Source organism: Caulobacter sp. Root1472 (genome assembly GCF_001426985.1).
GTDB classification, from domain to species: Bacteria; Pseudomonadota; Alphaproteobacteria; order Caulobacterales; family Caulobacteraceae; genus Caulobacter; species Caulobacter rhizosphaerae.
In genome coordinates, this window is sequence record NZ_LMFX01000001.1 from 157,784 (window position 1) to 213,354 (window position 55,571).

Consider the following 55,571-nt stretch of genomic DNA (forward strand, 5'->3'; position numbering starts at 1 on the left):
GCGGGCTTCCGGATAACGACCGCGCGGAGCGATCGGGCTTCGTCGAAACGGTATTCATTTTCAAACTCCGGACGATGTCCGGCGCTCCGCGTCCCTTTCCGATAGCTCAGCGGTGTTCCGCGTGAGGCGGCGAAGCCGCGCATCCAAGATCCTCCCCCTGTGGGGGAGGTGTCGGCGAAGCCGACGGAGGGGGGAGTGATCGGCCGATGGCTCGTTCTACGATCAACGATCCTAAAACTCCCCCCACCGATCGCTGCGCGATCGCCTCCCCCACAGGGAGAGGATCAGAACAGCAGCCCATAAAGCCGGCAGTCCCGGCGCTCGCCGTCGCGGTCGACGTGGCCCTTCAGGTAGCCTTCCTGCTCGAAGCCCAGCTTCTGCAGCACCTTCTCGGCCCGGGCGTCGCCCACATGGGTGCGGGCGATCATCCGCTTGAGGCCCAGGGACGAGGCGCAGTGGGCCAGCAGGGCGGCGGCGGCCTCGGTGGCGTAGCCCTGGCCCCAGCCGTCGCGGGCGATGATGAAGCCCAGCTCGCCGCGATGATGGCGCCAGTCCAGGTCGACCAGCTCGCAATAGCCGAGGAAACGGCCGGTCTGGACATGGCGGATCGCCCAGTACAGCGCCCGGCGGTCCTCCATCTCGGCCACCTGGGCGGCGACCGTGGCCTCGACCTCGTCGGGATCCTCGATGGGGTCGCGGTCCCAGTGGGCCATCACCTCCGGATCGCTCAGGAACGGGTAGAGGAGGGGGGCGTCCTCGACGGTCATCGGGGCCAGGCTGAGGCGTTCGGTCTCAAGGATCATGCGCGAGGATGGACCCGATATGGACGGCGGGGCGGGCTTGAGTGCGGCCGGTTCATCCCCAGCTATGGCGCGGGCTCGTCGCAAGTGATAGAGGGGCCGCTTCGTTTTTCGCGGCGGAAGTGTCCGCCGCCTGGCTCGAGATCGATTTAGACATGCTCATCGGCGTTCTGCTGACCATCAACATCATCGTTTGCATCGCGCTGATCGCCATCGTGCTGATGCAACGCTCCGAGGGCGGCGCCCTGGGCATGGGCGGTGGCGGCGGCGGCTTCATGACCGCGCGCGGGGCCGGCGATCTCCTGACCCGCACCACCTGGATCCTGTTTTCGATCTTCCTGGTCATCAGCCTGGCCCTGACCATCCTGACGGGCCGCATGGGCGCCAGCAATTCGGTGGTCGATCGCCTGAAGCTGGACGGCCTGGACAGCAAGACCCTGAACGCCGCGCCGCTGCCGGCCGGTCCGACCGCGCCAGCCCCGACCACCTCGGCCCCGGTCCCGGCCGGCCCGTCGACCGCCGCCCCGGCCGCGATCCAGGCCCCGACCCCGACCATCAGCGCCCCGACTCCGACCGTCTCGACGCCCAAGCCGGCGGCTTCGGCCGCCAAGACGCCGGCCAAGGCCGAGGCGAAGGCGCCGGCCGCCGCCGCGCCGGTCCCGGTGATCAACGCCCCGGCGCCGGCCGAGCAACAGCCGGCCCAGTAAGGGCCGGCGACATTTTACTGTTGATGAACGCCGGTCTTTTCCCCGGCGACGTCGAATCACGGCTAATCTGATCGCCCATGACCCGGTACATCTTCATCACCGGCGGCGTGGTTTCCTCATTGGGAAAAGGCCTCGCCTCCGCAGCGCTCGGAGCGCTCCTGCAGGCTCGCGGCTACAAGGTTCGCCTTCGTAAGCTCGACCCCTATCTCAACGTCGATCCGGGCACGATGTCCCCGTATCAGCACGGCGAGGTCTTCGTCACCGACGACGGGGCCGAGACCGACCTCGACCTTGGTCACTACGAGCGCTTCACCGGCGTGTCGGCCACCAAGGCCGACAACATCACCACCGGCCAGATCTACAAGACGATCATCGAGAAGGAGCGCCGCGGCGACTATCTGGGCGCGACCGTCCAGGTGATTCCGCACGTCACCAACGAGATCAAGGACTTCGTCCTGTCGCCGGCCCTGGACGAGACCGGCGAGAAGCCGGTCGACTTCGTGCTGGTCGAGATCGGCGGCACGGTGGGCGACATCGAGGGCCTGCCGTTCTTCGAGGCCATCCGCCAGTTGCGCCAGGACCTGCCGCGCGGCCAGAGCTGCTACGTGCACCTGACCCTGCTGCCGTTCATCAAGACGGCCGGCGAGATGAAGACCAAGCCGACCCAGCACTCGGTCAAGGAACTGCGCTCGATCGGCATCCAGCCCGACATCCTGCTGTGCCGCTGCGAGCAGGACATCCCGGTCGAGGAAAAGCGCAAGATCGCCCAGTTCTGCAACGTGCGGCCCAGCGCGGTGATCCAGGCGATGGACAGCTCGTCGATCTATGCGGTGCCGATCGACTATCACAAGGAAGGCCTGGACGCCGAGGTGCTGGACGTGTTCGGCATGAGCGACGCGCCCAAGCCGGACCTGTCGCGCTGGGAGGCGATCGACCAGACCGTCAACCACCCCGACGGCGAAGTCACCATCGCGGTGGTCGGCAAGTACACGGTCCTGAAGGACGCCTACAAGTCGCTGATCGAGGCCCTGCACCACGGCGGCCTGGCCAACAAGGTCAAGGTCAACCTGGACTGGGTGGAGAGCGAGACCTTCGAAGGCGACCCCGGCGCCGCGGCGGCCCGCCTGGAGAACGCCCACGCCATCATGGTGCCCGGCGGCTTCGGCGAACGGGGGGCGGAGGGCAAGATCCGCGCCGCCCAGTTCGCCCGCGAACGCAAGGTGCCCTATTTCGGCATCTGCTTCGGCATGCAGATGGCCGTCATCGAGACCCTGCGCAACGTCGCCGGCATCAAGGACGCCTCGTCCAGCGAGTTCGGCCCCACCGAGCGTCCCGTGGTCGGCATCATGACCGAGTGGATCAAGGGCAACGAGACCGTTCAGAGGCGCAGCAACGACGACCTGGGCGGCACCATGCGCCTGGGGGCCTACGAGGCCGTCCTGACGTCCGGGAGCAAGGTCGCCGAGATCTACGGGACCACCGACATCAGCGAGCGCCACCGCCACCGCTACGAGGTCAATATCGGCTACGCCCACCTGATGGAGGACGCCGGCCTGAAGCTGACCGGCCGCTCGCCCAACGGCGTGCTGCCCGAGATCGTCGAGCGCGAGGACCATCCGTGGTTCATCGGGGTGCAATATCACCCCGAGCTGAAGAGCCGTCCGTTCGCCCCGCACCCCCTGTTCGCCAGCTTCATCGCGGCGGCGAAGGAGCAGGGAAGGCTGGTCTAACAAGCGCGGTTGCATCCCCGAACAGATTCGGGCATAAGCGCGCCCTCACGCGGCGGCCTGGGCATTGCCCGAGTCGCCGCTTCCGATTTTCACGCTCAGCGAGCAGAGTCACTTCGATGGCCGTTCCTAAAAGAAAAACTTCGCCTTCTCGCCGGAACATGCGCCGGTCGCACCACGCGCTGGGCGCCAATTCCTTCGTCGAGGACAAGGACTCGGGCGAACTGCGCCGTCCGCACCACGTCGATCTGAAGACCGGCCTGTACAACGGCAAGCAGATCCTGACGCCGAAGGAAGACTAGTCCTTCGGTCCGCTCCGTCCCGACGGAGCGACAAGACGAAGCCTGAAAGGCGGCGGTCTCCGGACCGCCGCCTTTTCGCTGTTCCGCGAGCTCCCGCGGTCGTCCGGGCACGGATTTCGACGATGCCGTCGAAAGAACCGTGTTATCCTGGCGGCAGGGAGATTTGCCCATGCTCACACGCCGGAAACTAACGGCGGGACTGGGATTGTCGCTGATGGCCGAACAGGCCTGGGCTCGATCCGCGACGCCCGCGCCCCTGGCGCGACAGGCCTCGCCTCAGCCGCCGCCGACGCCGCCGCCAACCGCGCCCCCCGCTCAGGCCGAGCCGCCCGCGGTCTTCCTCGACACGGCGCTGGACGCGATCGACCGGATGACGGTCGAGGTGTTCATCAACGCGCAGGGGCCCTTCAACTTCGTGATCGACACCGGCGCGGACCGCAGCGCGCTGTCGACGACCCTGGCGGAGCGCCTGGGCCTGGAGCGCGGTCCCGACGTGATGCTGCACGGGGTCGGCGGCTCAGCCCTGACCCCGACGGCCAAGGTGCCGCTGATGGTGGCTGGCGACGCGCGGATGAAGGACGCCGAACTGCCGGTGCTCACGCCCGAACGGCTGGGCGTGGACGGCCTGCTGGGCGTCGACATGCTGGAGGATCGCAACGTCATCATGGATTTCCGCCGCAAGCGGCTGGAGGTCCGGCGCAGCAGCCCCCTGTCGACCGCCTATCCCGGCGCTCGCGAGGTCTCGGTCCTGGCCGACGCCCGTTTCGGTCGGCTGGCGGTCGCCAACGCCCGGGTCAGCGGCGTGCGCTGCGTGGCCTTCATCGACTCCGGCTCCGGCGCCAGCATGGGCAACATGGCCCTGGCCCAGGCCATCAAGCTGCGGGTGCGCCGCAAGCCCGAACCCGCCATGGCCGTCCGGCTGATCGGCGTGGCGGGCGAGGCGACCGTGGGCGAGCTGCGCGTGGTCCGCTCGATCGACTTGGGCGCCCTGCGGATGACCAACCTGCCGCTGGTGCTGGCCGACCTGCACATCTTCGATATCTGGAACCTCAACAGCCGTCCCGCCGTGCTGCTGGGCGTCGATGTGCTGAAGATGTTCGCTCGGGTCGAGCTGGACTTCGGTTCGGACCGGGTGAAGTTCCGCCTGGGCAAGGGCTGGACGCCGCCAAACCTGCAGGCGTGACGCAGGGGGAGCCGCGAACGCTCGTTCCGACGATCCGGCCAGCGCCGGTTGCGGTTCGTGGCCCGCGCCGCTAAGGGGAAGCGCCTTTTGAAAGGGGAGCTCCCATGACCGAGATCGTCGACATCATCGCCCGCGAAATCCTGGACAGCCGCGGCAATCCGACGGTCGAGGTCGACGTCGTTCTGGAGGATGGCGCCTTTGGTCGCGCCGCCGTGCCCTCGGGCGCCTCGACGGGCGCGCACGAAGCGGTCGAAAAGCGCGACGGCGACAAATCCCGCTACGGCGGCAAGGGCGTCAAGGCGGCGGTTGAGGCCGTCAACGGCGAGCTGTTCGACGCGCTGTCCGGCGTCGACGCCGAAGACCAGCGCCGCATCGACAACCTGATGATCGAACTGGACGGCACGCCCAACAAGAGCCGCCTGGGCGCCAACGCCATCCTCGGCGTCTCGCTGGCGACCGCCAAGGCCGCCGCGGAATCGGCCGGCCTGCCGCTCTACAAATATGTCGGCGGCGTCTCGGCCCGCGTCCTGCCGGTGCCGATGATGAACATTATCAACGGCGGGGCCCACGCCGACAATCCGATCGACATCCAGGAATTCATGATCCTGCCGACCGGTGCGCCGACCTTCGCCGAAGCCCTGCGGATGGGCGCGGAGATCTTCCACGGCCTGAAGAAGGCCCTGAAGGACGCCGGCCACAACACCAATGTCGGCGACGAAGGCGGCTTCGCCCCGAACCTCGGCTCGGCCGAGGACGCGCTGGCCTTCATCGTCAAGGCGGGGGAGGCGGCCGGCTACAAGTCGGGCGAGGACTTCGTCCTGGGCCTGGACGTCGCCGCCACCGAGTTCTTCAAGAACGGCAAGTACGAGCTGGAGGGCGAGGGCAAGAGCCTGGACCCCGCCCAGATGGTCGACTACCTGGCCAACCTGGCCGGCAAGTTCCCGATCCTGTCGATCGAAGACGGCATGTCGGAGGACGACTTCGAAGGCTGGAAGCTGCTGACCGATACCCTGGGCAAGAAGGTCCAGCTGGTGGGCGACGACCTATTCGTCACCAATCCCAAGCGCCTGCAGATCGGCCTCGACAAGGGCCTGGCCAACTCGATCCTGATCAAGGTCAACCAGATCGGCACCCTGTCGGAGACCATCGACGCCGTCGATCTGGCCCACCGCAGCGCCTATACCAGCGTCATGAGCCACCGTTCGGGCGAGACCGAAGACAGCACGATCGCCGACCTGGCCGTCGCCCTCAACTGCGGTCAGATCAAGACCGGCTCGCTGGCCCGCTCGGACCGGCTGGCCAAGTACAACCAACTGCTGCGCATTGAGGAAGCCCTCGACGACCAAGCCGTCTATGCCGGTCGCGCGGTGCTCAAGGGCCGCTAAGCGACTCTCGGCTCCATGCCTCGCCGTCGGGCCACGACGGCGAGGCATGGAGCTGGTCTTGCGGCGCTATCGCCCGCGCAGGGCGGACTATTCCTCCGCCACGCGACCCAGGGCGCGCACGTCGGCCAACGACAGGTCGGCCTTCTTGACGACATAGGCCGTCGCGGCGACGAAGCGTTGATAGGCCTGGATGTCGGAAGCGACGTCGGCGGGAGCGTTGGCGCTGGGGCCCGCAAAGAGCCTGTTGTCCATATAGGCGCCGCCCGCGGGCCGGACAGGCTGGCCGGGCAGGGGGACATCGCCCATCACCAGGTCGCGGAGTTTGCCGCTGCGGGGCCGCCAGCCGCCCCCGTTCACGCGCTCCAGACGCTCGGGAGCGTGGACCAGGGTCAACAGCATGATCTGCATGGTCAGGCTGGCGGCCTTGTCGGCCTTGGCGTTGGAGTCGCTTTCCGCGCGGCCAAGCCCGAGCCCGAAGGTTATCCAGCGGCCGGAATCTTCCCACAGCGTGACAAAGGCGTCCCTGTCGAGCGGCACTTGCAGCCCGTCTCCGAAGTCCATTTTGGGCGGCTGGCCCTTGATGACGCTCGGCTTGGGACCGTCGCCGGCGATGGAACGTTCGCGACGCACGCCGCCGTACGCTAGGGCAGGCGCCAGGCCGGCGCCGGCGAGAGACAGGATGAAAGCGCGACGTTCAAACATGTAATCCCCCCAATTTTGTTACCGCTACCCTATAACGCCGACGGCGGTTTTCATAGTCCGCGTGGCGCTCGGATCCGGCGATTCGGGAAGCTCTCAGCACGGATCGCTCGATCCGTGGGCGCCGGGCGCCACGGCTGGCCCACAATTTTTCTAAAAGCGAATCCGGCTTTGCATCGCACCGCCGCAGAAAACGCCGCCAAACGACCGTTCAGATGCTGCGACGCGGTATCTAGATGCCCTTGAAACGATCTCAAATGAAAGCGTTAGGGAACTGCTTTCAAGCTCTTGCGGCGGCCTCGCAGAACCCCCCGTTTAGTAAGGCGTTAAGCATGATCGGGCAGGGTAAACTTCCCCTCCTGGGAATCGCTGATGTTCGCCCGACTGCAACCCTTCCTGCCGACCGCGGCGCTCCTTCTGCTGATCACCTACTTCGTGTTTCACGCCCTGACGGGCGAGCGCGGCCTGTTGTCGACGTCGCAGCGCAACGCAGATCTCGCCGCCAAGACGCTGGAGTTGAAGAAGATCCGCGCCGAAAGGATGGACCTGGAGGCCCGTGCTCGTCTATTACGCAGCGGCAGTTTGTCGGCGGACCTCCTGGAAGAACGTGCGCGTTCGCTCCTGGGATACGCCGACCCGAGGGACTACGTGATCCGCACCCCGCGCTGAGCGTTTGGTCGGAGAACCGGTCTTCGGCTCTGCCGACGGATCAGGCGAGCCTGGCCCGTTTCGGGTTTGACAAAGGGTCCCCATCTACGCGGAACCGAAGGTTCATTCGGCCGGTGGGCGTCCAGGAGTAGGCCGCGATGAAGATTGGCCAGGGAGAGTTGAATGGCGCGTACGCGCAAGGGTGAAGCCCCCGCGGAGAAGGCTGACGCCACCGGTGTCAACGCCTTCGTCGGCAAGGACGAGCTTCTGAAATTCTACCAGGACATGCTGTTGATCCGCCGCTTCGAGGAGCGGGCCGGCCAACTGTACGGCATGGGCCTGATCGGCGGCTTCTGCCACCTGTACATCGGTCAGGAAGCCATCGCCGTCGGCATGCAGTCGATCAAGGTCAAGGGCGACCAGATCATCACCGGCTACCGCGACCACGGCCACATGCTGGCCGCCGGCATGGACCCGAACGAAGTCATGGCCGAGCTGACCGGCCGCGCGGGCGGTTCGTCGCGCGGCAAGGGCGGCTCGATGCACATGTTCGACGTCGAGACCGGCTTCTACGGCGGCCACGGCATCGTCGGCGCCCAGGTGTCGCTCGGCACCGGCCTGGCGCTGAACAACCACTATCGCGGCAACGGCAACGTGGCCTTCGCCTATTTCGGCGACGGGGCGGCCAACCAGGGCCAGGTCTACGAGAGCTTCAACATGGCCCAGCTGTGGAAGCTGCCGGTCGTGTACGTGATCGAGAACAACCAGTACGCCATGGGCACCAGCGTCGAGCGTTCGGCGTCGGAGACCGCCTTCCACAAGCGCGGAACCTCGTTCCGGATCCCGGGCGAGGAAGTCGACGGCATGGACGTGATCGCCGTGGCCGAGGCCGGGGCCCGCGCCGCCGAGCACGCCCGGAGCGGCCAGGGCCCGTTCATCCTCGAGATGAAGACCTACCGCTATCGCGGCCACTCGATGTCGGACCCGGCCAAGTACCGGACCAAGGACGAGGTCGACAACGTCAAGCAGACCCGCGACCCGATCGACCACCTGAAGGAACGCCTGGCCAAGGCCGGCGTCACCGAGGACGACCTGAAGGTCGTCGACGCCGAGGTGAAGCGCGTCGTGGCCGAGGCGGCCGAGTTCGCCCGCACCAGCCCCGAGCCCGATCCTTCCGAACTCTACACCGACGTATACTTGGAGGCCGCCCAGTGACGGACATCCTGATGCCCGCCCTGTCCCCGACTATGGAAGAGGGGACCCTGGCCAAGTGGCTGGTCAAGGAAGGCGACACCGTCAAGGCCGGCGACGTGATCGCCGAGATCGAGACCGACAAGGCGACGATGGAGGTCGAAGCCGTCGACGAGGGCGTGATCCAGTCGATCCTGGTTCCGGCCGGGTCGGAGAACGTCAAGGTCAACACGCCCATCGCCAAGCTGGCCGGCGACGAGGGCGCGGCCGAACCGGCCGCCGCTCCTGCCCCGGTGGCCAAGCCCGCCGCGGACGAGGCCAAGTCGGGCGAGCCCGAAAAGGCCCCGATCCCGGCCGGCGTGCCCTCGGCCGCCTCGACCTTCGCCGATCCGGAAATCCCGGAAGGCACGCCGCTGAAGAAGATCACGGTCCGCGACGCCCTGCGCGACGCCATGGCCGAAGAGATGCGCCGCGACGACAAGGTGTTCCTGATGGGCGAGGAAGTCGCCCAGTACCAGGGCGCCTACAAGGTCTCGCGCGATCTGCTGCAGGAGTTCGGCGACAAGCGCGTGATCGACACGCCGATCACCGAGCACGGCTTCGCCGGCCTCGGCGTCGGCGCGGCCATGGCCGGCCTGAAGCCGATCGTCGAGTTCATGACCTGGAACTTCGCCATGCAGGCGATCGACCAGATCATCAACTCGGCCGCCAAGACGCTCTACATGTCGGGCGGCCAGATCAAGTCGTCGATCGTGTTCCGCGGCCCCAACGGCGCGGCCTCGCGAGTCGGCGCCCAGCACAGCCAGGACTACGCGGCCTGGTACGGCAACGTCCCGGGCCTGAAGGTCGTCGCGCCCTATGACGCGGCCGACGCCAAGGGCCTGATGAAGGCCGCCATCCGCGACCCGAACCCGATCGTCTTCCTCGAACACGAGATGATGTACGGCCACGAGTTCGACATCCCGGACGTCGAGGACTGGATCGTGCCGATCGGCAAAGCCAAGGTCCGTCGCCAGGGCTCGGACGTCACCCTGGTGGCCTACAGCCGCATGGTGGGCTTCGCCCTGCAGGCGGCCGAGGAACTGGCCAAGGAAGGCATTTCGGCCGAGGTCATCGACCTGCGTACGATCCGCCCGATGGACCACGACACGATCCTGGAAAGCGTCAAGAAGACCAACCGGCTGGTCACGGTCGAGGAAGGCTGGGGCCCGATGGGCGTCGGCGCCGAGATCGTCGCCCGGATCACCGAGTTCGGCTTCGACTACCTGGACGCCCCGCCGCTGCGGGTTCACCAGGAAGACGTGCCGCTGCCCTATGCGGCGAACCTGGAAGCCCTGTCGCTGCCGTCGGTCCCCAAGATCGTCAAGGCGGCCAAGACGGTCTGCTACCGGTGATCATCCGGCCCGTTCACCTAGGCCCTGGCCTGTGTGGACGGGCGCGGAGACCGTCATGACCCAGACCCTCAACGGCTCCTGCCACTGCGGCGCGGTGCACGTGCAGCTCGACCCCGGCAAGCCGGTGGCCGAGCTGGCCTTGCGGGCCTGCCAGTGCTCCTTCTGCCGCCGGCAGGGATCGCGAACCACGAGCGACCCGGCCAGCCGCCTGCACATCACCGCCGCCCCGGGATCGCTGACGCGCTACCGGTTCGGGCGGCGGGCGGTGGATTTCCTGATCTGCCGGGAATGCGCCGTCTACGTGGCGGCGATGATCGAGGACGAGGGCCAGGCCTACGCCACCCTCAACGTCGTGGGGACCGACCTGCCGGGTTTCGCCGACCGCGAGCCTGAACGGCTGGACTATCACGACGAAACGGACGAACAACGCCTTGCCCGTCGCAAGGCCAAATGGACGCCGACCGTTCTGGTCGAAGCCGTCCCGAACGCTTGAGGAAGAAGCTCAATGTCGATCGACATCCTGATGCCCGCCCTGTCGCCCACCATGGAGGAGGGGACCCTCGCCAAGTGGCACGTCAAGGTCGGCGACACCGTCAAGGCCGGCGACGTGATCGCCGAGATCGAGACCGACAAGGCCACGATGGAGGTCGAGGCCGTCGATGAAGGCGTGATCGAAGCCATCCTGGTCGACGCCGGGACCGAGAACGTCAAGGTCAACGCCCCGATCGCCAAGCTGGCCGGCGAAGGCGAGAGCCCCGCGCCCCCCCCCTCAAAGGAGGCGCCCGCCAAGGCCGCTCCGGCCGCTGAAGCGCCCAAGGCCGCTCCGGCTCCCGCCGCGCCCGCCCAGGCCGCCGGCGAGACCGCCGCGCCGGCCAAGCCGGCTCCGGCCGCCGCCCCGACCGGCGACCGGGTCTTCGCCTCGCCGCTGGCCCGTCGCCTGGCCTCGGCCGCGAACCTGGACCTGAAGTCGATCGCCGGCACCGGCCCGCACGGCCGCGTGGTCAAGGCCGACGTCGAGGCCGCCCAGAAGGGCGGCGCGCCCGCCGCCAAGGCCGCCCCGGCCTCGGCGCCCGCCGCCGCCTCGGCCCCCGCCGAGCCGCGCAAGGTGCTGTCGCTGGAGCAGATGGGCATCCCCGCCGGCTCCTACGACCTGGTCCCGCTGGACGGCATGCGCAAGACCATCGCCCGCCGCCTGACCGACAGCTTCCGCGACGTGCCGCACTTCCCGCTGACGATCGATCTGGAGATCGACGCCCTGCTGGCCGCCCGCGCCAAGATCAACCACCTGCTTGAAGGCCAGGGCGTGAAGGTGTCGGTCAACGACATCATCATCAAGGCCGTGGCCGTGGCGCTCAAGCGCGTGCCGGAGGCCAACGCCTCCTACACGCCCGAAGGCATCGCCCTGCACAAGCACGCCGACATCGCCGTGGCCGTGGCCATCGACGGCGGCCTGATCACCCCGATCGTCCGCGCCGCCGAGACCAAGGGCCTGGCCCAGATCTCGGCCGAGGTGAAGGACCTGGCCGCCCGCGCCAAGTCCAAGAAGCTGAAGCCCGAGGAATTCCAGGGCGGCACCTTCTCGGTCTCCAACCTGGGCATGTTCGGCATCAAGGCCTTCGCCTCGATCATCAACGAGCCGCAGGGCGCGATCATGAGCGTCGGGGCCGGCGAGCAGCGTCCGGTCGTCAAGAACGGCGAGTTGGCCGTAGCCACGGTGATGACCGTCACCCTGACCTGCGACCACCGCGTGGTCGATGGCGCGATCGGGGCCAAGTTCCTGGCCGCCTTCAAGCCGCTGATCGAAGAGCCGCTGACCCTGATCGTCTAACTCGGGCTGGGGAGGGCAGGGATGTCCGTCTACGACTATTCCGCCAAGACGCTGGACGGCCAGGACGCGAGCCTGGCCGACTATCGCGGCCAGGTGCTGCTGATCGTCAACACGGCCAGCAAGTGCGGCTTCACCCCGCAGTACGAGGGGCTGGAGACGCTGTACCGGGACCATAAGGACAAGGGCTTCACGGTCCTGGCCTTCCCCTGCAACCAGTTCGGGGCCCAGGAGCCCGGGAACGCCGAGGAGATCGCCAGCTTCTGCTCGCTGACCTACGACGTGACCTTCCCGGTCCTGGCCAAGATCGACGTCAACGGCCCGTCGGCCCATCCGCTCTACGCTTACCTGAAGCACGAGCAGAAGGGCCTGCTGGGCACCGAGGCGATCAAATGGAACTTCACCAAGTTCCTGATCGGCCGCGACGGCGAGGTCGTCGAACGCTTCGCTCCCACCACCAAGCCTGAAGACCTGAAGCTCGCCGTCGAGGCGCTGCTGTAACGCATTGAACTCCCATGGGACCGGCTTGCAGGCCGGTCGATCGACACCGGTCGGCTCCCCCCGAACGGCGTCCAAGCTAGGGTAAGAAGACCATGTCCACGGAATTCGACGTCGTCGTCATCGGGGCCGGCCCCGGCGGCTATGTGGCCGCGATCCGCGCCAGCCAGCTGGGCCTGAAGACGGCGATCATCGAGCGCGAGAACCTGGGCGGCATCTGCCTGAACTGGGGCTGCATCCCGACCAAGGCGCTGCTGAAGTCCGGCGAGATCTATGAGCAACTGTCGCACCTGTCCGGCTACGGCCTGTCGGTCGAGAAGGCCTCGTTCGACTTCGCCAAGATCATCGACCGCTCGCGCGGCGTGGCCAAGACCATGTCCTCGGGCATCGCCTTCCTGATGAAGAAGCACAAGATCGAGGTCGTCGAGGGCGAGGCCAAGCTCGAGAAGGGCAGCCCGTCGCCCAAGGTGGTCGTGGCCCTGAAGGCCGGCGGCAGCCGCACGATCCAGGCCAAGAACGTGATCCTGGCCAGCGGCGCCCGGGCCCGCGACATCCCCGCCATCGGCGCGGTCTCGGACGGCGACAAGATCTGGACCTATCGCGACGCCCTGGCCCCTAAGGCCATGCCCAAGTCGCTGGTGGTCATCGGCTCGGGGGCCATCGGCATCGAGTTCGCCAGCTTCTACCGCGCCCTGGGCGCCGAGGTGACCGTTGTCGAGGCCGTCGACCGCATCATGCCGGTCGAGGACGCCGAGGTCTCCAAGGCCGCCCAGAAGGCCTTCGAGAAGCGCGGCATCACCTTTCGCATCGGCGCCAAGGTGACCAAGGTCGAGAAGACCAAGGATGGCGTCTCGGTGGCCGTCGAGGTCGGCGGCAAGGCCGAGACCCTGACCGCGGCCGTCTGCATCGTCGCCGTCGGCATCGCGCCCAACACCGAGGGCCTGGACGCCATCGGCCTGAACATGGACCGCGGCCACGTGGTCACCGGCAAGCATGGCGAGACGAACGTGCCGGGCCTCTACGCCATCGGCGACGCCGCCGGTCCGCCCTGGCTGGCGCACAAGGCCAGCCACGAGGGCATCCACGCGGCCGAGCACATCGCCGGCTACAAGACCCCGCACGTCAACTCGCCGATCCCCGGCTGCACCTACGCCAACCCGCAGGTCGCCTCGGTGGGCCTGACCGAAGCCGCGGCCAAGGCCGCCGGCATTGAGGTCAAGGCCGGCCGCTTCCCGTTCCGCGTCAACGGCAAGGCCGTGGCGGCGGGCGAGATCGAGGGCTTCGTCAAGACGGTGTTCGACGGCAAGACCGGCGCCCTGATCGGCGCCCACATGATCGGCCACGAGGTCACCGAGATGATCCAGGGCTTCGTCACCGCGATCACCCTGGAGGCCACCGAGGAAGACCTGCACGGCATCGTCTACGCCCACCCGACCATGTCGGAAGCCATGCATGAAGCCGCGCTCGACGCCTATGGCCGGGTGCTGCACATCTAGTGACCCAATCCTTCTCCCCTTGCGGGAGAAGGTGTCGGCGCAGCCGACGGATGAGGGGTCCCTCAACGGAAAACGCCGCGACCGGCCTTTCGGCTAGTCGCGGCGTTTGCGTTCTTCGACCCCTCACCCGACCTCCTGCGGAGGCCACCCTCTCCCGCAAGGGGAGAGGGAAGGGGTGTTACGGTCGCTTGCGCAGCTGGGCGTCGACGCTCCATTCGCCCGGTCCGGCGAAGACCAGGTACAGGAAGACGAAGCAGAACAGGATCGCCGCCTCGCCGCCATTCAGGGCCGGCCAGAAGCCCTTCGAGAAGTGGGCCAGGAAATAGGCCACGGCCATCTGGCCCGACAGGACGAACGCCACTGGGCGGGTGAACAGGCCCAGCACCAGCAGCGCGCCGCCGACCATCTCCAGCCAGGCGGCCGCCACCAGCATCGGCGGCAAGGGATCCGGTGCGCCCGGCTGGGGACCGGGGAAGTGGAACACCTTCATCAAGCCGTGCTCCATGAACAGCAGGGCGGCGATGATCCGCAGCAGGCTGAGCACCCGCGGCGCCCATACGTTCAGTCGTTCCATGTCGTCTTTCCTCCGTTGAGAGTCTGCGACGATGAAAGCCGCCGCCTGTACGAAGTTGCCCGACTCAGGCCGCGTCAGGGTGGAACGAAAAACCCCTGCGAGCCATGGCTCGCAGGGGTTCGGAGGACAATGCAGCGGTCTTCATCACGCCGCCCTGGCGTCCTGGTCGGCCATGCGCTGGATGGCGACATAGTCGGTCTTGCCGCTGCCCAGCACCGGCACCTGCATGACCTTGAGGATCTTGCGCGGCACTGCCAGTTCCGGCGCGCCGATGCTCTGGGCGTGAGCGACCAGGGAGGTGACGGCGGCGTTCTGGCAATCGGTGACCAGGACCAGCTTCTCGCCCTTCTTCTTGTCGGGCATCGAGATCACCGCGTGCCGGCCATCGGGCCACACGGCGCTGGCCAGGTCCTCGGCGGCGGTCAGCGAGACCATCTCGCCGCCGATCTTGGCGAAGCGCTTTACCCGGCCCTTGATGGTGATCCACAGGTCGTCGGAGACGGTGACGACGTCGCCGGTGTCGTGCCAGCCGCCCTCGGGGGCGTCGACGCCCCCGTCCTCGCGCAGATAGCCCGACATGATATTGGGGCCGCGCACCAGCAGGCGGCCGCCCTCGGGAATGCCCTCGACCGGCTCGATCTTCCATTCCTGGCCGGGCAGCAGGCCGCCCACGGTGCCGCGTCGATTGTCGTCGGGCTTGTTGACCGCGATCACGGGCGAGGCCTCGGTGGCGCCGTAGCCTTCCAGCACCGGCACGTTCCCGAACCGCTCGGCGATCAGGTTGTGGGTCTCCTCCCGGACCTTTTCGGCGCCGCAGACGATGAACTTCAGGCCCGCCAGCTCGTCGCTGTCGGAGGCGCGCGCGTACTGGTTGACGAAGGTGTCGGTGGCCAGCAGCACCGAGGCCCCGGTGTCCTTCAGCAGCGCCGGGATCTGCTTGGTGTGCAGCGGCGAGGGGTACTGGAACGCCTTCATGCCGGTCAGCATCGGCAGGATCACCCCGCCGGTCAGGCCGAAGCAGTGGAACACCGGCAGCGGGTTGAAGAACACCCAGGCGGGGTCCAGGTCGATATGGGCGGCGATCTGCATCGCGTTGGAGACCAGGTTGGCCTGGCTCAGCACCACGCCGCGCGGCGCGCCGAAACTGCCCGAGGTGAACAGCACCACGCCTGGATCCGAAGGCTTGGCGTGGGCGCGCAGCCGACGTGGAAAGGCGCCGGCCACGGCGGCGAACAACTTGTCGCCGATGCCGATCGTGCTTCGCACGTCCTCCAGATAGGTGATCGTCGCCTTGGCCTCGAGGGCGTCGACGATGTCGTGCAGCTTGCCCAACTCAATGAACTTGTGGGCGGTCAGCACGCGCTTGACGCCCGCCAGCTCGCAGGCGGCGCGCAGGTTGCGCAGGCCGGCGGTGAAGTTGAGCATGGTCGGCACCCGCCCGAAGGCGTGCAGGGCGAAGAAGGTCACCACCGCCCCCGACCCCGACGGCAGTAGGATGCCGACATGTTCGCCCGGCTGGGTCATGGCCGCGATCTTGCGACCCAGCGCGAAGCTGGCGCGCACCAGGTCGGTGTAGCTGAGCGGATTGCGGTCCTGGTCCTCCAGGATCTGCTTCCTGGCGCCGTACTTGTCGCGGGCGTCGAGCAGGGCGTCAAAGAGAGCCTTGTGGCCGTCCTGCGCATTGAAAACTACCGGCATGCCGGCGAAACCTCCCGGAAGCGCGCTACCGCGCCCTCGTCTGATTGAAGCGGGACCCTAGCGACGGCGTGTCGCTTTGCAAACACCCGTTACGCGCGCGGAAGCGCACCGGTCCTTCTAAAATGCGCTCGACCCCTTGTCGTTCAAGGGGCCGGAGAGGCGGGGGCGGTCCGCAGGGTGTCGTCGATCGCCTTCAGCCAGGAAGCCCGCACCGAATCCGTCTCCAGATGCAGGGCGTGACGGGCCGTGGGATAGCGAGTCTCGGCGCAGCGGGGCAGGGCGGCGCAGACCTCGCCCTGGGGCCGGGGCAGGGCTTTGACGTCCTGGCCGGCGTCCAGCATCACGACGGGGATGTCCACCCGCTTCAGGTCGCGGCCCGTCGCGTCCACCACGTCGTAGAAGGCCGCGTACCAGGCCAGGCTCGGCGCGCCCATCCTCAGGTCGGGATTGGCCAACTGCCAGGCCTGCTGCACGGCCCCGCGAGCCCGGTCGTGGGTCAGCCTGCCGGCGACGCCGTCGGGTCCCTCGCGTTTCCAGCCCGCCTGGCCCGGATAGCGCATGAACCCCAGCTTCAGGCCCCTGGCCCAGCGCGCGAGGCGGATCAGTTCGCCCTTGGGTCGCGGGAGGTCGGCAATGTCGAAATTGGGCGCGGAGAGGATCGCGGCGTCCGCACGCAGCCCTTCCTCCAGGGCTCGCAGGGCGACCACGCCGCCATCGCCGGCGCCGAGGATCACGAACGGATCGCGGCCGTTGGGACGGATCACCGCCGTGACCATGGCACGGGTCGCCGTGACGTCGGGCGCGAAGCTGGTGGCGTGGCCCAGATCGCGCCACGGCGTCGCCCGCTCGGAGCCGCCCTGGCCCTGGCGTTCCAGAATCCAGACCACGTAATCCAGGTCGTTGAGATCGCGGGCTGTCTCGAACCAGGCCTCGGCCGACTCGCCATAGGCCGGCAGGATCAGGATCTGCCCTCTCGGCGCGCCCTGGGGCGCGGAGACGCCGTAGCGCTGAACCAGGTCGTCGCCGACCTTCACATAGCCCCAAGCCCAGCCGGCGGGCGGCTGGAAGCGGACATCGAGGGAAGGGGGCGTGCGGCTTTCGGCGAAGGGCGCGCGGACGCCCTCGTCGCCGCAGGAGGCGAGCGGCGGGGCCAGCAGCAACAAGGCCAAGGCGAAAACAGGGAGGCGGCGACGCATTCCGCGCACTCATTTCGCGCCTTTGCGTCACATGCAAGAACGCATGCTTGATCCGGAGGCCAAGAAGGCCGATCTAGGCCGTCATGGTCACCCTGATCGACACGCTGAACGCCCGCGCTTCCGAGCCCCGCTCTTCCGAAGACCGCGCTGTCCGCCACCCCGAAAAGCAGAACCGACCCGACACGCCGGTCCTGCGCAAGCCCGAGTGGCTGCGCGTCCGCGCGCCAGGCTCGCCCGGCTACAACGAGACCCGTGGCATCGTCCGAGACCACAAGCTGACCACGGTCTGCGAGGAAGCGGCCTGCCCGAACATCGGCGAGTGCTGGAGCCAGAAGCACGCGACCATGATGATCATGGGCGAGATCTGCACCCGGGCCTGCGCCTTCTGCAACGTGACCACCGGCCTGCCCAACGCCCTGGACGCCGATGAGCCGCGCCGGGTGGCCGAGGCCGTCGCCAAGATGGGCCTCAAGCACGTCGTCATCACCTCGGTCGATCGTGACGACCTGGCCGACGGCGGCGCCCAGCACTTCGCCGAAGTGGTCCTGGCCATCCGCGCCGCCGCCCCGGGCACGACGATCGAGATCCTGACCCCGGACTTCCTGCGCAAGGACCGGGCCGAGAACGTGGTGATCGACGCCCGCCCGGACGTCTTCAACCACAACCTGGAAACCGTGCCGCGGCTCTATCTGAAGATCCGCCCCGGCGCCCGCTACTATCACTCCCTGCGCCTGCTGGAGCGGGTCAAGGAGCGTGATCCCTCCCAGTTCACCAAGTCGGGCCTGATGGTCGGCCTGGGCGAGACCAAGGAAGAGGTCATGCAGGTGATGGACGACATGCGCTCGGCCGGCGTCGATTTCATCACCATCGGCCAGTACCTGCAGCCCACCCGCAAGCACGCCGCGATCGACCGCTTCGTGACCCCGGACGAGTTCAAGGCCTACGAGGCCATCGCTCGGGCCAAGGGCTTCCTGATGGTCTCGGCCAGCCCCCTGACGCGCTCGTCGCACCACGCCGGCGAGGACTTCGCCAAGCTGCAGGCCGCGCGCCGGGCGCTGGACGCCAAGGCGGGCTAGGGCGCTTGCACCGCCATGTCGTCATCCGGGTGTTGCCCTATGCGCCCGAACAGCTCTTCGCGCTGGTCGGCGACGTGGAGGCCTATCCGCAGTTCGTGCCGTGGATCACGGCCATGCGCACCTGGAACGGCCGGGCCGACGCCCAGGTCTCGACCGTGGACGCCGAGGCCCAGGTCGGGTTTTCGTTCCTGCGCGAGAAGTTCGCCACCCGGGTTCGGCGCGACGCGGCGGCGCTGACGGTGGACGTCGGCCTGCTGTACGGCCCGTTCAAGCGCCTCTCGAACCAGTGGCGCTTCCTGCCGCACGAGGACGGCGCGACCGTGGAGTTCGTCATCGACTTCGCGTTCAAGTCCAGGATTCTCGACGCCATGCTGGCCGCGAACCTGGATCGAGCGGCCAACACCCTGATCGGCTGTTTCGAAGACCGCGCCCGGGCGATCTACGGGCCGAAGACCTAGGCGGCGGTGACGCCGCAAGGGCAGATCCCTGTCATCGCCCCTTGAACGTGGCCGGGCGCTTCTGCAGGAAGGCGCTGACGCCCTCGATGAAGTCGTCGGTCTTGCCTGCCGCCTTCTGCCCATGGCGCTCGGCATCCAGCTGGGCGCCCCAGTCGGCGTCGAGGCTGTCCCAGACCAGCTTGCGGATGATCGAGAGGGCGGCTGGACCGTTGGCCAGGTCCTGGGCGATGGCCGAGGCGGTCGTCATCAGTTCGGCGTCGGGCACGCAGCGATTGATCAGGCCCCAGGACAATGCTGTCGCCGCCGGGATCTTGTCGCCCAGCAACATCATCTCCATCGCCCTGGCCTTGCCCACCAGGCGCGGCAGCAGATAGGTCGAGCCGCCATCCGGCACCAGGCCAATGCGGCGGAAGGCCTGCAGGAAATAGGCGCTCTCGGCCGCCACGATGATGTCGCCTAGAAGGGCCAGCGAGCACCCGATGCCGGCCGCCGCCCCGTTGACCGCGGTTACGATCGGCAGCGGGAAGCCGCGCAGCAGGTCGACCAGCGGATTATAGGTGCTTTCCAGGGCCGCGCCCACGTCGGGCTTGCCGTCGCTGTCCGACTCGCGACCGGCCCCCCCGCCCGCCAGGTTGGCGCCCGAACAGAAGCCTCGGCCTTCGCCGGTCAGGATCACGGCGCGCGCCTGGACCTCGCCGGCCGCGATCGCGCCGAAGGCCTGGGCCAGTTCGCGGGCCATATCCACGCCGGCTGCGTTGAGCGTGGCGGGATCGGCGAGGGTGATGACAGCCACGCCGTCGGCGGCCTTGAGCCGGATCTTCTCGTAGGTCATGGCGTCCTCCCAAGACGTTGCCGTCGCGCCAGGAGTCTAGGCGCGACTAACCTTGGGGAACGCCAGGAAAATTATGGGTCGCCAGCGCCGGCCGTCGATCAGGCGGCGTTGGCCGAGTCCGGCTTGGTTTCGGCGGCGGTGACGCGGTTGCGGCCGCCACGCTTGGACGTGTAGAGCGCCGCGTCGGCCCGTTCCATGACCGAGTGACCGCTCTCGCCGGGACGACGCTCGGCGAAGCCCGACGAAATGGTGATCGCGCCCAGGTCCTCATTGGTCGAGCGGCGCTTGAGCATCCGCGAGGACACTTCGACGCGGATCTCTTCCAGGGTGCCGGCGACCAGGGCGGCCGACTCCCGCGGGAAGATCATCGCGAACTCCTCGCCGCCGTAGCGGGCGGCGAAGCGGGGCGGAGCGGCGACCCGGCCGATGACGCTGGCGACGTAGCGGATGACCTGGTCGCCCGTCTGGTGGCCCCAGGTGTCGTTGAAGCCCTTGAAGTGGTCGATGTCGAGCACCGCAAGACAGAGCGTGGCGCCGGCCTCGTCGGCTTCCGAACAGGCGCGGTCCAGCTCTTCGTCGAAGGCCTTGCGGTTGGCCAGGTTTGTGAGCCCGTCGGTCGTGGCGTCGCGGCGAACCTGCTCCAGGTGTTCGCGCAGGCGATCGACTTCGGCGGTGGATTCCGCCAGGCGGGTCTCCAGCGACTTGTTTTCCTTCTGGACGCGACGGGTCGCCTCGGCCAGGCCGCTGACGACGGTCTTGATCTTGTCGACGTCCTGCGAGGCGTCCAGCTCCTTGGCCGCGCCGTTCAGCGTCCTGCCATAGGCGGTGTTGCTCTTCTGGGCGTCCTGGATGGCCTTGGAGACCGACTCCAGTTCCTTGCTCAGCAGGTCGCCGGCGTCGCGGATCTGTTCGTTCAGCTTGGCCTTGGGCAGGTAGGTGGCGGCCAGCTCTTCGCTGAGCGACTCGGTAAGCGGCTCGCCCAGCGAGATCAGTCGGGTCAACTCGCGGGCCAGGGCGCCGTCCGGATCGGCGACGAAATGGGTCCACAGCTCGAAGTTCAACGCGGTCGGCCACACCTGATGGCGTTCCATCAGACTCAGGGCGCGGCCCGCGATCTTGTAGGCCTCAGGGCCGCGCAGCGTGGTCTCGACGTCCGACATCTTAAATCCCCCAGCAGCGCCGCATCGCCCGGATGCGCGCTTGGACGCACAGTCTAGGCCGAAGAGTTCAAACGACGCGTTAAGAACGAACGGCGTTCTCTTGCAGGTCTCCAGTCTCGAGAGCGTGATTATCAACGATAAGATGAACTTGTGGGCCGTCTGGACGGCCCTGAGCGTGGACGCGTCCGCCAATTTCAACCTCGGATCGCGTCCAGATCGTCGCTTTTGCGGATCGTTGACGCGCAGAAGGTCGCGAGCTGCGGCAAAACGACCTGGCGGCGGAACGTCGCGCGGCCAAGCGGGAGAAGTGGTCGTGGGCGCCGCTTCGACGAAGTGAACGCGCCGCCCGCAGCTTTACCCGCACTGATTCCCGTGATCGAAAGCCGGGATGGGTCAGACCACGCCGCTGCGCATCGTCGAAGAGACCAGCGTCCTGCCCGCGACGCACGCCGAGGCCTTCAAGCAGGGGACGAGCACGCCACAAAGCGCCATGCGCCTGGACCTGCCGGCGCGGGATGAGGCGGCGACCGAAGCCTTTGAATTGGGCGGGCCCGCGCTGCCGGTCTGGTCGTTCGAGCATCGCCCGCCGTCCGCCCGACCCGTTTCCCTGTGCTTGACCCGCGAGGTCCTGCATCTGCCAGGCTTCGGCGCGATCCTGTCGCCGGATGGAACGGTGCTGAAGGCGTCCGCCCGCGAAGCCCTGGAGCGATGGCCCGACCTGTCGGGCCTGCCCGGCGTCCGCGTGGAGGACGGCGTCGCCCACCTGACCATCCCGGACACCCTGCCAGTCTTCGCGCAGGCGGCCGTGTTCCTGGCCTGGGGCGGCGTTTTCAACTACGGGCACTTCGTGCTCGACTGCCTGCCTTCGCTCGTGGCGTTGGATGAGCAGGGACTGCTGGAGCGCTATCCACCGATCGCGCCGCCGCTGAAGGGGTGGCAGCGAGACCTGATCGCCATGGCGGTGGGCAAGCCGGTCCGGGAGCTGAAGGCGGGTCTGGTCCGCATCGGCGCGGCCGTCCACGCCACCAGCATGGACCACTATCTGCACGGTCCGGGAGACCTGCTGGGGCGGACCCGGGCGCGGATCCTGGCAAGGGCGCCGACGCCTCGAACGCGCGGACGGCGGCTCTATTTCTCGCGCCGAGGCCATTCGATGCGGGTGATGGTCAACGAGGCCGCGCTGGAGGCGGCGTTGCGCGCGCGCGGTTTCGAGATCGTCAGGCCCGAGCGCCTGAGCGCGGCGGATCAGATCCAGATGATGCAGGAGGCGGACGTCCTGGTCGGGCCGACGGGCGCGGCCATGACCAACGCCCTGTTCGCCCCGCCGGGCGCCAGGATCGTGGAGATCCAGCCGCAGAACTTCACGAGCCAGTGGGTCTGGGCGGCCAGCCGATGCGCGGGGGCGGAATGGCGCGGCTATGTGTGCGCCTCGCCGGTCGATCCGCGCACGGTGGCTTGGCGCCATCGTGTCCGCCGCGGCTTTCGTTTCGGCTACGCGCTCGCCTTGGACGACTTCCTGGCCTTCGTCGACGCGGCGCTCTGAACGGAAAAGGGACACGCGAGCCTCGCGTGTCCCTGGATCCTAGTCTTCGCTGTCGCTGACCGGCGCCAAGCGCGGCGGGGCGCGCATCAGGAAGGCGGGGGTGTCGTTGCCGAAACCCACCACGCGACGATCGTCGTCGTCCTCGCGACCGCGGACCGGCTGGACGCCGCGCACCGGCAGCGGGGCGTTGGCGCGCGCGGGGCGCTCGGCCTCAATGCGTTCAGGGGCGCGTTCCGGCGCGCGTTCGGGACGCGGCGGGCGTTCGGCCTCGAGGCGGGGTTGTTCGCTCCGCTCGGGACGGCGATCGCGGTCACGACCGCGTTCGCGGCGAGCCGGACGGTCGCCCTCGGCGCGTTCCGGGCGCGGGGCCCGTTCGGCGGCGGGAGCGGCTTCGACGATCGACGGCTCGGCGACGGCGTCCTGTTCGACGCGCGGCTGGCGGCCGCGGTCGCGCGAGGAGCCGCCACGGTCGCGCCGGGGCTTCTCGCCGGCGGGCGCTTCGACTTCCGGAGCCTCAGCGGCGACGACGACTGGAGCGGCTTCGCCGCGCGGCTTGCGCGAACGCGCCGGACGCTTGGTCAGCGCTTCGCCGGGCGCCGAGGGGATCGGCTCGCCGGCGATGGCGGCGTCGAGATTGGCGGCGGCGACGTCCGAGGGCTCGGTCGGGGCGCGGTTGCGATCCCGGTCACGGCCCCGTTCGCCGCCGCGGGAGCGGTCGCGATCACGACCGCCGCCGCGCTTGCTGTCGCCTTCGCGGCGCACGGTGACGGCGTTGGAATAGTCGAGGTCGAGCTTTTCTTCCTGCGGGGTCGAGCCGATCAGCTTGACCACCTTGTCGAAGCCCTTGTCGTCGGCGGGGGTCACCAGCATGTAGGTGATGCCCGAACGCCCGGCGCGGCCGGTGCGGCCGATGCGGTGGACGTAGTCGTCGGCGTGGTGCGGGACGTCGTAGTTGAACACGTGGCTGACGGCCGGGATGTCCAGGCCGCGGGCGGCGACGTCCGAGGCCACCAGGATCTTCAGGGCGCCCGAACGGAAGTCCGCCAGGGTCTTCATCCGCTGGCTCTGGTCGAGGTCGCCGTGGATCGGGGCGGCGTCGAAGCCGTGCGAACGCAGCGACTTGGCGACGATGTCGACTTCGGTCTTGCGGTTGCAGAACACGATGCCGGTCTCGATCTGGGCCTTCTCGATCAGGGCCCGCAGCGCCAGGCGCTTGGCCTTCGGATCGGAGGAGGGCACCTTGACCAGCAGCTGGGTGATGTTCTCGTTGGTGGTCGCCGGACGCGCCGCCTCGATCCGCACCGGATCTTTCAGGAACTGCTTGGTCAGGCGGGTGATTTCCGGCGGCATGGTCGCCGAGAAGAACAGGGTCTGCTTCTTGGGCGGCGTCATCTTGAAGATGCGCTCGATGTCCGGAATGAAGCCCATGTCGAGCATGCGGTCGGCTTCGTCGACCACCAGGAACTGCACGCCGGTCATCAGCAGCTTGCCGCGTTCGAAGTGATCGAGCAGGCGGCCAGGGGTGGCGATCAGCACGTCGACGCCGCGGTCGAGTTTCTTTTCCTGGTCGCCGAACGACACGCCGCCGATCAGCAGCGCCCACGAGAGCTTGGTGCCCTTGGCGTACTTCTCGAAGCTGGAGGCGACCTGGTCGGCCAGTTCGCGGGTCGGGGCGATGACCAGCGCGCGCGGCATGCGGGCCTTGGCGCGGCCGTTCATCAGCTTGTCGATCAGCGGCAGGGTGAAGGCGGCGGTTTTGCCGGTGCCCGTCTGGGCGATGCCCAGCACGTCCTGACCGGCTAGGGCCACCGGGATGGCCGCGGCCTGGATGGGGGTGGCGGTCGTATAGCCGGTGTCGGCGACCGCTTGGAGGGTCGTGGGCGAAAGCCCGAGTTCGGAAAATTCTGTCATGTCATTCTGGCTGAAATTCAGAGCCACCCGTATTTGGGCGAACGGGTGGCGCGGATTCGCCTGACCTGCTCCGAAGCTGGGGATAAATAGGCTTTGGGCCGCCAAAGTCAATCGTCGGCGGTTTGCGCGGCCAGGGCCGAGCTGAGATCGCCGCTGGCCGCGACGGTGACGCCGGCAAGGCCCAGCCAGGCCGCCATGAGCCGCAGTTCGGCGGCCAGGGCGGCGGGCGTCTCGGCGTTCGCCATGGGCTCGCTGTGGGCCGAGAGCACCCTGAGCAGGCCCGCCTTGCGGTCGGCTTTCAGGTCGACCCGGGCGGTGATCGCCTCGCCCTGCAGGAAGGGCAGCACGTAGTAGCCGTGGGTGCGCTTGTGGGCGGGGGTGTAGATTTCCAGCCGGATGCGGACGTCGAACAGTCGCTCGGCGCGTTCGCGGAACCAGATCAGGTTGTCGAACGGCGAGAGCAGGGCGTTGGCGGCGATCTTGCGCGGCGTTCGCGCGCCGGGCGCCAGATAGGCCGGCTGGGCCCAGCCCTCGACCGTCACCGGCGTCAGGTCGCCGGCCTCCACCAGTTCGGCGACGCCTTGACGCGCGTCGGCCAATCCCATGCGGAAATAGTCGCGCAGGTCGCGTTCGGTAGCCACGCCCAGGGCCCGGGCCGCGCGCCGCAGCAGGACGCGATGGGCTTTGGCGCGAGACGGGGTCGGCGCGGACCATACCGCCTTCGGCAACACTTCCTCGGGCAGGCCATAGACGCGTTCAAAGGTTCCGCGCCGGGTGGCGGTGGTCAGTTCCCCGGCCCAGAACAGGCACTCGGTCGCGCGCTTGGCCTCGCTCCAGCCCCACCAGCCGCCCTGGCCGCGCTCGCCCAGGTCCAGCTCGCCCGCCGACAGCGGGCCGCGTTCGTGAATGGCCGCCAGGACCTTGTCGATGAACGGCCGGTGCTCGGCCAGGAACCGGGCGACGCCTTTCCAGACCCCGACGCCTTGCCGCGCGTCCTCCATTCGCCAGCGGAGCAGGGGTTGAAGGTCCAGCGGCATTAGCGAGGCCTCGTGACCCCAGTATTCGAACAGCGTCGGTTTCCGGCCCCAGGCCAGGTCCTCCAGAGCGCCGCGGGGGTAGGCGCCCAGCCGCGAGAACAGCGGCAGGTAGTGCGAGCGCGAGACGACGTTGACGCTGTCGATCTGCAGGACCGCCAGCCGCTCGATCAGGGCGATTAGATGGCGCCGGTTCGGCTGGGCGGGGCGGCGATCCGCGAACCCCTGGGCGGCCAGGGCGATACGGCGGGCCTGCTTGTGCGACAGGGTCTGGACCATGGACCGAATGAGCATGGGCGGATGTGCAGTGACAAGTCGCGACGGTAGCTCGGCTGACGGAACGCCGGGACGGGCCGTGCCGACCTGGGGCGGCGCTGGCGGCTATCCTCCGCAGGACTCGCGGATGATCAGGTCGGTCGGCACGCGTTCCGAGCGGCTGGCGCCCTGACCGCTGGCGTCCAGCAGCTTGGACACCATCAGCCGCCCGGCCTTGGCGGTGTCCTGCGAGATGGTGCTCAGCGCCGGGCGCGAATAGCGGGCGAACGGCACGTCGTCATAGCCGATCACCGAGACGTCGCCGGGGATCGACATGCCTGCCTGCTGCAGGGCGCGGATGGCGCCCAGGGCGATCAGGTCGGAGGCGGCGACCACCCCGTCGAACTTCACCCCCCGCTGGATCAGGGAGTCGACGCTGGCCTCGGCCGATTCCACCTCGAAATGGGCCGGCACGATCAGTTCGGGATCGACGCCCAGGCCGAACTGCTCGACCGCATCCAGGTAGCCGCGATGGCGCTGCATGGCCTCGGGCGCCTCGGTGTCGCCGAGGAAGACGATGCGCTTGCGGCCCAGGCGGGCCAGATGCAGCGTCGCCCGCTTGGCGCCCAGCGGATTGTCCGAACCCACCGAGCAATAGGCCTGGTCGGGCAACTGCGCGCCCCAGACCACGAACCGGCCCTCGGTCTCGGCCAGGCGGTTGAAGGCGGTGTGCAGCCAGCTCTGGCCCAGGAAGATCACCCCGTCGGCCCGGCTGGTGGTCATGGCGGCCGAGAGGTCCTCGAAGCTGGTCGGGGCCACGTGGCTGATCATCAGGTCGCAGCCGCGTTCGCGCGCCGCCTCGCCGACCCCGGCCAGCAGTTCCAGGAAGAACGGGTCCGACAGCCGGCCCTCGCGACCTTGCGGGCGGGGCACCACGATGGCGATCGTGCCCTCGGCGCCGATCGGGCCGGCGGGCATGTAGCGGCGGAACGGATAGTCCATCTCGCGCGCCAGCTTCCAGATCTGCTGCTTGGTGCGGGTGTTGACCGCCGGGCTGTCGTTCAGCGCCCGCGACGCCGTGGAGATCGACACTCCGGCCAGCCTGGCCAGGTCTTCCAGCCGCGTCGCGCCCTTGGTCACTGTCCCGCCCCGTCGTCAAAAAATCTTGTATGTCGCCGTTGCTGCAAATTTTGCCGCAAATCTTTTCAGGACCTTTGTTAAGGCGCCGCGCCCGTGGTTTTCAAGCGCCGTCGGCGAGGCCCCGTGGCCGTCGCTCACTCAGCTCTGAAAATTTCTGCAACTTTTCGCCGGATCGGCGACGATCGATTGCACCCGTCGTTGCTGGGTCGACGTGACATTTCCTCAATGGATGCCGACATTATCCCGTCGACGTTCGGAAAATTCCATTGCCAGCGGGATCGACGCATGCGCAAATAGTTACCGCAAAGCGCTGAAAAAATTTGCGCAAGGTTCCGGTCCAACGGAGCCTGGAAAGGGGAGTGATGGCGACCAAGGCCCGGCTGAACGGCTTCCAGATCTGGAACATGTGCTTCGGGTTCTTCGGGATCCAGATCGGTTTCGGCCTGCAGAACGCCAACACCTCGCGGATCTTCCAGGGCCTGGGCGTCCAGGTGGACCACCTGGCCATCCTGTGGATCGCCGCCCCGGCCACCGGCCTGCTGGTGCAGCCGGTCATCGGCTATCTCAGCGACAAGACCTGGGGGCGCCTGGGCCGGCGTCGCCCATATTTCTTCTGGGGCGCGATCCTGACCAGCGCCGCCCTGCTGGTCATGCCCAACGCGCCCGTCCTGTGGATCGCCGCGGCCGCCCTGTGGGTGATGGACGCCTCGATCAACATCACCATGGAGCCCTTTCGGGCCTTCGTCGGCGACAACCTGCCCGACGAGCAGCGCGCCTCCGGCTACGCCATGCAGAGCTTCTTCATCGGCACGGGCGCGGTGCTGGCCTCGGCCCTGCCGTGGATCCTGACCAACGGGTTCTCGGTCAGCAACGTGGCGGACGGCGGCGGCGTCCCGCCCTCGGTGCACATCGCCTTCTACGCCGGCGCGGCGGGCCTTCTGCTGTCGGTGCTGTGGACGGTGTTCACCACCCGCGAATACAGCCCCGAGCAGCTGGCGGCCTTCGAGGCGACCGAGCGGGCGCGCAAGGGCGAGGCGCCGGTCGTCGCCGCCGACGCGCCGACCCGCCCCGTCCGCGCCTACCTGGCCGGCGGCCTGGCCTGGACCCTCGCCGGCCTGCTGCTGGCCGCGGCGATCCTCGCCACGCGCCTGGAGAAGGAACTCTACGTCCTGGCGGCCATGGTCGGCCTGTTCGGCGTCGCGCAGCTGGTCGCCGGCCTCCTGCGGCGCGCCGACCGGACCGCCAACGGCTTTTCGGAGGTGGTCGAGGACCTGTTCCGCATGCCGGCCACCATGAAGCAGCTGGCGGTGGTGCAGTTCTTCTCGTGGTTCGGCCTGTTCGCCATGTGGATCTACACGACCCCGGCCGTGGCGGCCTTCCACTACCATGCCGTGGACACCAGCTCGCGGGCCTATAACGACGGCGCCGACTGGGTGGGGGTGCTGTTCGCCATCTACAACGGCGTGGCCGCCCTGGCCGCCCTGGTGATCCCGCCGCTGGCCCGCGCCGTCGGCCGCAAGGCCTGCCACGCCCTGTGCCTCTGCCTCGGCGCGCTGGGCCTGGCGGCGATCCCGCTGATCCGCGAGCCGGGCCTGCTGTGGATCCCGATGATCGGCGTCGGCTTTGCCTGGTCGTCGATCCTCTCGGCCCCGTACTCGATCCTGTCGGGGGCGCTGCCGGCCGGCAAGATGGGCGTCTATATGGGCCTGTTCAATTTCTTCATCGTCATCCCGCAGCTGCTGGCCGCGACCCTGCTGGGCCTGCTGCTTCGGACCTTCTTCGGCGGTGAGGCGATCTGGGCTCTGGCCCTGGGCGCGGCCGGGATGCTGGCCGCCGCCGCCTGCGTGTTCCAGGTCCGCGACGTGGGCGAGCCCCGAGCCTCCCGCGCCGAGGTCCGGTCGCCCGAAGCGCTGTCCAAGGCCTGATCCGCGTCCTGACCGACGCCATCCTTTCATGAGGTAGTTCCATGCGTTGCCTGAAGATGCTCGCCCTGGCCTCGGCGGCCGTGACGGCCCTGGGCGCGGTCGCCCGCGCCGAGACCCCGACCACCTGGTCCTATGCCGCCAAGACCGGGGTCGGCGCTTCGTACGAGGCCTATGTCGACGGCGCCTACAAGGACGGCGGCCCGACCGGCGTGGTGTCGAAGGTGTGGTTCTCGATCGCCGACGGAACCCTGACCGAGACCATGTACGGCCTGATCCACGAGGCCCAGATCAAGCAGCTTCGGGTGGCGGTGAAGACCGCCAGCGGCCTGGCCGTCGAGGGCGCCGACACCACCGCCAGGACCGAATACCTGCACCTCGACGCGGCCGGCCGGCCGCTGTCGCCGGCCTACAAGGTGACCACCACTGACAAGCAGGGCCGGTTCGAGATCGAGAAGCGGATCTTCACCGATCCGGACCAGAACGCCCTGTTCGTGCGGGTGACGGTCCGCGCCCTGAAGGGTCCGGTGACCCCGTTCCTGGTGCTGGAGCCGCACATGGCCAACACCGGCGGCGGGGATGCCGGCGCGGCCAGCGCCTCGGCGCTGAGGGCCTATGAGGGCAAGGCGTTCATGAGCCTGAAGGGCGCCCGGTCGTTCGTGAAGGCCGTCGCCACGCCGCTGGGGAGCGACGCCCTGTCGGCCGTTAAGGCGGCGACCCTGACCGGCGGCGCCTCGGCCAAGGGCGCGATCGTCCTGACCGCCGAGCTGCCGCGGCAGGCCACGGGCGAGGCGACCTACGACTTCGCCGTCGGCTTCGGCGGCGACGCCGTGGCCGCCGACCAGGCCGCGTCCGCGACCCTGAGCACCGGCTATGACGAGGTCCTGGCCCGCTACAACGGCGAGGGCGACCGCGTCGGCTGGGAGGACTATCTGGCCTCGCTGACCGAGCTGCCGCGCCTGCGCAAGGCGTCGGAGGACGGCGGCAAGCTGGTCCAGGCCAGCGCCCTGATGCTGAAGGTGCAGGAGGACCGCACCTATGCCGGCGCTCTGATCGCCTCGCTGTCCAACCCCTGGGGCGACACGGTCGACGCCTCCAAGCCCTCGACCGGCTACAAGGCCGTCTGGCCGCGCGACTTCTACCAGTGCGCCATGGCCCTGGCGGCCCTGGGCGACCGGGAAACGCCGCTGGCCGCCTTCCATTACCTGCCGCAAGTGCAGGTCAAGGTGGACACCAAGGGCAATACCGGCGTCGGCGGCTGGTTCCTGCAGAAGACCTGGGTGGACGGCACGACCGAATGGGTCGGGGTCCAACTCGACCAGACCGCCATGCCGATCATGCTGGGCTGGAAGCTGTGGAAGCTGGGCTGGCTGCCCGAGGCCGACCTGAAGGCCTATTACGGCAAGATGATCAAGCCGGCGGCCGACTTCCTGGTCGACGGCGGCAAGGTCGGCATCGGCTGGAACCACGAGACGATCAAGCCGCCGTTCACCCAGCAGGAGCGCTGGGAAGAGCAGGGCGGCCACTCGCCCTCGACCACCGCAGCCACCATCGCCGGCCTGGTGACAGCCGCCGACATCGCCGACCTTGCCGGCGACGCGGCCGGCGCGGCCCGCTATCGCGCCACGGCCGACGCCTATTCGGCCAAGGTCGAGGCGCGGATGGTCACCACCAAGGGGCCGTTCGGCGACGGGACCTACTATGTGCGACTGAACCCGAGCGAAGACCCCAACGACCACGCCCCGATCGGCGCGGCCAACGGCCAGATCGCCCCGCCCAAGGACCAGGTGGTCGATGGCGGCTTCCTGGAACTGGTCCGCTACGGCGTGCGCCGGGCCGACGACGCGGCCATCGTCGGCAGCCTGCCGGAGCTGGACGACACCAGCCGGGCCGACCTCTACCGCGTCCGCTACGACTTCAAGTTTCCGGGCGTCAAAGGCGAGTTCCCCGGCTGGCGGCGCTACGACGTCGACGGCTACGGCGAGGACGCCCAGACCGGCGCCAACTACGGGGTCGGCGGAAAGATGTCGCCGGGCCAGCGCGGCCGGGTGTGGCCGATCTTCACGGGCGAGCGCGGCCATTACGAACTGGCCCTGGCTAGCCTGAACGGCAAGCCGAGCGCCGCGGCGATCCGGAAGATCCGCGACCGCTACGTCAGGGCCATGGAGCTGTTCGCCAACGAGGGCCTGCTGATCCCCGAACAGGTCTGGGACGGCATCGGGCCCAATCCGCACGGCTATGCGCGCGGCGAAGGCACCGACTCAGCTACACCCCTGGCCTGGTCGCACGCCGAATACGTCAAGCTGCTGCGCTCCGTCAGCGACGGCCAGGTGTGGGACCGCTATGACCCCGTGGCGGCGCGTTACGCGAAGTCGGGGCTGTAACTTCCCGATATCCAGGCGCTTTCCCGCGCAGCCAGACCTTGGAGACCGCCATGGCCGACGCCCCTACCTTCTGGAACCGGGCGTCGGCGCTGGCGGCCTTCGCGCTGGCCGCCGCCGCGACGCTCGGTGTGGAAACCGCCGGCGCGACGGAATGGTGGTACGTCGCCCAGGGCCAGGACCGGGTGATGCTGGTCGACGTGGCGTCGATTGCGCGCGAACGCGGCCTGCTGTCCTACTGGAACACCCAGGTCATCGCCGACGGCGCCGAGGACGGCGTGCGCATGACCAAGAGCTACATGGCGGCCGACTGCGCCAAGGCCCGTGGCGGGTGGGCGATGAGCGTCCGCTATGATCGCGACGACCGCCAGATCGATGTCGACAGCCTCGCCAAGCCCGTCCTGGCGGCGGTGGAGCCCAGCACCCTGGGCGAGGCCGAGCTGAACTTCGTCTGCGCCGACGCCGCCGGTCGGGAAGCGGAGGGCGCCTTCGCGGTCGCGTTCGATGTCCGGACCTTCGCCGACGCCCTGATCGCCGCCGCCGACGAGGCGCCCCGCGCCGTATACGACCGCCTGGCCGCCGACCCGGCCACGCCGATCGTCCGCTCCACCGCGCCCGGGACCGAAACCTTCGGCCGCCGCCAGACGGCCAAGGTTGGCCAGCCTCTGGTTCCGCCGCGCGACTATGCCAAGGGGATCGAGGTTCCGAAGGCGGCGGACTATCCCGCGGCCAGCGCCGGCGACGCCTATGACGTCACCTTCGAGGGCCTGGACGCAGGGGAGATGACGTTCGAGGTGCGGGGCTATGGCGTGGACGACCTGATCCATCCCGCCATGGGACAGCGGGAACGCTTCCCCGCCGACCTCAAGGCGATCCAGATCCGCGACCTGGCCATCCAGGTCGAAGCGGTCTCGACCGACGCCATCACCTATCGCGTGCGGCTCGAAAGGCCGGCGTCCTAGACGCTAGCCAGGGGCAGCTCGAACAAGGCGCCCTCGAAGGTGTCGGCGCCGCGGCCGATCTCGGCGATCGCCGCCGACATCCGGCCGCCCCGGCCCAGCGCCGCGTCGGCCAGGCTGACCAGCAGCGGGTTCGGCGTGGCGTAGGGCGCGGCGGCGCGCAGGGCCTGGGCGATCTCACGCTCGGACCGCTGCGGCGCGCGCTGGCAGGCGACGACGAAGGCCGCCGCCGTGGAACGGCTGACCCCGGCCCAGCAATGGACCAGCATCGGCCGGGCCGCATCCCAGCCGGCCGCGAAGTCCAGCAGTCGGGCGACCGGGGCCGCGTCGGGCGGGGTGAAGCCGTCGCGGGGTTGGGCGATGTCGTGGAAGGCCAGGCGCAGGCCGGCCCCGTCGGCGACCGGCCAGGCCTCGGCGGCCGAGACCGGCGACAGCAGGCTGACCAGGTGCGAGGGCCGGTGCAGGGCGCGCGCCGTCTCGACCTGGCTGAGCGGACAGACGAGCAGGGTCATCGCGCCGCCAGCAGGGCCGAGACCCCCAGCACTATGCCCAACTCGCAGGCCTGCTCGACCCCGCCCAGCACGTCGCCGGTGTGGCCGCCGATCAGCCGCCGGGCCGTCAGGGCCAGGACTGCCGCCAGCACCGCGCCCACCGTCGCGCCCGCCAGGCCGGCCCAGCCCAGCAGCGCCAGCGGCCATAGGCCCAGCGCGGCCGCGACCAGCAGTTCGAACGGCCGCACCCCGTCTGGCGTGGGCTTGTACTTGGCGTCGTTGCGGTCGCTGACATGGCGGCCCAACACCATGACCGCGACGGCGGCGACGCGGCCGGCGCCATGGGCGGCGACCAGGGCCAGGCCGGCGGTCGCCAGGGGCAGGGTCGCCAGGGCGGCGACCTTGAGCGCCAGGACCAACCCCAGCGCCAGGACGCCATAGGTCCCGATCCGGCTGTCCTTCATGATCTCCAGCCGCCGGGCCGGGGTCTGGCCGCCGCCCAGGCCGTCGGCGGTGTCGGCCAGGCCGTCCTCGTGGAAGCCGCCGGTGACCAGCACCCCCGCCGCCACGGCCAGCAGGGCCGGCAGCGGCCCGCTCCACAGCTGTCCGGCCGCCAGCAGCACGCCGGCCCCGATCGCGCCCACCAGGATCCCGACCAGCGGGAAATAGCGCGCGGCGCGGGTGATCCAGTCCGGCTGGAAGTCGGCGAATGAGGGGGCCGGCAGGCGGGTCAGGAACTGCAGTGCGCAGAAGAACAGCTTCAGCTGGCGCGGCATCAATCGGGACTCGCCTGGACGCCCGCCAGGACGTCGGCGAGCGCGGCGACATCGGTCAGCAGGTGGGCGGCGGCGACCAGCAGCGGGGCGGCCAGGGCCGCGCCCGTGCCTTCGCCCAGCCGCAGGTCCAGGTCCAGCAGCGGCCGCACGCCCAGGGCCTGCAGCATGGCCGGATGGCCGCGCTCGGCCGAACCGTGGGCGAAGACGCAATAGTCGAGGGCGGCGGGGACCAGGCGGACGGCGGCCAGGGCCGCGGCCGTGCTGATGAAACCGTCGACCAACACCACCCGCCGCACCGAGGCCGCGCCCAGCACCGCGCCGGCCATCATGGCGATCTCGCAGCCGCCGAACTGGGCCAGCACGTCGAGCGGCGCGGCGGCGTCCGAGCGCTGGGCGGCGCGGGCCACGCCGGCCTGCTTGCGGGCCAGGCCCTCGGCGTCATGGCCCGTGCCTAGGCCGACGCAGGCCTCTAGCGGGGCGGGGGCCAGGCGGTGCATGACCAGGGCGGCGGACGAGCTGTTGCCGATGCCCATCTCGCCCAGGGCGATGACGTCGGCCCCGTCGGCCGCCGCCGCGCGGGCGATGTCGGCGCCCCGGGCGATCGCCGCCAGCACCTCGTCCGGGGTCAGGGCCGGCTCGCGGGCGGCGTTGCGGGTTCCGCGCCGGATCTTGGCGGCGATCAGGTCGGGATGGTCGGGCAGGTCGGCGTCGACCCCGGCGTCGACCACGCGGACCTGGACGCCCGAGGCCCTGGCGAAGGCGCTGACGCTGGAGCGGCCCGACAGGAACAGCCCGACCATGGCGGCGGTGACGCTGGACGGGTAGGCCGAGACCCCCTCGTCGGTCAGGCCGTGGTCGCCGGCGAACACATAGAGGTCGGTGCGGGCGATGCGCGGATCCGGCCGGTTCTGGATCAGGCCGATCCGCACCGCCAGGTCCTCGATCCGACCCAGCGACCCCGGCGGCTTGGCCTTGCCGTCCAGCAGGGCCCGCAGGACCGGCTCGAGGGCGGCGTCGACGGGCGTGATGGCGGCGGCGAGGGCGGGCAGGGTCATCATGGCGAGGTCCTGGATAGACGAGGCGGGGTCATCGGGCGAGCACAGCGATCAGGCCGATCGCCAAGGGAATCGTCAGCGGGATCAGCCAGAGCAGCAGGCAGGCCCGGCGATAGAGGCGCAGGCCACGTTCAAGGTCGGCGGCGGTCGGACGCGCTCCGTCGCCGAAGGTCGGCCGGGCGGTCCTGACGCCGTCGTAGACCGCGTCCCCGCCCAACTGGACGCCCAGCGCCCCGGCCATGGCGGCCTCGGGCCAGCCGGCGTTGGGCGAGGCGTGGCGGCGGGCGTCGCGCGCCATCGTCCACCATCCGCCGCCACCGGCCAGGGCGATCAACCCTCCGGCCAGCCGCGCCGGGACCAGGTTCATCAGGTCGTCGGTCCGCGCCGCCGCCCAGCCGAACAGCCGCCAGCGCTCTTCCCTGTGGCCGATCAGGCTGTCGGCGGTGTTGACGCTCTTGTAGGCGAAGAGGCTGGGCAGGCCGCCGACCAGCAGCCAGAAGGTCGGGGCGACGACGCCGTCGTTGAAGCTTTCGGCCAGGCTCTCCAGGGCGGCGGCGGCCACGCCCTCGGCGTCGAGCCCGCCGGTGTCGCGGCCGACGATCATCGCCACGGCCGCGCGGGCGGCCGGCAGGTCGTCGGCCCGCAGCGGCGCCAGGACGGCCGCGACATGGTCGTGCAGGCTGCGTTGGGCTAGGCCGACCGTCGCGATCAGGGCGACCAAGGCCAATCCCGGCAGGCTGGCGCCCAGCAGGCTCTGCACCGCGGCGCCCAGCAGGACGGAGGCGGCGACCAGCAGCACGACCAGGACGACGCCCAGCAGCCGGCGCCGTCGGTCGGAGGTCGTCGGCCGGTTCCAGCGTCGCTCCAGCCCCTCGATCAGCGCCGCCGGCCAGGCCACCGGATGTCCCGCCAGCCGGTTCAGCGCGGCCGGATAGCCCAGCAGCGCCTCCAGGCCCAGCGCCAGGGCGACGACCCAGGGCCAGGGCGCCGTCTCAGCCATCGACGCGCCCGATCAGCTCGATCAGCGGTCCCCAGGCCCCGGAGACGATGGCGGTCCGCACGCCGTAGGCCCGCTCCAGCACGGCCGGCGTCAGGGCCTCCAGCGGCGGGCCGTCGGCGATCAGGGCGCCGTCGCGCAGCACCAGCACCCGATCGGCCAGGCGCAGGGCCACGCCCAGGTCGTGCAGGGTCATCACCACCCCCTGGCCGGGCTCGGCCGCGAAGGCGCGCATCAGGTCGACGGCGTCCAACTGGTGGCCGGGGTCCAGCCCCGCCAGCGGTTCGTCGGCCAGCAGCCAGGACGGCTCGCCCGCCAGCACCCGGGCCAGCAAGGCGCGGGCGCGCTCGCCGCCGGACAGGGTGGTGACGGCGCGCCGCGCTAGGCCGGTCATGCGGGTGCGGACCAGGGCGGCCTGGACGGCGGCGTGATCGGCGTCGCTGAGGCCGCGGGCCCCGCTGTGCGGGGTGCGGCCCAGGCCGACCAGGGTCTCGACGTCCACGGCCCAAGCCACCTCCGGCGTTTGGGGCAGGAAGCCGATGCGGCGGGCGCGCTGGCGATGGGGCAGGGCCAGGATCGGGCCGTCGTCCAGGCGGACCTGGCCGGCGTCGGGGCGGCGCAGCCCGGCCAGGCAGGCCAGCAGGGTCGACTTGCCCGCGCCGTTGGGGCCGACGATGGCGGTGACCTGGCCGGCGCGGAACCGCGCCCCGACCCTGGCCAGCACCGCGCGGCCGCCCAGGGCGACGGTCAGGTCCTCGGCGACCAGGTCGTTCATGCGGGCGTCCTTCATGCGAGCCTCCGGCGCATCGAGATCAGCAGGGCCAGGAAGAACGGTCCGCCGATCGCGGCCATGGCCACGCCCAGCCGGACCTCGGCGGCCGAGGGCGTCAGCCGCACAAGGATGTCGGCGGCCAGCACCAGGGCCGCGCCGGCCACGGCGCTGGGGGCCAGCAGGGCGCCCGGCCGGTGGCCGACCAGAGGCCGCATCAGGTGCGGGGTGATCAGGCCGACGAAGCCGATCATGCCGGTCACCGCCACGCTGGCGCCCGAGGCCAGACCGACGCCGAGGGCCAGCAGCGTCCGGGTCAGGTTCAGGTCGATCCCCAGAGCCTTGGCCCCTGTTTCGCCCAGGGTCAGGGCGTCCAGCGCCCGGCCCAGCATCAGCATCAGGCCCGAGCCGACGGCGATGAAGGGCAGGGCTCGCCAGACGTCGTCGGCGCTGCGGTCGGCCAGCGAGCCCAGCAGCCAGTTGATGATCTCCTGCGCGGCCCAGGGGCTGGGGGCCAGGCTCAGGGCCAGGGCGACGCCGGCGCTGGCCACGGTGTTGAGGATCACCCCGGCCAGGATGAAGGTGATGGTCCCGCCGGTCCCGCCGGCCAGGATCAGCATGACGGCCACGCCGAGGCTGGCCCCGACCATCGCCGCCGCGAACAGCAGCCAGGGCGTGGTGAGGCTCAGGCTCAGATACATGGTCATCACGGCACCCAAGGCGGCCATGGACGACACGCCCAGCACGCCAGGATCGGCCAAGGGGTTGCGGGTGTAGCCCTGCATGACCGCCCCCGACAGGCCCAGGGCGGCGCCCACCGCCATGGCCAGGATCGTCCGCGGCAGCCGCAGCTCGAAGATGATCGCCCAGCGCGGGTCGGCGGCCAGGGTCCAGGCGCTCCAAGGCACCCAGACCCGGCCGGCCATCAAGGACAGGCCGCTCAGGAGCAGCACCAGCAGACAGAGGCCGCCCAGCAGCAGGAGGCGCCGGGTCATGCGGCGGCGCCCAGCACTTGCCGGCGGGCGGTGGCCAGGGCGGCGGCGGTGTCCGCCAGGCCGGGACCGCCGCAATAGAGCAGGCGTTCGGGGAACACCGCCCGGGTCATGCGCGACGAGATACTGGCCAGGGCCGGGTGGTTGAGGATCTTCTCGGCGAAGGTCGGGGCGTTGGGCGCGGCCTGGCCGGCCAGCAGCACTTCCGGCGGATCGTCCAGCAGACGCTCCAGCGAGACATTGCCCCACTTCCTCAGGCCGTAGCGCTGGGCGACGTTCACGAAACCGGCGCGGCGCATCATCTCGTCGACCAGGGTGCCGTGGCCGGCGGCGAAGCCGTTGGGCTGGAAGACCAGGGCGGTGACCGGGCGGGCGCCGGGACGCGGCGCGCTCCTGGCCATCGCCGCCTCCACCCGGGCGATCAGCGCCTCGCCGCGGTCGGGATGGCCGACGGCCGCCGCGATCCGTCGGATCTGGACCTGGTTCTCGACCCAGCTGTTGGGCACCTTGAACAGCTCTGTGCGGATGCCCAGCCGCGTCAGCGCCGCGCGGGTGGCGGGCGAGGAGTGGGCGGCGGTCAGCACCAAGTCGGGGCGCAGGGCGATCACTTCCTCGGCGCTTTCGTAGGTGATCGGATAGCCCAGGGCGATCCTGGCGATGCTCGACTGCTGCGGGTCGCGGGCATAGTGGCTGAGCGCCGCGACCTGGCCGCGGTCGGCGACGTTGACCAGCACGGCGTCCAGGCAGGGGTTCAGCGAGACCACGCGGGGCAGGGCGCCGGCGCTGGCGACGCCGCCCAGGAAGCCTGTCGCCAGCCCCGCGCCGACCGCCGCGCGGCGGGTGAAGCCGGTCAAAACTCGACCCCGCGCTGGGCCTTGAAGCCCTGCTCGAACGGATGCTTGACCAGGGTCATCTCGGTGACCAGGTCGGCGATCTCCAGCAGCTGCGGCTTGGCGTTGCGGCCGGTCAGGCAGACATGCTTGTCGCCGGGGCGAGCCTTCAGCACCGCCACCACCTCGTCGATGTCGAGATAGTCGTAGCGCAGGGCGATGTTGATCTCGTCCAGCAGCACGAAGTCAAGCTTGGGGTCGGCGATCATCTCCTGGGAGACCAGCCATGCGGCGCGGGCCGCGGTGATGTCGCGCGCCCGGTCCTGGGTGTCCCAGGTGAAGCCCTCGCCCATGACTTCGTAGCGCACCTGGTCGGGGAACTTGCTGAAGAACAGGCGTTCGCCGGTCTTCCACTTGCCCTTGATGTATTGGACGACCCCGACCTTCAGGCCCCAGCCCAGGTTCCTGGCCACCATGCCGAAGCCGGCGGAGGACTTGCCCTTGCCGTCGCCGGTGTGGACCAGCAGCAGGCCCTTCTCGAGGGTCTTGGTCTGCATCATCGCGTCGCGCTCGGCCTTGAGGGCCTTCATGGCTTGGGCGTGCTTGGTGTTCAGGTCTTGGATGTTGAGGTCGTCGCTCATCGGAGGTTCTCCAGGGCGTCGGCGAGGCGGAGCCAGTCCGCCTGCGGGCCAGGCAGGCCGAAGCGGATCAGGGTCTCGTCCCAGAGAAAGGGGCGGGTGAGGATCCCGGCGCGGGCCAGCATCTCGAAACGGCGGGACGCGTCGGCGGCCTGGGCCAGGCGAAACAGCGGCGTACCGCCGACGATCGTGAAGCCGGCGCCGTCCAGCAGGCTGTCCAGCCGCGCGGCGTCCTCGATCAGGCGCAGGCGGGTCTGGACCGCCCAGGCGGTGTCGGCATAGGCCGTCAGGCCGGCGGCGATCGCCGGACCCGAGACGGGCCAGTCGCCCAGCGCCCGGCGGACGCGGGTCGCCAGGGCCGGCTCGGCGACCAGGAAGCCCAGCCGCGCGCCCGCCAGGCCGTAGAACTTGCCGAACGAGCGCAGGACCATCAGCCCTTCGTGGCCGGTCGCGCCGGCCAGGACGGCGACCGAGCGCGGCGGATCGAGGTCGGCGAACGCCTCGTCCACCAGCAACGGTCCGTCGGCCAGGTTGAGGACCTGGTCGGCCGACAGGACGCGGCCGGTGGGGTTGTCCGGATTGACCAGCACCCGCAGGTCGGCCGCCGTCTCGTCCAGGTCGACGATCCGGGCGCCCGCCGCCCGCCAGGCGTCGGCGTGGCCGCCATAGGTCCGGGCCGGGATCGCCACGCACCGCGCGGTCAGCAGGCGGGGCAGAAGGCGGATCAACGCCTCGCTGCCCGCCGCCGCGACGACCCGGGCCGGATCCTCGACGCCGAACGCCGCGGCCGCGATCCGCTCCAGTCTCCGCAAGGACTCCGGATCAGGAAGGCGCGACCAGGTTTCGGGGTCAAGGGCCGGGATCGGGTAGGGGCGCGGATTGATCCCCGTCGACAGGTCCAGCCATGGCGTCGGCGCATTCGGCCAGGCCGCACACGCCGCCCCAAGGCGTCCGCCGTGGCCGAGGAAGGCCGCCGGCGTGGTCACGGCTAGAACCGCGCCCGAACGCCAGCGAAGGCGCCGCGGCCCAGGGTCCCGTAGCCGTAGAGGGTCTCGTAGTGCTGGTCGAACAGGTTCTCGACCCGGCCGTACAGCTCGAACGTCTCGTTGATCGGATAGGCGATCCGTACGTCGGTCAGGACATAGCTCTTCAGCCGCCGGGTGTTGGACGGGTTGTCGAAGCTGTGGCCAACATACTGCATCGTCACCCCGCCGGTCAGGCCGTTGGCGAAGCTGAGTTCGGCGTCCGCCGAGGCGGTCTCGCCGGCCCGGCGCGCCAGGTCCTTGCCGTAGTTCGGGCCGGCCGACCTATTGACCGCGTCCATGTTGGTGTAGTTGGCCGACAGGGTCAGCCGGGTATTAACCTCGAAGCTGCCTTCCACCTCGACGCCGTCGGCCTGGGTCTTGGCCGTGTTGGCGTAACCGCCGTAGTTGGGCGGGGTGTTATTGGACAGGAAGTCGATCTGGTTCTTGGTGTCGCGGTTGAAATAGGTGATCGCGCCGCGCAGGCGGCCGTCCAGCAGGCTGTGCTCGACGCTGAGGTCCCAGCTCTTGGCGGCCTCCGGCTTCAGGTCGATGTTCCCGTAGTCGCTGTACAGCTGGTACAGCGACGGGGCCTTGAAGCCCTCGCCATAGTTGGCGCGGAAGACGGTGGTTCCGCCGTTCGGGCTCCAGGTCGCGCCGGCCTGGTAGGTGGTGGCCCCGCCGAAGGTGTCGTGGTCGTCGTGGCGAACGCCGCCGGTCAGGGTCAGGCCCTCGACCGGCTTGGCCTGCAGTTGGCCATAGACGCTGTCCATGCCGGTGGCGTGGCGATCGACGTCTGGGCTGAACGACGGCGAGGCGGTGCGGAACCAGGTGCGCTCGGTCTCGGCGCCAAACACCGCGCGCCAGACGGGATTGATCGTCCAGGTGCCCTGGTATTCTAGGCTGTTGTCCGTGCCGCGCGAGTCGAAGGTCTTGGGCGCGCTCAGGGTGGGGTCGTAGTTGTCGCGGTCGGTCTGGGTGTAGGCGTAGCCGATGCGGCTGCTGAGGGCGCCATCGAAGTTGGACAGGCGCGTCCCGACATAGCCGACCAGCTCCCTGGTCTTGCCATAGTCGGCGGTGTCGCCCAGCGCATAGGGCGGGGCCGGGAGCGAGCTGTCGTATTCGTTGCGGCCCCGGGCATAGGACAGGCGGGCGTCGAGAGCGGCCCAGTCGGTGACGTTCAGGTCCAGGCGGCCGCTGACGGCGGCGTTGCGGTAGCCGTCCTTCTCCTGGCCGCCCATGGCCTTGTCGAAGTTGGAGACGCCGGCGGTGGTGTAGGACCCGGCCGCCAGACGCCACCCGCCCCAGGCGCCGCCGGCCCCGACCCCGACCCGGGCGTAGGCCGTGGCGCGCGACCCGCCCTCGACCGTGGCGTCACCCGACAGCGGCCCGTCGGGGGTCTTGGTGATCATGCTGACCACGCCGCCGATGGCCTGGCTGCCCCACAGGGTCGATTGCGGGCCCCGCAGCACCTCGATGCGGTCGACGTCGCCGGCCAGCAGGGTGGCGAAGTTGTAGCCGCCGCCGGTCGCCGACGGATCGTTGAGCTTGACGCCGTCGATCAGCACGGCGGTCTGGTCGCTCTCGGCGCCGCGGATGCGCACCTGGGTCGAACCGCCGACGCCGCCGTTGCGGGTGACGCTGACGCCGGGGGTGCGCGACAGCAGGTCGGAGACCACCACCGCCTGGCGCTGGCGCAGGGTCTGCGCGGTGATCACGGTCATGCTGACCGGGACCTCCGACAGCTTGTCGGCGGCGCGGCCGGCGGTGACGACCACCTGGTCGACAGCGTTGGTTTCGTCGAGGGGCTCGGCGGCCAGGACCTGGCTGGGCAGGACCAAGGCAGGCAGGGCGGCCACCAGGGCCAGGATGGAAATCGGGCGCATGTTCAAGTCCTCCGTGCGCGGCAACGAAGGCAGGCCCGGGGATCCGGACCGGCCTGACGATGTCGCCTCGGGGGAAAGAACCCCATCGTACGGCGCACCCCGGCCGGACGAAGGACGACCGCGACGGGCAGGTCTCCTGGCTCGCGGGTCAAGGCCGGTGCGCGTCGCCTTCCCAATCGTTCTCTTGAAGAGGACGGTCAGTGGCGTAGTGACGCGCGGGCTCGCCGCTTACAGTTGCGGGGGCAGCCCGGGTTTCGCACCCGAGTTCCCTTTTCATCCTCTTTCGAGGAACCTGTCGCGAGAGCTGCACTATATGTTGCGTCGCACACGGTCAATCTGGCTGGAGATCTGGAGCACATCTTGCCGTTTACCCTCGTCTTGGGCGGAGCCCGATCCGGCAAGAGCGCCTTCGCCCAGGCGGCGGCGGAGGCTCTAGCCTCTGAAACCGAAGGCCGGCTGGTCATGATCGCCACGGCCCAGGCCTTCGATTCGGAGATGGCCGAGCGCATCGCGCGCCACCGGAAGGACCGGGGTCCGGCCTGGACGACGTTGGAGGCGTCGCTCGATATCGCAGGTGCGTTGGCGCCGCTGGGCGCGAAGGACATCGTCGTGGTCGACTGCCTGACGCTGTGGCTGTCGAACCTGATGCTGGCCGAACGCGACGTGGCGACGGCGGCCGCCGGGCTGGTCGAGGCGGCCGGACGGTTTCCGGGAACGCTGTGGTTGGTCTCCAACGAGGTCGGGTTCGGCATCGTGCCGGACAACACCCTGGCTCGGCGATTTCGCGACGAGGCGGGCCGCCTGCACCAGGCCCTGGCCCAGGCCGCCGACGCGGTGACCCTGGTCGTCGCCGGGCTGACTCTGCGCCTGAAATAGGTGTTGAGACGGGGATAGACGGCGCTCCATCCCCGTCGCGGACGCAAAGAACATCAACGATCTCAACGCCCTGAAAAATAATCAGCGTCACAAGTCCTCGGAGCTCAAACCCGTCTCATACTGATCTCGTCTCCATCGCGGGGGAGGGCTCTTGGTACCGGCTCAAGCAGGCGATGGGGATGGAACCGAGCGGGGCCGCCTGGGCCTGGCGATCGGACCGCGGCGGGCGGCGGGGCTCAGAAGGCTCCAAGGCTTGTCGGGGGGCGATGGCGGGACAGGCGGGTTGACGGGGCTGGGAGTTCAAACCGGCCTGTTCCAGGATCAGTCGGAGTCGCCGACGGCCCCTTCCGGGCGACTTTGATCCTGCCCGCCTGAGGGGAAACGTCGATCGGGATGAAACAAGCCCTCAATCGCCGTCCCTTGAGACAAACGGTTTCGCGGAGCGGTCAGGTCTAGCCGAAACGCACACTCGCGCCTCCCCACCCCTCCTTTCGGGAGATCCCGAAAGGCGACGAAGCCGTGCGTCCTAGATCCTCCCCCTGTGGGGAGGTGTCGGCGAAGCCGACGGTGGGGGGAGTGATGGGGTTATGGCCGCGACCCAGATCGAGCATCCTACGACTCCCCCCACCGATCGCTGCGCGATCGCCTCCCACACAGGGGGAGGGACGGAAGCGCTTGAAGTTGAAACCAAAAGACCGCTGTTATGGCGGGTACTAAAGTCTGCACGAAACAGACGCCGTTCGCACGGACGGGCGGCGCGCCGGGAGGACGCCATGAACGCCTTTGCCCCCATCGCCGCTTCCGAGACGCTCGACTATGCCGGCCTGACCGTCACGCCCGAGGGGCCCGTGCTTGGGGCCGAGATCTCGGGCGTCGATCTGCGCCACCCCCTGGCGCCGGAGATCGTCGCCGCGATCCGGACGGCGCTGCTGCGCCACAAGGTGGTGTTCTTCCGCGACCAGGACATCAGCCATCAGGACCATGTCCGTTTCGGCCGGTATTTCGGGGACTTGGAAGGTCATCCTGTCACCGCTCACGTGCCCGGCTTTCCCGAAATCCTGCACATCGAGGCCGCCGACGGCATGAAGCTGCGCGAGGAGATCGTGCCGATCGTCCGCGCCGCCAACAAGTGGCACACCGACGTCACCTTCCGCCCCGCGCCGTCGATGGGCGGGGTGCTGCGCATGCGCCAGATGCCGGCCCAGGGCGGCGACACCCTGTTCGCCGACACCGCCGCGATCTATCGCGACCTTCCCGACCAGCTGAAGGACCAACTGGCGACTCTGAAGGCCGAGCACGATATCCTGCAAAGCTACGGCTACCGCGTCGACGAGGCCAGGCGCCAGGAACTGCGCGCGGCCCATCCGGTCCAGGTCCATCCGGTGGTCCGCACCCACCCCGAGACCGGCGAGAAGCACCTGTTCGTCAACAAGGTCTTCACGACACGGATCCTGGGCCTGCCCGAGGACGAGGCCGCCAGGCTGCTGGCCGAGCTGCTGGACCGCGTGAAGACCCCCGAATACCAGGTCCGCTTCCGTTGGACGCCCAACGCCGTCGTCTTCTGGGACAATCGCGCCACCCAGCACTACGCCATCCTCGACTACTGGCCGCAGGAGCGCGTCGTCGAGCGGGTGACGATCCAGGGGGACGTTCCCTTCTGAAACGACCACAGCTTGGATTTGGTGTCGCCATCCAAATCAAGGACTTATCGAGGAAACCTGATAGGCTCTCAGGGGCGCGAGGCGCGCGTGTCGACCCGGCGCTCCATCAGCAGCAGGCTGAGCATGACCAGGAAGGCGAACACCAGCAGGGCGCCGGCCAGCTTGTGGGCCTTGTCCCACTCCAGGGCCTCGACCAGCCGGTAGATCTCGATCGACAGCACCTCGGTCTGGCCCGGAACGCCGCCGCCCAGCATCATCACCACCCCGAACTCACCGACCGTATGGGCGAAGACCAACAGGGCGGCGACGGCGTAGCCGGGCAGGGCCAGCGGCAGGGCCACCCTGATGAACGCGGCCCAGGGCGAGGCGCCCAGGGTGGCGGCGGCCTCCAGCGGCTCGTCGCCCACGGCGATGAAGGCGTTGCGCAGCGGCTGGACGGCGAACGGCAGCGAATAGACCAGAGACCCGATCACCAGGCCCTGGAAGGTGAAGGCCAGGGTCCTCACCCCGAACGGATGCAGCAGGGCGATCAGCGGGCTCTGCGGGCCCAGGGCGATCAACAGGTAGAAGCCCAGGGCGGTCGGGGGCAGCACGATTGGCAGGGCGACCAGCGCCCCGACCGGGGCCTTCCAGCGCGACCGTCCCCGCGCCAGCCACCAGGCCAGGGGCGTGGACAACACCAGCAGCAGGAGGGTGGTGACGCTCGCCAACCGAGCCGTAAGCCATGCGACCTCCAGCACGGTCACCGGGCCTTGAGCTTGATCGGCGGCGGGCGGTTGGGCATGGCTTTGGTTCCAGCCCTTCAGTCCGCGAGGGCGCTCGGTTATGTAGCCAGATTACATAACGAGCTTTCCGATCCAGGTCACCTTCGCCACGAGGTTTTCGATGTCCATCGACGGTGATCTGAGCGCGTCCCTGGTCCTGCGTCGCGGCGGCCTGGCGCGGGTGGGCCTGGAGCGCATCGCCCTGATCGAGGCGATCGGCGGCCTGGGCTCGATCAGCGCGGCGGCCAAGCAGCTGGGCCTCAGCTACAAGGGCGCCTGGGACGGGGTCCAGGCGCTGAACAACCTGTTCGACGCGCCGCTGGTGGTCGCCAACGCCGGCGGCAAGGCGGGTGGGGCGGCGATCGTCACACCGCGCGGCCTGGCGGTCATCCGGGCCTTTCGCGAGGTCGAGCGCGAGATCGGCGCGGCCCTGTCGCGGCTGGAGGCGGGCCTGGCGGCGCCGGAGCCGGACATCGGCCAGGGCCTGGGCGACCTGTTCTGGAGTCTGGGCCTGCGCACCAGCGCGCGCAACGCCTTGCGCGGAACGGTGGCGGCGATCGCGGATGGCGAGGTCACCGCCCGGGTCTCGATCGACCTGGGCGAGGGCTTGGCGATCGCCTCGATCATCACCCGTCGCAGCCGCGAGGAACTGGGACTGGCGGTCGGCAAGCCCGCCGTCGCCCTGATCAAGTCCAGCTTCGTCGTCCTGGGCGACGATGATCCGTCCGAAGGCGAGACCAACCGCCTGGCCGGGACGGTGGTCGACCGCGAGGATGGAGGCGAGGTCAGCGAGGTCACGCTCGCCCTCTCGGCCGGCAAGACCCTGGTCGCGACCGTGGCGGCGTCCGAGGCGACGCTGGTTGTCGGCGCCCGCGCCACGGCCACGATCGCGCCGTCCAACGTCATCCTCGCCGTTGAATAGGCGGTCGTCAGTGAACCGTGGCCCGCTCGGGCGCCGGGGCGTCGTCCGGCTCCTGGCGCAGGCGGGCGGGCAGGGGATAGCCGTCGACCCGCAGGGCGGCGTTCAGAGCGCGCGCCAGCACCATGGTCGGCTGGGCGTCGACCAGCAACGGCTCGAGCAGGGCCTCGCCCGCCGCCGTCGCCGTTCCCGCCAGTCCGCAGGAGACCATCAGCCGTTGCTCGTCGGTGGAGATGCCGCCACAGGCCGGGCATTCCACCTGGATCGGCCGCCGCAGGCTGGCCTCCACCGACTGCATCCAGGCGACGAACAGGCCGCCAGTCCGGTTGGACGCCCGAAAGGCCAGGGCCTGGGCGACCAGGCGCGTGGGGTGCTCGCCCGCCGACCTCAGCGCCGCCCACTGGCGCATGGCGCTGAGGAGCAGCCTTTCACCGACGGTCGGCCCGGCGGTCCAACGCGGCGCCATGGGATCGGGTGTCATCGCAGCCTCTCGGACGAGCGTCGCCTTCATTGTTGCGACTGGTTCGCATTTAGCGCCCCACCTAATTGCGAGTCAATCGCAACTTCCCGCCTCCAGCGCGCTGGACCGGTGCGCGCCAGCAGCCTAGGTTGAGGTTTGGCCGCAACCCGTCCGTCCGCCTTGAGTCTCTGGAGCCCGCGCTGTCCGCAAACCCTCGATCGATCACGCCGATGATCCGGCTGTACGGCGAGAAGCGGGCCAATCTGGTGCGCGTCTTCGCCGCCAAGCTTCGCTCGGCCAGCGAGGCCGAGGACCTGATCCAGGACCTGTACCTGAAGGTCCAGGCCCTGGGCGACGTGGAGGTCGAGGGCGACGGCTCGGCCCTGCTGTTCCGCATGGCCAACAACCTGATGCTCGACCGCTTGCGAAGCCAATCGCGGGCTGGGGCGCGCGACGAGGGATGGCGCAGCCTGCAGGGCACTGTGCTGGGCGACCAACAGGTGGCCGATGTCCCGTCGGCCGAGGAGGTCGTGGCCGGCCGGCAGCGGCTGAGCGCGATGATGACGGCGGTCGACGCCTTGCCGCCCCAGGTCGCGCGTGCGTTCAAGCTTCATAAGCTGGAAGGCCTGAGCCACGCCGACACCGCGGTCGCCATGGGCGTCAGCCGCAGCTCGGTCGAGAAGCATGTGAGCGCTGCCCTGAAGGCGCTGATGGCGAAGCTGGCATGAGGGTGTTTCCTGGTTTTGACACAGCTTGTGGAGGTTTCGCCGCCTTGGTGACGTCTTATCCTTGCAAGGACGCGGCTTGGCGTCAGGACGGAGCGAAATGACGCGCGCCCAAACGGACATCGATGCGGAGATGGCCGAAGCTGTCGACTGGCTCGTCCGCCTGCAGGGCGAGGCGGTCACCGAGCGCGACTGGCTGAATTTCGACGCCTGGCTGACGGCCTCGCCGGCCCATGCCCAGGCCTATGACGCCGTGCTGACCTTCGACGACCGGCTCACGCTCGACAGCCGCCTGGCCCAGGCCGAACTCGCCGCCGAACCCCTGACGGCCTCCCTTGGCAAGGTCGTCCCGCTGAGGCCGGCGCGGCGGGTTTGGATCTGGTCGGCCGGCGCGGCGATCGCCGCCGCCTTCGTGGCCGGCGCGATCCTGCTGCCGGGCAGCGGCCTGCTGGGCGCCCACGAGACGACCTATGTCACGGGCGTCGGCGAGCGTCGGACGGTCGCCTTGGAGGACGGTTCCCGGATCGAGATGAACGCCGCCTCGCGGATGACCGTGCGGTTCGAGCGCCGCGCGCGCCGCGTTCACCTGGACGACGCCCAGGCCTTCTTCGACGTGGCCGAGGACGCCTCGCGGCCGTTCCTGGTTTCGGCGGGCGACACCCAAGTGCGCGTGGTCGGCACCCAGTTCGACGTCAGGCAACGCGACGGCCAGGTGGCGGTCAACGTCCAGCGGGGCCTGGTCGAGGTGCGTCCCAACCTGCCCCGCGACGCCGCGCCGTTCCGGCTGCGACCGGGGCAAGGACTTTCGCACCGCAAGGGCCAGAGGGCGGACGCCCGGGTCCAGGCCGTGGCCGTCGAGGAGATCGCCGGATGGCGCAAGGGCCGGCTGATCTATCGCGACCAGCCGCTTTCGCAGATCGCCGGCGACATGAACCGGCTGTTCCCGCGTCCGGTGAAGCTGGCCGACGCCGAGGCCGCCAACCTGCGACTTTCCGGCGTGTTGATCGTCGATGACCAGGATGCGATGGTCGACCGACTGTCGCACCTGCTTCCGGTACGAACGACGACGACCGACGACGCCATCGTGATCCGGGCGCGCTAGGGTCTTGCTGACGGAACCGGAATCGTTCGAAGCGCGAAGCTTGAGCTCTAGGGGGATAGAGCTGGAGCCCGATGATTTCGGACACGGAATCCCAGCTTCGCGGTCGGCCTGACGATCCGGGATGTCCCGGCGCGATCGCCGTCGTCCGCCTGCGCCGTTCCGGTCCCGTCCTGGTCCTGACCCTGGCGTCCAGCCTGGCCCTGGTGACTGAAGCCGCCGCGACCTCGGCGCGGTTCAATTTCAACATCCCGGCGAAGTCCCGGTCGGAAGCCCTGATTGACCTGGGCGTCCGGGCGCGGGTGACCCTGGGCGGCGCCTCGTCCTGCCCGGGACGCAGCGAGGCGGTGGTCGGAGTCCTGACCCTGCGCCAGGCGCTCCAGGCGGTGACGGCGGGGGCGGCGTGCCGGTTCGAGATCCTCGACAACGCCACGGTCAGCATCCGTCCCGCACGGGCGACACGAGCTCCGGAGCCGGCGGAGAGGCCGCACGCCGTCGCCCCGTCGCCGGTGGTCGCGACCCCGGCCATCGACAGCGTCATCGTCACCGCCACCAAGCGTCCGACCCGCCTGGGCGCGGCGGCCGGCGGACTCAGCGTGATCAGCGCCACGCGGCTGCGCGACGCCGGCGCGATCGACACGACCAGCATCTCCCAGCAGACCGCCGGCTTCATCACCACCAACCTGGGGGCGGCGCGCAACAAGATCATGCTGCGCGGCCTGTCGGACGGCACGTTCACCGGCCGCACTCAGCAGACGGTCGGCACCTACCTCGACAACATTCCGCTGACCTACAACGCCCCCGATCCGGACCTGCGGCTGATCGATGTCGACCGGGTGGAGATCTTGCGCGGGCCCCAAGGCGCGCTCTATGGCGGCGGCTCGCTGAGCGGGGTCTACCGCATCGTTTCCGCCAAGCCGGTGCTGGACGAACGGTCGGGATCGTTGCTGGCCGGTGCGGCCGTCACCGAGTCCGGCTCGCCCAGCAGTCGCTTCGAGGGCGTGGTCAACCTGCCGATCGCCGCCGGCCGCGCCGCCCTTCGCCTGGCGGGCTACAGTGACGTGGATGGCGGCTATGTCGACGACGTCAACCTGCGCCTCTCCAATGTCGACCGCACCACGCGGACCGGCGGTCGCGCCGCCCTGGCGGTGGCGCTGGATCCGGAATGGTCGATCCAGCTGTCCGGCGCGCGCCAGGACCTGCACGCCACCGACAGCCAGTATACGACCCCCAGTCTGGGCGGCCAGAAGCGCGCCAACCAGGTGCGCGAGACCCATGACAACGTCCTGGAGCAGGGCGCGGTGACGGTCACGGGGGCGGGCGACTGGGGCCGGTTCGTGTCGTCGACCGGCTATGTCCGCCATCGGTTCGCCAGCCGGTTCGACGCCACCGCGGCGCTGAACGGCGCGGGAGGAGACTCCCTCGACGTCGGCCTGTTCGACGAGGCCAGCAAGGTGCGACTGCTGGTCGAGGACGTGGTGCTGTCGTCTCCCGACACCGACCGCTTCCGGTGGCTGTTCGGGCTCTACGGCCTGGCCAGCCTGGAGGACTCCGACGGCGAACTGCGGGCGCGGACCTATTTCGATCCTTCGCGCCTGATCTATCTGGAAGCCCGCCGCGACCGGCGACGAGAGCTGGCCCTCTATGGCGAGACCGCCTACGACCTGGGCGGCGGTTGGACGGCCAGCCTCGGCGGCCGCGCCTTCAGCAGCGAGGTGCACACCACCTCGTCGGTCGAGGCGCCGGCGCCGGGCCAGTCGCGCGCCCTTGACCGCAAGGCGCGGTTCACCGGCGTCTCGCCGAAACTCTCGCTCCAAAGGACCTGGAACGGAGGCCTGGTCTATCTGCTGACCTCGGAAGGCTATCGCTCCGGCGGGTTCAATTCGGGCGGGCTGGTCGCGCCGTCGGCGCTGCGCGGCGCGTTCAAGCCCGATCACCTGCGCAACTATGAGATCGGCGGCAGCTTCCGGCCCGGCGACGGCCGCATGATCCTGCGCGCCGCCCTGTTCCACGACGTGTGGACCGACATCCAGACCGACCAGTATCTGAGCTCGGGCCTGTCCTACACCGCCAATGTCGGCGATGGCCGCAACACCGGCCTGGAGGTCGAGGCGACCGTCCTGGCGGCTCCCGGCCTGACCCTGGACGCCAACGCCCTGTTCAGTCGCCCGCGCCTGAGCAAGGTGAACCCCAACTTCGCCTCGGCGGCCCAGAGCGGGCTGCCCGGCGTGCCGGACGTCTCGGCCGGGCTCATGGCGCGGTACGAGCGGAACCTGGCCCGCGCGCGACGCCTGGTGCTGACCAGCGAGCTGGAATATGTCGGCCGCTCGCGCCTGACCTTCGACCGCCGCCTCTCGCCGTCGATGGGCGGCTATGTCACCGGCCGGCTGTCGGCCGAGTTGGCGACGCGGGACTGGACCTGGACCCTGGCGGTGACCAATCCCGCCAACGCCTCGAGCGACACCTTCGCCTACGGTAACCCGTTCAGCTTCGGCCAGGTGCGCCAGGTCACGCCGCTACGCCCCCGTACCTGGAGTTTCGCGGTTTCTCGCACGTTTTAGGGAACGCGAAGCCTTCTCGCGCCCGCAAACGCAAAAAAAGCTCTGAGGTTCCGTGGGTGGGGCGACGTTTATTTCCTGACGGGGTGTGTTTGGAAGGCCGCCCTAGGTCGGGGAAATCACATGTCTGTCCTGTCGGGACTTGTCTGCGTCCACAATGAAGAGGCGCGTCTGGCCGAGTGTCTGGCGCGGCTCGCGTTCTGCGACGAGATCGTCGTCGTCGCCGATCGCTGCACCGATCGCAGCGAGGCCATCGCCCGCAAGATGGGCGCGCGGGTCGTCTCCGGAATCTTCCCCGTCGAGGGCTTGCGCAAGGAGGCCGGCGTCGTCGCCTGCCGCGGTGATTGGATCGTCGAGCTGGACGCCGACGAGGCGGTGACCCCGGCCCTGGCCCGGGAGATCCGCGAGACGATCGCCCGCGCCGACGCCGGAGACTGGTACCAGGTGCCGGTAGACAACTTCGTGGGCGCGCAACTGGTGCGCCACGGCTGGGGCGGCTCGTTCGGCGCCTCTTCGGTGGCCCGGCTGTTCCGCAAGGGCGTCAAGCACTGGAAGAACGAACGGGTCCATCCCGGCACTACCTTCGCCGGCGCCTATGGCGGCCGGCTGTCCAACGCCATCCTGCACAAGGTCGACGACGACATCGCCGACATGGTCCAGCGCCTCAACCGTTACACCGCTCTGCGCGGTCAGGATCTGGCCGACAGCGGCAAGATCAAGAGCCTCTGGGACGACCTGTTCCGCGGCATGCGCCGGTTCTACAAGTGCTATGTCTCGCGCAAGGGCTACAAGGAGGGCGACATGGGCTTCCTGATCGCCCTCATGGCCGGTCTTTATCCGGTGCTTTCCAACCTCAAGGCGCGCGAGATCCGGATGCTGGGCGGCCAGAGCGTGCAGACCCTGCGCCCGGGCGCGGTGATCGGCCTGGACCTCGACGACGCCAGGCTGGGGCATTCGGCCTAGGCCTCGCCATGTCGCTGCTTCGTCTTCTGATCGCCGGGGTGATCGGGCCGGAACTGGCGCGCTGGAAAGCCGCTGGTCGGGCCCCAGTCTTCTGGTGGCGCGACGACGATGCGCGACGACCGACCCTGGCCCTGGATCGCCTGCTGACCCTCGCCATCCGTTTCGACGCGCCGATCACCATCGCCGCCGTGCCGGACGGCGATATCGCGGCCTTGGCCAAGGCCTGCGCCGCGGTTCCCGGCGCGGAACTGGCGATCCACGGCTTCCGCCACGAGAACCGCGCGCCGGCGGGACAGCCCTCCGGCGAGGTCAATGACCAGGACCGCCTGGCCGACGTGATGTCGAACCTGAGCGCGGCCACGAAGGTGTTTCGCCGCGCCGGCGTGACGCCGCGCCTATTCGTGCCGCCCTGGAACAACGCCCATCGCACCCTGAAGCAGGCGCTGGACCAGCAGGGCCTGGAGTTGTCCTGCTACGGCGAAATGCGGCGCGCGGCCGAGCCCAATCGGCTGGACGCCCACCTGGACGTCATGCGCTGGAAGCCCACGGCGCGCTTTCGGGGCGCGATCCGTTTCCTGCTGCGGGCCCGCCGCCTGCTGGCCGAGCGTCGGACGAGCGGGGCCTGGGGCCAGCCGCTGGGCCTGCTGACGCACCACCTGGACCATGACGAGCCCGCCTGGCGTTTCCTCGAGGCGTTCCTGCCCATCGCCAGGCCTGTCGCGCGCATGAGCCTCGACGAGCCTGCGCCCCAGAGTTCGGGCGCCCGGATGACCTTAAGACCGGATAGACGCGCCGCTGACCGGGTGAACGCCCTACGCTGCGTGCGCCACGGCGCGGTGTCCCTGCATCAGCAACTCGCAGTTCAGCGTCAGATTGGCCGCCGGCCCAACCGCGCCCAGGCTGTGCCAACTGGCGCCCACCCCTTCGATCAGGAGCAACAGGCCGTCGGCCAGGGAGGCGGGCGCGCCAAAACCGGCGTGGCGGGCGGTCTCGATCAAGTGGTCGCGCAGGCGGGTCTTGTAAAGCTTTGAGACCCGCCGGATCGGATGGTCCTGGTCGCTGATCTCGGCCTCGAGATTGGACAGCAGCCATCCGCGGTAGCCGGGCTGGGTCACCTTGGTCGCGGCCGCCGTCACGATGGCGCGGATCTGCGCCACCGGGTCGTCGGGGTGCCGCTTGGCGATGGCCATGAGCTGGTCCAGGTCCTCGAGCGCCAGCCGGGTCAGGCACGCGGCGGCCAAGTCGTCCTTGGACTCGAAGTATCGGTACAGGGTCGTCTTGGTGACGCCGCTTCGGGCGGCGATATCGTCGACGCCGATCGCCCGAAAGCCATGCTGGTAGAAGAGCTCTGTCGCCGCGTCGATCAGGCGGTCGGACGCCGGTCGATGGGCCGGGGTGGAGGTCTGGGGCTTGGCTTTCACAATGGAGATCCTTGTGGAAACGCTTGGAGGAAAGGGCGGGGCGAAGGACGCCTAGTGGACCGCCGAGGTGTCGGCCACCCGCGTGGGACGCGGCGCCAGCCAGATGATGAAGGCGGCGACGATGAACAGCGCCGCCATGGCCAGGAACACCTGGTTGGTGGCCAGCATCACGCCCTGGCCCTGCACCATCTGCTCGAGGTTACCGCGCGCCTGGTCGGGCGACAGGCCGCTGGCCGTCATCTGGTCCATGGTGTCCTGCGCGCCGTTCAGCAGGCCCGACAGTTCGCTGCGGTTGCGGCTGCCGCTGTCGGCCCAGACGGTGCTGACCATCGAGGTGGCGAAGGCGCCGGCCAGCGTGCGGCAGAAGTTCATCAGGCCCGCGGCGCTGGCGGTCTCCGGCTCGGTGACGCTGGCCAGGGCCAGGGCGGTCACGGGCACGAAGAAGAACGGCATGCCGAAGCCCTGCAGCAGCAGCCAGTGGGCGATGTCGAAATAGCCCATGTCCGAATTGGCCTGGCTGCGCATGACGGTGATCGCGCCCAGCCAGATCACGCCCAGGAACACCAGCCGCCGGGGGTCGACCTTGGTCGACAGGCCCGCCGCGAGCGGCGCGACCAGCACGGCGGTCACGCCCAGCAGCGCCGAGACGTAACCGGCCCAGGTGGCCGTGTAGCCCATGTTCTGCTGCAGCCAGAGCGGGGTCAGGACATTGATGCCGAAGAAGGCTCCGAAGGCGACGCTGAGGGTGATGACGCTGGCGGTGAAGCCCCGGTGACGGAAGACGCGCAGGTCGACGATCGGATTGGCGTCGGTCAGCTCCCAGATCAGGAACGCCACGAAGCCGATCGCCGCCACGACGGCCAGGCCCGCGATCATCGGCGAGGCGAACCAGTCGTGCTCCTTGCCCAAGTCCAGCATGACCTGCAGGGCGCCGACCCAGACGACCAGCAGGCCCAGGCCCACCAGGTCGACCCGGGCCTTGGCCAGCGGGGTCTCGTGGCTGCGCAGCAGCCGCCAAGCGAACCAGCTGCAGACGGCCGCGACCGGCACGTTGATCCAGAAGATGAAGGCCCAGCCGACGTTGTCGCAAAGGGTCCCGCCCAGGATCGGCCCGAGTATGGGCGCGATCAGGGTGGTCATGGCCCACAGGCCGGTGGCGGCCGCGGCGTATTTCTTGGGAAAGACGCGCAGCAGCAGGGTCTGGGACAGGGGCATCAGCGGGCCGCCGCAGGCGCCTTGCAGCACTCGAAACAGCACCAGCAGGCTCAGCGAGGGGGCCAGGCCGCAGAGGAACGAGAAGAAGCCGAACCCGATCATGCCGAGCACGAAGACCTTCACGGCCCCGAACCGCGCCGACAGCCAGCCGGTCAGCGGCACGACCACGGCCTCGGCCACGGCGTAGGAGGTGATCACCCAGGTGCCCTGACTGGGCGAGACGGCCAGAGCGCCGGAGATGTTCGACACCGAGACGTTGGCGATGGTGGTGTCGAGCACCACCAGGAAGTTGGCGGCCGCCAGGACCAGGCCGGCGAAGATCATCGCCGCTCCGGTAAGGGGCGCGGGGGGAGCCGCCGAAGCGGCGGCAGGGGCCTTGGCCATGACGGCGGTCCTTGGCTGTATGAAGGGGCTGGACGAGGGCGATCAGGAGGCGGTGTCGATGGTCGCCTTCATCGACAGGCCCACGCGCAGCGGGTGTGCCTTGAGATCGGCCGGGTCGATGGCGACGCGGACGGGCAGGCGCTGGACGACCTTGATCCAGTTGCCAGTGGCGTTCTGGGCCGGGATCAGGGCGAAGGCCGAGCCGGTGCCGCCCGACAGGCCGGTCACCGTGCCGTGGTACTTGACCGAACCGCCGTAGAGGTCGGCCTCCAGCTCGACCGGCTGACCGATCCTGACCTTGCGCAGCTGGCCTTCTTTGAAATTGGCGTCGACATAGGCCTGCTGCACGGGAACGACCTGCATCAGGACCGCGCCGGCGGCGACCCTCTGGCCAGCCTGGACGTTGCGACGGGTCACGACCCCGTCGATCGGCGCGCGGATCACCGTTCGGGCCAGGTCCACCGAAGCCTGGTCGACCCTGGCGCGCGCGGCGGCCACCTCGGGATTGGTGTCGACGCTGGTCCCGTCGGTCAGCACCGTGTTCGCGGCCAGCGAGCCGACGGCGGCGGCGCGGTTGGCCGCGGCCTGGACCTGGGCGGCCTTGGCCGAGTCGTAGGCGGCCTGGGCGTTGGCGTAGGCGTTCTGGGCGCGGGTCAGTTCGTCGCCTGACACAGCGCCGGTGGCGGCCAGGGCCTTGCGGCGGTCCAGGTCCACACGGGTGCGGTCCAGGTCGGATCGGGCCGAGGCCAGGGTCGCGGCGGCGCGGACCTGGTCGGCGTCGCGGGCGGCGATCTGGGCCGACAGGCTCTGGTCGGTGGCCAGGTAGCCGCGGACCTTGCGCTGGGCGGTGGCCAGGTCGGCCTGGGCCGAGGCCAGGGCGATGCGGGCGTCGGTGTCGTCGAGCACGACCAGCACCTGGCCCTGCTTGACGGCCTGGGTGTCGTTGACCGCGACGCTGCGCACGGGACCGCCGACCAGCGGCGTCACCTGGGCTACATAGGCGCCGACATAGGCGTTGTCGGTCTCGACATGATGCGAGCCGACCAGGGCGTAGTAGGCGCCATAGCCAGCCGCGC

48 protein-coding genes, 3 pseudogenes and 1 riboswitch (1 of these 52 cut by a window edge) are annotated in these 55,571 nt (G+C 69.5%); of the genes and pseudogenes, 26 read left to right on the forward strand and 25 right to left on the reverse strand.

Going from position 1 to position 55,571, the window contains the following annotated elements; genetic code table 11:
- Positions 1–284 precede the first annotated feature (284 nt).
- The gene (locus ASD47_RS00745) at positions 285–803 is read right to left on the reverse strand and encodes a GNAT family N-acetyltransferase (protein ID WP_056750189.1); all 519 of its coding nucleotides are present in this window, start codon (positions 801–803) and stop codon (positions 285–287) included.
- Between the two features lie 152 nt (positions 804–955).
- On the opposite strand from ASD47_RS00745, the gene secG reads away from it, so the two are divergent.
- The 5 genes from secG to eno all read left to right on the forward strand — a co-directional run bounded on the left by secG (position 956) and on the right by eno (position 6,104).
- The gene (secG, locus tag ASD47_RS00750; protein ID WP_056750192.1) at positions 956–1,507 is read left to right on the forward strand and encodes a preprotein translocase subunit SecG; all 552 of its coding nucleotides are present in this window, start codon (positions 956–958) and stop codon (positions 1,505–1,507) included.
- Positions 1,508–1,584: 77 nt separating this feature from the next.
- Positions 1,585–3,237, forward strand: a complete 1,653-nt coding sequence (locus ASD47_RS00755) for a CTP synthase (RefSeq protein ID WP_056750195.1) — start codon at positions 1,585–1,587, stop codon at positions 3,235–3,237.
- Positions 3,238–3,353: 116 nt separating this feature from the next.
- Positions 3,354–3,536 carry a 50S ribosomal protein L32 gene (gene rpmF / locus ASD47_RS00760; protein ID WP_007671126.1) on the forward strand — a complete coding sequence of 61 codons (183 nt, stop codon included), beginning with the start codon at positions 3,354–3,356 and terminating at the stop codon, positions 3,534–3,536.
- A gap of 169 nt (positions 3,537–3,705) precedes the next feature.
- Positions 3,706–4,719, forward strand: a complete 1,014-nt coding sequence (locus tag ASD47_RS00765) for a retroviral-like aspartic protease family protein (protein ID WP_056750198.1) — start codon at positions 3,706–3,708, stop codon at positions 4,717–4,719.
- 104 nt (positions 4,720–4,823) lie between these two features.
- On the forward strand, positions 4,824–6,104 hold the full coding sequence (gene eno, locus ASD47_RS00770; protein ID WP_056750201.1) for a phosphopyruvate hydratase: 1,281 nt from the start codon (positions 4,824–4,826) through the stop codon (positions 6,102–6,104).
- Between the two features lie 87 nt (positions 6,105–6,191).
- On the opposite strand, the gene ASD47_RS00775 is transcribed toward eno, so the two are convergent.
- Positions 6,192–6,806: a hypothetical protein gene (locus ASD47_RS00775; protein ID WP_056750204.1), complete on the reverse strand. Its 615-nt coding sequence runs from the start codon at positions 6,804–6,806 to the stop codon at positions 6,192–6,194.
- 369 nt (positions 6,807–7,175) lie between these two features.
- Here ASD47_RS00775 and ASD47_RS00780 point away from each other — a divergent pair, with 369 nt between their 5' ends.
- The 7 genes and pseudogenes from ASD47_RS00780 to lpdA all read left to right on the forward strand — a co-directional run bounded on the left by ASD47_RS00780 (position 7,176) and on the right by lpdA (position 13,855).
- Complete coding sequence (locus ASD47_RS00780) at positions 7,176–7,472, forward strand: septum formation initiator family protein (protein WP_035074961.1); 297 nt, start codon at positions 7,176–7,178, stop codon at positions 7,470–7,472.
- 162 nt (positions 7,473–7,634) lie between these two features.
- A complete protein-coding gene (gene pdhA / locus ASD47_RS00785; protein WP_056750207.1) occupies positions 7,635–8,666 on the forward strand; it encodes a pyruvate dehydrogenase (acetyl-transferring) E1 component subunit alpha in 1,032 nt (343 codons plus the stop codon).
- Positions 8,663–10,036, forward strand: a complete 1,374-nt coding sequence (locus tag ASD47_RS00790) for a pyruvate dehydrogenase complex E1 component subunit beta (RefSeq protein ID WP_056750211.1) — start codon at positions 8,663–8,665, stop codon at positions 10,034–10,036. Before pdhA ends, ASD47_RS00790 begins: the two co-directional genes overlap by 4 nt.
- Before the next feature lie 409 nt (positions 10,037–10,445).
- Positions 10,446–10,529 (forward strand): annotated as a pseudogene (locus tag ASD47_RS26970) (aldehyde-activating protein); the annotation flags it as partial.
- A 12-nt stretch (positions 10,530–10,541) separates the two neighbouring features.
- Positions 10,542–11,864 (forward strand): pyruvate dehydrogenase complex dihydrolipoamide acetyltransferase, encoded by a 1,323-nt coding sequence (locus ASD47_RS00800; protein ID WP_056750217.1) that lies wholly within the window; start codon positions 10,542–10,544, stop codon positions 11,862–11,864.
- A gap of 21 nt (positions 11,865–11,885) precedes the next feature.
- Entirely contained in the window at positions 11,886–12,362 is a 477-nt protein-coding gene (locus ASD47_RS00805; protein ID WP_056750219.1) for a glutathione peroxidase, read from the forward strand.
- A 92-nt stretch (positions 12,363–12,454) separates the two neighbouring features.
- Positions 12,455–13,855 (forward strand): dihydrolipoyl dehydrogenase, encoded by a 1,401-nt coding sequence (lpdA, locus tag ASD47_RS00810; protein ID WP_056750222.1) that lies wholly within the window; start codon positions 12,455–12,457, stop codon positions 13,853–13,855.
- Between the two features lie 178 nt (positions 13,856–14,033).
- Here the strand turns inward: lpdA and ASD47_RS00815 are convergent, their stop codons facing one another.
- From ASD47_RS00815 to ASD47_RS00825, 3 genes are all read right to left on the reverse strand, one after another.
- Positions 14,034–14,429: a DoxX family protein gene (locus tag ASD47_RS00815; protein ID WP_056750225.1), complete on the reverse strand. Its 396-nt coding sequence runs from the start codon at positions 14,427–14,429 to the stop codon at positions 14,034–14,036.
- Between the two features lie 144 nt (positions 14,430–14,573).
- Positions 14,574–16,127 carry an AMP-binding protein gene (locus ASD47_RS00820; protein ID WP_056750227.1) on the reverse strand — a complete coding sequence of 518 codons (1,554 nt, stop codon included), beginning with the start codon at positions 16,125–16,127 and terminating at the stop codon, positions 14,574–14,576.
- A 143-nt stretch (positions 16,128–16,270) separates the two neighbouring features.
- Entirely contained in the window at positions 16,271–17,323 is a 1,053-nt protein-coding gene (locus tag ASD47_RS00825) for an alpha/beta fold hydrolase (RefSeq protein ID WP_056750231.1), read from the reverse strand.
- Between the two features lie 83 nt (positions 17,324–17,406).
- Here ASD47_RS00825 and lipA point away from each other — a divergent pair, with 83 nt between their 5' ends.
- Together lipA and ASD47_RS00835 are read left to right on the forward strand one after the other, a co-directional pair.
- A complete protein-coding gene (gene lipA, locus ASD47_RS00830; protein ID WP_056750233.1) occupies positions 17,407–18,399 on the forward strand; it encodes a lipoyl synthase in 993 nt (330 codons plus the stop codon).
- A 5-nt stretch (positions 18,400–18,404) separates the two neighbouring features.
- Positions 18,405–18,857 carry a type II toxin-antitoxin system RatA family toxin gene (locus tag ASD47_RS00835; RefSeq protein ID WP_056750236.1) on the forward strand — a complete coding sequence of 151 codons (453 nt, stop codon included), beginning with the start codon at positions 18,405–18,407 and terminating at the stop codon, positions 18,855–18,857.
- 31 nt (positions 18,858–18,888) lie between these two features.
- On the opposite strand, the gene ASD47_RS00840 is transcribed toward ASD47_RS00835, so the two are convergent.
- Together ASD47_RS00840 and ASD47_RS00845 are read right to left on the reverse strand one after the other, a co-directional pair.
- Positions 18,889–19,689 (reverse strand): enoyl-CoA hydratase/isomerase, encoded by an 801-nt coding sequence (locus ASD47_RS00840; protein WP_056750239.1) that lies wholly within the window; start codon positions 19,687–19,689, stop codon positions 18,889–18,891.
- Positions 19,690–19,787: 98 nt separating this feature from the next.
- Complete coding sequence (locus tag ASD47_RS00845; protein WP_056750242.1) at positions 19,788–20,849, reverse strand: GGDEF domain-containing protein; 1,062 nt, start codon at positions 20,847–20,849, stop codon at positions 19,788–19,790.
- A gap of 388 nt (positions 20,850–21,237) precedes the next feature.
- Between ASD47_RS00845 and ASD47_RS00850 the strand changes: the two genes are divergently transcribed.
- Positions 21,238–22,392, forward strand: coding sequence for a DUF563 domain-containing protein (locus ASD47_RS00850; protein ID WP_056750245.1), 1,155 nt, complete (start codon positions 21,238–21,240; stop codon positions 22,390–22,392).
- Positions 22,393–22,431: 39 nt separating this feature from the next.
- Here ASD47_RS00850 and ASD47_RS00855 read toward each other — a convergent pair whose 3' ends face one another.
- The 3 genes and pseudogenes from ASD47_RS00855 to ASD47_RS00865 form a co-directional block, all read right to left on the reverse strand.
- On the reverse strand, positions 22,432–24,303 hold the full coding sequence (locus tag ASD47_RS00855; protein WP_056751484.1) for a DEAD/DEAH box helicase: 1,872 nt from the start codon (positions 24,301–24,303) through the stop codon (positions 22,432–22,434).
- A gap of 107 nt (positions 24,304–24,410) precedes the next feature.
- The gene (locus ASD47_RS00860; protein WP_056751487.1) at positions 24,411–25,616 is read right to left on the reverse strand and encodes a winged helix-turn-helix domain-containing protein; all 1,206 of its coding nucleotides are present in this window, start codon (positions 25,614–25,616) and stop codon (positions 24,411–24,413) included.
- A 102-nt stretch (positions 25,617–25,718) separates the two neighbouring features.
- Positions 25,719–26,793 (reverse strand): annotated as a pseudogene (locus ASD47_RS00865) (LacI family DNA-binding transcriptional regulator).
- 301 nt (positions 26,794–27,094) lie between these two features.
- On the opposite strand from ASD47_RS00865, the gene ASD47_RS00870 reads away from it, so the two are divergent.
- The 3 genes from ASD47_RS00870 to ASD47_RS00880 are packed head-to-tail and all read left to right on the forward strand — an operon-like array spanning position 27,095 to position 31,997.
- Positions 27,095–28,657 (forward strand): MFS transporter, encoded by a 1,563-nt coding sequence (locus ASD47_RS00870; RefSeq protein ID WP_056750250.1) that lies wholly within the window; start codon positions 27,095–27,097, stop codon positions 28,655–28,657.
- Positions 28,658–28,698: 41 nt separating this feature from the next.
- Positions 28,699–31,038, forward strand: coding sequence for a glucan 1,4-alpha-glucosidase (locus ASD47_RS00875; RefSeq protein WP_056750253.1), 2,340 nt, complete (start codon positions 28,699–28,701; stop codon positions 31,036–31,038).
- A 50-nt stretch (positions 31,039–31,088) separates the two neighbouring features.
- Complete coding sequence (locus ASD47_RS00880) at positions 31,089–31,997, forward strand: hypothetical protein (protein ID WP_056750256.1); 909 nt, start codon at positions 31,089–31,091, stop codon at positions 31,995–31,997.
- Here the strand turns inward: ASD47_RS00880 and ASD47_RS00885 are convergent.
- Genes ASD47_RS00885 through ASD47_RS00930 form a run of 10 tightly spaced genes read right to left on the reverse strand, consistent with a single transcriptional unit; the run spans position 31,994 to position 41,450 of the window.
- Entirely contained in the window at positions 31,994–32,506 is a 513-nt protein-coding gene (locus tag ASD47_RS00885) for a tyrosine phosphatase family protein (RefSeq protein WP_056750258.1), read from the reverse strand. The two genes, ASD47_RS00880 and ASD47_RS00885, sit on opposite strands and share 4 nt — an antisense overlap.
- Positions 32,503–33,261 (reverse strand): adenosylcobinamide-GDP ribazoletransferase, encoded by a 759-nt coding sequence (cobS, locus tag ASD47_RS00890; RefSeq protein WP_056750261.1) that lies wholly within the window; start codon positions 33,259–33,261, stop codon positions 32,503–32,505. Before cobS ends, ASD47_RS00885 begins: the two co-directional genes overlap by 4 nt.
- Positions 33,261–34,319 carry a nicotinate-nucleotide--dimethylbenzimidazole phosphoribosyltransferase gene (gene cobT, locus ASD47_RS00895; RefSeq protein WP_056750264.1) on the reverse strand — a complete coding sequence of 353 codons (1,059 nt, stop codon included), beginning with the start codon at positions 34,317–34,319 and terminating at the stop codon, positions 33,261–33,263. The genes cobS and cobT overlap by 1 nt, the downstream gene beginning before the upstream one ends.
- 28 nt (positions 34,320–34,347) lie before the next feature.
- Positions 34,348–35,316: an adenosylcobinamide-phosphate synthase CbiB gene (gene cbiB, locus ASD47_RS00900; RefSeq protein ID WP_056750266.1), complete on the reverse strand. Its 969-nt coding sequence runs from the start codon at positions 35,314–35,316 to the stop codon at positions 34,348–34,350.
- Positions 35,309–36,103: an ABC transporter ATP-binding protein gene (locus ASD47_RS00905; RefSeq protein ID WP_200945213.1), complete on the reverse strand. Its 795-nt coding sequence runs from the start codon at positions 36,101–36,103 to the stop codon at positions 35,309–35,311. Before ASD47_RS00905 ends, cbiB begins: the two co-directional genes overlap by 8 nt.
- A complete protein-coding gene (locus ASD47_RS00910; RefSeq protein WP_056750269.1) occupies positions 36,100–37,077 on the reverse strand; it encodes an iron ABC transporter permease in 978 nt (325 codons plus the stop codon). Before ASD47_RS00910 ends, ASD47_RS00905 begins: the two co-directional genes overlap by 4 nt.
- Positions 37,074–37,928 carry an ABC transporter substrate-binding protein gene (locus tag ASD47_RS00915; RefSeq protein ID WP_235525704.1) on the reverse strand — a complete coding sequence of 285 codons (855 nt, stop codon included), beginning with the start codon at positions 37,926–37,928 and terminating at the stop codon, positions 37,074–37,076. The genes ASD47_RS00910 and ASD47_RS00915 overlap by 4 nt, the downstream gene beginning before the upstream one ends.
- Entirely contained in the window at positions 37,925–38,545 is a 621-nt protein-coding gene (cobO, locus tag ASD47_RS00920) for a cob(I)yrinic acid a,c-diamide adenosyltransferase (protein ID WP_056750271.1), read from the reverse strand. The genes ASD47_RS00915 and cobO overlap by 4 nt, the downstream gene beginning before the upstream one ends.
- Positions 38,542–39,528: a threonine-phosphate decarboxylase CobD gene (gene cobD, locus ASD47_RS00925; protein WP_056750273.1), complete on the reverse strand. Its 987-nt coding sequence runs from the start codon at positions 39,526–39,528 to the stop codon at positions 38,542–38,544. Before cobD ends, cobO begins: the two co-directional genes overlap by 4 nt.
- Positions 39,529–39,530: 2 nt before the next feature.
- A complete protein-coding gene (locus tag ASD47_RS00930) occupies positions 39,531–41,450 on the reverse strand; it encodes a TonB-dependent siderophore receptor (RefSeq protein ID WP_056750274.1) in 1,920 nt (639 codons plus the stop codon).
- A gap of 108 nt (positions 41,451–41,558) precedes the next feature.
- Positions 41,559–41,761: riboswitch (cobalamin riboswitch) on the reverse strand.
- A 49-nt stretch (positions 41,762–41,810) separates the two neighbouring features.
- Here ASD47_RS00930 and cobU point away from each other — a divergent pair.
- Both cobU and ASD47_RS00940 read left to right on the forward strand, forming a co-directional pair.
- Positions 41,811–42,326: a bifunctional adenosylcobinamide kinase/adenosylcobinamide-phosphate guanylyltransferase gene (gene cobU / locus ASD47_RS00935; RefSeq protein WP_056750276.1), complete on the forward strand. Its 516-nt coding sequence runs from the start codon at positions 41,811–41,813 to the stop codon at positions 42,324–42,326.
- A gap of 773 nt (positions 42,327–43,099) precedes the next feature.
- Positions 43,100–43,987, forward strand: coding sequence for a TauD/TfdA family dioxygenase (locus tag ASD47_RS00940; RefSeq protein ID WP_056750279.1), 888 nt, complete (start codon positions 43,100–43,102; stop codon positions 43,985–43,987).
- A gap of 68 nt (positions 43,988–44,055) precedes the next feature.
- Here ASD47_RS00940 and modB read toward each other — a convergent pair whose 3' ends face one another.
- A complete protein-coding gene (gene modB, locus ASD47_RS00945) occupies positions 44,056–44,727 on the reverse strand; it encodes a molybdate ABC transporter permease subunit (RefSeq protein WP_056751498.1) in 672 nt (223 codons plus the stop codon).
- Between the two features lie 145 nt (positions 44,728–44,872).
- On the opposite strand from modB, the gene ASD47_RS00950 reads away from it, so the two are divergent.
- Positions 44,873–45,673: a TOBE domain-containing protein gene (locus ASD47_RS00950; RefSeq protein ID WP_056750282.1), complete on the forward strand. Its 801-nt coding sequence runs from the start codon at positions 44,873–44,875 to the stop codon at positions 45,671–45,673.
- A gap of 7 nt (positions 45,674–45,680) precedes the next feature.
- Here the strand turns inward: ASD47_RS00950 and ASD47_RS00955 are convergent, their stop codons facing one another.
- Positions 45,681–46,151, reverse strand: coding sequence for a hypothetical protein (locus ASD47_RS00955; RefSeq protein ID WP_056750285.1), 471 nt, complete (start codon positions 46,149–46,151; stop codon positions 45,681–45,683).
- Between the two features lie 209 nt (positions 46,152–46,360).
- Here ASD47_RS00955 and ASD47_RS00960 point away from each other — a divergent pair, with 209 nt between their 5' ends.
- The 5 genes and pseudogenes from ASD47_RS00960 to ASD47_RS27335 all read left to right on the forward strand — a co-directional run.
- Complete coding sequence (locus tag ASD47_RS00960; RefSeq protein ID WP_056750288.1) at positions 46,361–46,858, forward strand: RNA polymerase sigma factor; 498 nt, start codon at positions 46,361–46,363, stop codon at positions 46,856–46,858.
- 97 nt (positions 46,859–46,955) lie between these two features.
- The gene (locus ASD47_RS00965) at positions 46,956–47,957 is read left to right on the forward strand and encodes a FecR domain-containing protein (RefSeq protein ID WP_056750290.1); all 1,002 of its coding nucleotides are present in this window, start codon (positions 46,956–46,958) and stop codon (positions 47,955–47,957) included.
- Positions 47,958–48,028: 71 nt separating this feature from the next.
- Positions 48,029–50,515: a TonB-dependent receptor gene (locus ASD47_RS00970; protein WP_056750293.1), complete on the forward strand. Its 2,487-nt coding sequence runs from the start codon at positions 48,029–48,031 to the stop codon at positions 50,513–50,515.
- A gap of 120 nt (positions 50,516–50,635) precedes the next feature.
- A complete protein-coding gene (locus ASD47_RS00975; protein WP_056750296.1) occupies positions 50,636–51,475 on the forward strand; it encodes a glycosyltransferase family 2 protein in 840 nt (279 codons plus the stop codon).
- Positions 51,476–51,483: 8 nt separating this feature from the next.
- A pseudogene (locus ASD47_RS27335) lies at positions 51,484–51,924 on the forward strand (DUF2334 domain-containing protein); the annotation flags it as partial.
- 363 nt (positions 51,925–52,287) lie between these two features.
- On the opposite strand, the gene ASD47_RS00980 reads toward ASD47_RS27335, so the two are convergent.
- The 3 genes in view from ASD47_RS00980 to ASD47_RS00990 are tightly spaced (at most 51 nt apart) and all read right to left on the reverse strand, a layout consistent with a single transcriptional unit that may run on beyond the window.
- Positions 52,288–52,896, reverse strand: a complete 609-nt coding sequence (locus ASD47_RS00980; RefSeq protein ID WP_056750299.1) for a TetR/AcrR family transcriptional regulator — start codon at positions 52,894–52,896, stop codon at positions 52,288–52,290.
- 51 nt (positions 52,897–52,947) lie between these two features.
- The gene (locus ASD47_RS00985; RefSeq protein ID WP_056750302.1) at positions 52,948–54,495 is read right to left on the reverse strand and encodes a DHA2 family efflux MFS transporter permease subunit; all 1,548 of its coding nucleotides are present in this window, start codon (positions 54,493–54,495) and stop codon (positions 52,948–52,950) included.
- Between the two features lie 42 nt (positions 54,496–54,537).
- Positions 54,538–55,571, reverse strand: the 3' portion of a protein-coding gene (locus ASD47_RS00990) for an HlyD family efflux transporter periplasmic adaptor subunit (protein ID WP_188916165.1). The gene runs 118 nt beyond the window's last position; the window shows 1,034 of its 1,152 coding nt (coding positions 119–1,152); its start codon lies off the right edge, out of view; the stop codon is at positions 54,538–54,540.

What these genes read in the sequence shown, in the direction of transcription:
- ASD47_RS00745 (WP_056750189.1), bottom strand. Translation starts at nt 803, where the DNA reads ATGATCCTTGAGACCGAACGCCTCAGCCTGGCCCCGATGACCGTCGAG.
- secG (WP_056750192.1), top strand. Translation starts at nt 956, where the DNA reads ATGCTCATCGGCGTTCTGCTGACCATCAACATCATCGTTTGCATCGCG.
- ASD47_RS00755 (WP_056750195.1), top strand. Translation starts at nt 1,585, where the DNA reads ATGACCCGGTACATCTTCATCACCGGCGGCGTGGTTTCCTCATTGGGA.
- rpmF (WP_007671126.1), top strand. Translation starts at nt 3,354, where the DNA reads ATGGCCGTTCCTAAAAGAAAAACTTCGCCTTCTCGCCGGAACATGCGC.
- ASD47_RS00765 (WP_056750198.1), top strand. Translation starts at nt 3,706, where the DNA reads ATGCTCACACGCCGGAAACTAACGGCGGGACTGGGATTGTCGCTGATG.
- eno (WP_056750201.1), top strand. Translation starts at nt 4,824, where the DNA reads ATGACCGAGATCGTCGACATCATCGCCCGCGAAATCCTGGACAGCCGC.
- ASD47_RS00775 (WP_056750204.1), bottom strand. Translation starts at nt 6,806, where the DNA reads ATGTTTGAACGTCGCGCTTTCATCCTGTCTCTCGCCGGCGCCGGCCTG.
- ASD47_RS00780 (WP_035074961.1), top strand. Translation starts at nt 7,176, where the DNA reads ATGTTCGCCCGACTGCAACCCTTCCTGCCGACCGCGGCGCTCCTTCTG.
- pdhA (WP_056750207.1), top strand. Translation starts at nt 7,635, where the DNA reads ATGGCGCGTACGCGCAAGGGTGAAGCCCCCGCGGAGAAGGCTGACGCC.
- ASD47_RS00800 (WP_056750217.1), top strand. Translation starts at nt 10,542, where the DNA reads ATGTCGATCGACATCCTGATGCCCGCCCTGTCGCCCACCATGGAGGAG.
- ASD47_RS00805 (WP_056750219.1), top strand. Translation starts at nt 11,886, where the DNA reads ATGTCCGTCTACGACTATTCCGCCAAGACGCTGGACGGCCAGGACGCG.
- lpdA (WP_056750222.1), top strand. Translation starts at nt 12,455, where the DNA reads ATGTCCACGGAATTCGACGTCGTCGTCATCGGGGCCGGCCCCGGCGGC.
- ASD47_RS00815 (WP_056750225.1), bottom strand. Translation starts at nt 14,429, where the DNA reads ATGGAACGACTGAACGTATGGGCGCCGCGGGTGCTCAGCCTGCTGCGG.
- ASD47_RS00820 (WP_056750227.1), bottom strand. Translation starts at nt 16,127, where the DNA reads ATGCCGGTAGTTTTCAATGCGCAGGACGGCCACAAGGCTCTCTTTGAC.
- ASD47_RS00825 (WP_056750231.1), bottom strand. Translation starts at nt 17,323, where the DNA reads ATGCGTCGCCGCCTCCCTGTTTTCGCCTTGGCCTTGTTGCTGCTGGCC.
- lipA (WP_056750233.1), top strand. Translation starts at nt 17,407, where the DNA reads ATGGTCACCCTGATCGACACGCTGAACGCCCGCGCTTCCGAGCCCCGC.
- ASD47_RS00840 (WP_056750239.1), bottom strand. Translation starts at nt 19,689, where the DNA reads ATGACCTACGAGAAGATCCGGCTCAAGGCCGCCGACGGCGTGGCTGTC.
- ASD47_RS00845 (WP_056750242.1), bottom strand. Translation starts at nt 20,849, where the DNA reads ATGTCGGACGTCGAGACCACGCTGCGCGGCCCTGAGGCCTACAAGATC.
- ASD47_RS00850 (WP_056750245.1), top strand. Translation starts at nt 21,238, where the DNA reads ATGGGTCAGACCACGCCGCTGCGCATCGTCGAAGAGACCAGCGTCCTG.
- ASD47_RS00855 (WP_056751484.1), bottom strand. Translation starts at nt 24,303, where the DNA reads ATGACAGAATTTTCCGAACTCGGGCTTTCGCCCACGACCCTCCAAGCG.
- ASD47_RS00860 (WP_056751487.1), bottom strand. Translation starts at nt 25,616, where the DNA reads ATGGTCCAGACCCTGTCGCACAAGCAGGCCCGCCGTATCGCCCTGGCC.
- ASD47_RS00870 (WP_056750250.1), top strand. Translation starts at nt 27,095, where the DNA reads ATGGCGACCAAGGCCCGGCTGAACGGCTTCCAGATCTGGAACATGTGC.
- ASD47_RS00875 (WP_056750253.1), top strand. Translation starts at nt 28,699, where the DNA reads ATGCGTTGCCTGAAGATGCTCGCCCTGGCCTCGGCGGCCGTGACGGCC.
- ASD47_RS00880 (WP_056750256.1), top strand. Translation starts at nt 31,089, where the DNA reads ATGGCCGACGCCCCTACCTTCTGGAACCGGGCGTCGGCGCTGGCGGCC.
- ASD47_RS00885 (WP_056750258.1), bottom strand. Translation starts at nt 32,506, where the DNA reads ATGACCCTGCTCGTCTGTCCGCTCAGCCAGGTCGAGACGGCGCGCGCC.
- cobS (WP_056750261.1), bottom strand. Translation starts at nt 33,261, where the DNA reads ATGCCGCGCCAGCTGAAGCTGTTCTTCTGCGCACTGCAGTTCCTGACC.
- cobT (WP_056750264.1), bottom strand. Translation starts at nt 34,319, where the DNA reads ATGATGACCCTGCCCGCCCTCGCCGCCGCCATCACGCCCGTCGACGCC.
- cbiB (WP_056750266.1), bottom strand. Translation starts at nt 35,316, where the DNA reads ATGGCTGAGACGGCGCCCTGGCCCTGGGTCGTCGCCCTGGCGCTGGGC.
- ASD47_RS00905 (WP_200945213.1), bottom strand. Translation starts at nt 36,103, where the DNA reads ATGAAGGACGCCCGCATGAACGACCTGGTCGCCGAGGACCTGACCGTC.
- ASD47_RS00910 (WP_056750269.1), bottom strand. Translation starts at nt 37,077, where the DNA reads ATGACCCGGCGCCTCCTGCTGCTGGGCGGCCTCTGTCTGCTGGTGCTG.
- cobO (WP_056750271.1), bottom strand. Translation starts at nt 38,545, where the DNA reads ATGAGCGACGACCTCAACATCCAAGACCTGAACACCAAGCACGCCCAA.
- ASD47_RS00930 (WP_056750274.1), bottom strand. Translation starts at nt 41,450, where the DNA reads ATGCGCCCGATTTCCATCCTGGCCCTGGTGGCCGCCCTGCCTGCCTTG.
- ASD47_RS00940 (WP_056750279.1), top strand. Translation starts at nt 43,100, where the DNA reads ATGAACGCCTTTGCCCCCATCGCCGCTTCCGAGACGCTCGACTATGCC.
- ASD47_RS00950 (WP_056750282.1), top strand. Translation starts at nt 44,873, where the DNA reads ATGTCCATCGACGGTGATCTGAGCGCGTCCCTGGTCCTGCGTCGCGGC.
- ASD47_RS00955 (WP_056750285.1), bottom strand. Translation starts at nt 46,151, where the DNA reads ATGACACCCGATCCCATGGCGCCGCGTTGGACCGCCGGGCCGACCGTC.
- ASD47_RS00960 (WP_056750288.1), top strand. Translation starts at nt 46,361, where the DNA reads ATGATCCGGCTGTACGGCGAGAAGCGGGCCAATCTGGTGCGCGTCTTC.
- ASD47_RS00965 (WP_056750290.1), top strand. Translation starts at nt 46,956, where the DNA reads ATGACGCGCGCCCAAACGGACATCGATGCGGAGATGGCCGAAGCTGTC.
- ASD47_RS00970 (WP_056750293.1), top strand. Translation starts at nt 48,029, where the DNA reads ATGATTTCGGACACGGAATCCCAGCTTCGCGGTCGGCCTGACGATCCG.
- ASD47_RS00975 (WP_056750296.1), top strand. Translation starts at nt 50,636, where the DNA reads ATGTCTGTCCTGTCGGGACTTGTCTGCGTCCACAATGAAGAGGCGCGT.
- ASD47_RS00985 (WP_056750302.1), bottom strand. Translation starts at nt 54,495, where the DNA reads ATGGCCAAGGCCCCTGCCGCCGCTTCGGCGGCTCCCCCCGCGCCCCTT.